We start from the raw sequence: 56881 nt of genomic DNA, 5'->3' as shown, positions 1-56881 counted from the left end.
GGTACGCAGTGCAGTGGACCGAGACTAGAACGTGTTCCGGCTCGAATCCATAGCTTTCGTCAAACCGTGATGAAATAAGTTACCCTCCGGTACTTGATGAAAGGGCCGGTCAGCGCCGCAGTAGAACCAGGTCGGAGCCCTTGTAGACGGTCGTCCAGCCGGTGGGCCCAGACGGGAACCGGTTCTCGGTGCCGCTCAGGAGGACGTACCTCACGCCGAGTCGCGCGGCGTAGCCGGGCGTGTCCATGAGCTCGCCCGCGCGGCGGTTGAGCGGATCCTCGCCCCGCACCTGCAGCCGCCTGCCGTCCGGCAGCCCGACCAGCAGCGTGTCATCCCAGATCACCCGGCGCTCGAAGAGCTTGGTCGCCGGATCGAGCACGACCCGGCCGCCGTTCCAGGCGAAAGCCCGGTGCGCCCCCCAGGGCAGCGACAGCAGCGCGCCGGGAGCCGGATCCGCGTTGACGATCCGCTGCACGGCCCGCCAGTCCGGCGGGTACTCGACCGCCGCCAGCCGGCCGAAGGCGCCGAAGGCGAAGGTGGGCAGCACCAGCACCGGCGCCAGCACCCCGACCACGGCGGGCACGCCGGACCTCAGGACGGACGCCAGGCCCACCGCCGTCAGCAGGACCAGCGGAGCCAGATAGACCTGCCCGTCACGTAGCGGCCCGAACCCCGGCCACAGCCCGATGAGCCACTTGAGCGGGCCGGGCGCGAACGCGCCGAGGCAGGCGACGAAGAACCCCAGCCCGGCCGCCACGGCCAGGCCGCTCCACCAGTCCGGCCGGTCCCGCGAGGCGCGCAGCCGCACATAACCGAAGACGCCCACGGCCACCAGGAGCAGCCGCACGGTCGCCGGCCACCACGCCTCCTGCCCCGGCAGCCCCGCCTCGGCGCTCCAGATCCCGCCGAGAGACAGCAGGCTGCCCAGCACGCCGAAGGGCCCGTCGGCGCGGGCCGCGAACGCGTCCACCCCCGCCGGATCCGTCACCGCGCCGGAGGTGAGGGCGGGGATCAGCCAGGGCAGGCTGAGCGCGGCCAGGGTCAGCGCCACCACCGGCACCCTGCGCCGGGCGATGGCGATCGGCATCAGGGTGAGCGCCGACACGAGCATCGCCTGGAAACCACCGACCGCCGCGGGAAGCAGCGCCAGGGCGAGCCTGGTCCACGGCAGGGTGGTGGCCCGCACCGCCCACGGCAGGCCGGCCACGCCGAGCAGCAGCGCCCATTGTCCGAGCATGAGCCGCTGGGCGAGATAGAGGTTCCAGGCGTAGAAGGCGGCGGCGACCAGCCGCGCGAGCCGGCGCTCCGGCGGCACCAGCGCCGCAGCCCCGCTCGCGGCCAGCACGAAGATCCCCGCCAGGAACCCCTTCTGCACGAGCTCCGGCGGCAGCACCCGCGACAGCAGCGCCACGACCAGATCGCTGGGGACGGCGCGGGGGAACCCTCCGGTGTCGGGCAGGAGCGGCGGGTCGGGCACGAAGAGCAGGTCGTACCGGAGCACGAACCCCCACGCCAGGGCAGGCCCGAGCGCCAGCACCGCCAGGCCCGCGCCCAGGAGCGCGGGCCACAGCCGCCGCACGACGCCCACCGAAGTCACCCCCTGTCCCGGAGGTCTCCGGGCACAGGGAGACTAACGGCCCGCCGGCACTACTTGCCCGGCTCCGGGTCCCGGGGCAGTCCGAGCATGCGCTCGGCGATGATGTTGAGCTGCACCTCCGTGGTGCCGCCGTAGATGGTCATCGCCCGGGTGGCGAGCACCGCCCTGTTCCAGTAGCCGGCGTCGCCGAGCTTCATGTCGGCGGCCACCACGGCCTGGGCGCCGAGCAGGCTCACCGCGGTCTCGGAGACATGCTGGGCGTGGGAGGTGGACAGCAGCTTGCGCACCGAGGCGTCGGCGCCCGGCTCGGAGCCGGCGAGCTGCTTGAGCGTCACCCGCAGCGACAGCGCGTTGATCGAGTGGCCCTCGCAGATGACCCCCGCGACCTCGTGCGCCTCCACCGGGGTGAGGTCGTGGCCGCGCCGGCCGACCAGGCCGAGAAGGTCGGACACGGAGGATCCGGTGCCGCCCGAGCCGGACGACAGCGAAACGCGCTCGTTGGACAGCGTGTTGCGGGCGACCTTCCAGCCGTCGCCGACCTCGCCCACGACCAGGTCGTCGGGGACGAACACGTCATCCAGGAAGACCTCGTTGAACAGGTTCTCGCCGGTCATCTCGGTCAGCGGCCGGACGGTGACGCCGGGGCCCTTCATGTTGACGAGGAAGTAGGTGATCCCCTCGTGCTTGGAACCCTCGGAGGAGTTGCGGGCGATGCAGATGCCCCACTCCGCGAAGTGCGCGACGGAGGTCCAGATCTTCTGGCCGTTGAGCTTCCAGCCGCCCTCGATCTTCTCCGCCTTCATCTGCAGCGCGGCCAGGTCGGAGCCGGCGCCGGGCTCGGAGAACAGCTGGCACCAGATCATCTCGCCGCTGAGGGTCTTGGGCAGGAAGCGCTCCTGCTGCTCGGGCGTGCCGTAGGCGGCGATGGACGGCACCACCCAGGCGCCGATGATCATCTGGGGCAGCCTGACCTTGGCGGCCTTGAGCTCCTGCGCGATCAGCACCTGCTCCAGCGGCGTGGCGCCCCGGCCCCAGGGCTTGGGCAGGTGGGACATGACGAAGCCGCGCGAGGCCAGGGCCCGCTTCTGCTCCTGCCCCTCCAGGGCGGCGATCTCCGCGATCTCCGCGCGGAGCGCCTCCCGCAGCGCCTCGGCGTCCTCGGGCAGGTCGATCTCCATCTCCCGGCTGACGCCCTGCAGGGCGAGCTCGGTGACCCGGGCCGCCCACTCGCTGGAGGAGCCGAGCAGCGCGCGCAGGGTGAGCGCGCGCCGGTAGTAGAGGTGGACGTCGTGCTCGAAGGTGTAGCCGATGCCACCGAAGGTCTGGATCGCGTCCTTGGCGCACTGCACGGCCGCGTCGGGGGCCATCACCCCGGCGATCGCGGCGGCGTAGTCCAGCTCCTTGCCGGCGGCGCGGGTGGCGTCCCACACGGTGGCGCGGGCCTGCTCCAGCGCGACCAGCATGCGCGACAGCTTGTGCTTGATGCCCTGGAACTGGCCGATCGGCCGGCCGAACTGCACCCGTACCTTGGCGTAGTCGGAGGCGGCGGTGACACACCACGAGGCGACGCCCGCGGCCTCCGCGCCGAGCAGGATGGCGGCCAGGTTGCGCACGTCGGAGCCGGCGACCCCGTCGAGGACCCGCTCGGCGGGCACGGTCACGTCCGTCAGCTCCACCTTGGCCACGGCCCTGGTGACATCCAGCGACTTGACCGGGCTGACGGTGACGGCGGAGGCGTCGACGGCGATCCACTCCTCGCCGTCGGCGGTGCTGACCGGCAGCACCAGCACGTCGGCCAGGCCGCCGCCGAGCACCGTCTCGACCGTGCCGGAGACGACCAGGGAGCCGTCGTTCGCGCGGGTGCCGGTGAGGGCGCCGGTGAGGGCGAGCGCGCCGGTGAGGCTGCCGTCGGCCAGGCCGGGCAGCAGCTCGTGGTGCTTGGACGCGTGGATGACCGCGCTGGCGAGCACGGTGGGCACGTACGGCCCGGGGGCGATCCGCTCGGCCAGCGCCTCGATGGCCACCGCGGCCTCCAGCAGCCCGTAGCCGGAACCGCCCGACTCCTCGGGCAGGTGCAGGCCGAGCAGCCCCTGCTCGGCGAGGCCGGCCCAGAACGCGGGCCGCTCGTCCGCCGCGGAGCGCAGCAGCTCGGCGGGGATGTTCCGCTCGGCCCAGCCGCTCACGGACTCGCGGAGCGCCTCGTGCTCCTCGCTCAAACCGATGGCCATGTGCTCATCCTCCAGGCAGGTCCCGATCAATGCCAGAACCATATTCTAGAGCATGCTTCTGGCCTAGAGTGGACGGACTTTTGTGACCAGGGTGTTCAGATCCACCCAGTGAGCCTTGCCGCTCTCCGGGATCGACGCCATCAGCATGGCCGGTTTGGTCTTGCCCACCTCCAGGACCGACACCATGGCCTGGCCCTGCCGCTGCTCGCCTGCTTGGGTGTAGCCGACCTCGAAGCCGAGCGTCCACCCCTTGCCCACCGGCGTCTTCTGCGAGCCGGTCCAGGTCAGCGTGGCGCCCTTGGGATACTGCGTGCGCAGCGTCCAGCGCGCCGCCAGCACCGCGACCGCGCGGTAGTCGGCGTCCGTCGACGGCTTGGCCGCCGGATCGTCGCCGGGCAGCATGGCCGAGGCGATCACCGTGTGCGGGACCGCCACCTTGCCGGAGCGCTGCGCGACCGAGAACGGCGGGAACGACTTGGCCACCCACGGCTTGCCCAGCCGGGGATAGCTGATGCCGCTGTTGTCGTCGGTGATCGTCCCGATCGCGGCGCTGGCCTTGCCGGACAGCTTGGGGAACGCCTTCTTCGCGGGCGCCGCCGGCAGCGCGGCCCCGCTCGGGGAGGCGCTCGCCGAGCCGGACACCGCGCCGGACGCCGAGGGGACCGGCGCGACCGGCACCACCTGATCGGTCTCGGGCTGGTGGGGCACATCGCCGGAGAAGATCACGAACACCAGCAGGACGGCCAGCACGGTCGCGAGGATGGTGCCCAGCAGGTAGACGACCTTGATGGGGATGTCGCCGATCCGGCTGAGCAGCCCACCCCGGGGAGGCGGCGGCGGCAGCGGGGGCAGTGGGGGCGAAGGCGGGAGCGGCCGCACGGGCTCGGATTGCCGCCCCGGAGGCGCGGAGCCCGGCCGTTGCCCGGGATCCGGGGCCGGGGGCTGCGCGGACGCTCCGGTCGGCGCCCTGCGGAAGCTGATCGTCTCATCCGTCGGCGGCAGGACGATCTTGCGGAAGGGAGCGGTGGGAGCATCGTTGGTGTGGTTCTGGTCGCCGACGTCCGCCATGGGTCGAGGCTACGTCACCCAGGCGCGGGATATTTCCGCTATTCCCCCTGCAGAACTTAATTCTGTAGTGTCGCGGTCATGAGGGGCTTCTACGAGATCGCGGCCAATGACCCTGAACGTCCTGCCCTGCTCGGCGACGACACCACCACCTACGGCGAGCTGCTCGCCCAGGTGAACCGGGCCTCGAACGGCCTGGTGGCCCGCGGAACCGGCCAGGGCGACGCGGTGGTCACCGTGCTGAAGAACGGGCTCGACGCGCTGACCATGATGCTCGCCACCTACCAGGTCGGCGCCTACCTGGTGCCGGTCAACTGGCATTTCACCGCCGACGAGATCGCCTACATCGTGGCCGACTGCGGCGCCGAGGTGGTGGTCTCGCCGCGGCACCTCACGGTCGGCGAGCTCGTGGCGGACCAGCCGGACAGCGCGCCCGCGCACCGGCGGGCCGGGTCCATGATGCTCTACACCTCCGGCACCACGGGCCGGCCCAAGGGAGTGCGCAGGCGGCTGCTCGATCTCACGCCCGAGGAGCTCCACCCGATCCTCATGCGCAAGAGCTGGAAGCACTTCGGGCTGCCGCCCGGCGGCGTGCACCTGGTGTGCTCGCAGCTCTACCACTCGGCGCCGTACGGCCAGGCCATGATGGCGCTGCAGTTCGGGCACTCGATCGTGGCGCCCGACCGGTTCGACGCCGCCGAGACGCTGCGGCTGATCGAGCACCACCGGGTAACGAACGCGTTCATGGTGCCCACCATGTTCCACCGACTGCTGGCGGTGCCGGATCGCGAGTCGTACGACCTGTCCTCGCTCACCCACCTCTACCACGGCGCGGCCCCGTGCCCGCCGGCGACCAAGAAGGCCATGATCGACTGGCTGGGCCCGGTGGTGTGGGAGTACTACGGCTCCACCGAGGCGGCCGTGGCCACCATGGTCTCCTCCGAGGAGTGGCTGGCCAGGCCGGGCACGGTGGGCAGGGCGCTGGAGGGGATGGAGTTCAGCGTCATCGGCGAGGACGGCGAGCCGGTCCCCGCCGGCCGGCCCGGGCTGGTCTACATCGGCGGCATCAACCGGTTCGAGTATCACGGCGACCCGGCCAAGACAGCGGAGGCCATGCGCGGGCGCGACTACACGCCGGGCGACATCGGCTATCTGGACGAGGAGGGCTACCTGTTCCTGCTCGACCGCAGGACCGACCTGATCATCTCCGGCGGGGTCAACATCTACCCGGCGGAGATCGAGGCCGCGCTGCTGGAGCACCCTTCCGTGGCGGACGTGGCGGTGATCGGGGTGCCCGACCCCGAGTGGGGTCACAAGGTCGTGGCACTGGTCCAGCCCGCACCTGGGACCTCGGGCGGCGACGAGCTCACCACCGAGTTGCTGCGCCACTGCGAGCCCCGGCTCGCCAGGCTCAAGCACCCGCGAGTGATCGAATACCGCGAATCCCTGCCCCGTACGCCCACAGGGAAGCTCAGCAGGCGATATGTCCGCGAGGCGTATCTTTCGCGCTGAGCTGGGAAGATAGTGCTGCATGGGGAAGGTCGCCGGGGGGTTGGCCGCCGTGGTGCTGCTACTACTCACCGCGTGCGGTCCGGCCAGCGCGCCGATCGCCCCTCCCCGGACCACCCAGGTCTCCCCTCTCGCGACCTCGGCTCCCGCCACCAGCCCGCCGAGCGGTGCCATGCCCGGCCCGCCGCTGGAGGTGGTCTACGAACGCGTCATCGCCGAGGTCCTGCCGTCGATCGTGCAGATCACCACCAAGGTGGGTCTCGGCTCCGGCATCATCTACGACGCCGAGGGCCACATCGTCACCAACGCGCACGTGGTGGGTGAGGCGACCGAGCTGAACGTCACGCTCGCCACCGGCGGCACCCCGCGCAAGGCCAGGCTGGTCAAGACCTTCGCCCCCGGCGACCTGGCGGTCATCAAGGTGGACAACGCGCAGGGCCTGCAGCCGGCCAGGTGGGGCGACTCGGCCAAGCTCAGGGTGGGCCAGATGGTGCTGGCCATGGGCAACCCTCTGGGCCTGTCGGGCAGCGTGACCCAGGGCATCGTCTCGGCGCTCGGCCGCACGGTCTCCGAGCCGGAGAGCGCCGGCTCGCCCGGGGCGACGATCGCCGGCGCGATCCAGACCTCGGCCGCGATCAACCCGGGCAACAGCGGCGGCGCCCTGGTCGACCTGTCCGGGCAGGTGATCGGCATCCCCACGCTGGCCGCCACCGACCCGTCCCTGGGCGGCGGCGCGGCGCCGGGCATCGGCTTCGCCATCCCGAGCAACACCGCCCTGGACATCGCCTCCCAGATCATCAAGTACGGCAAGGTCGTCAACAGCCACCGGGCCGCCCTCGGCGTCAGAGGCAACACGATCATCAACGCCGACGGGGAGTCCACCGGAGTCGGTGTCGGAGTGGTGGACCCGGGCAGCGCCGCCGCCCGCGCCGGGATCCGCGCGGGAGATGTGATCATCGGCATCGACGGCAAGGCCACCTCCGCGATGGCCCAGCTCACCGAGGCCCTCACCACCTACAGGCCAGGCGACAAGGTCTCGCTCAAGGTCGTGCGCCCGAGCGGCAGGACCGAGCAGGTCACCGTCATACTCGGCGAGCTGCCGGGCGAGTGACCGGTCGCAGGTGGCGCACCAGGCAGGCGGTGGCCACCAGAGAGGCCACGCCTGCCAGCGCCATCGTCACGGGCACCGGCACCCCCTCCGCGACCGCGCCGGTGAGCGAGGCGGCGAGGCCCTGGCCGGTCTGCATCCCGCTGCCCGCCAGCCCGAGCCCCTGCCCGCGCAACTCCTCGGGCAGCGCCGCGAGGTAGCGCTCCTGCGTGCCCAGGTGCCCGGCGAACCCGAACGACGCCACCGCCACCAGCGCCACCGCCACCCACACTCCCGGCCGCAACACGAACAGCAGATACGGCACGGCCAGCAGCACATAGAGCGGCACGCCCAGCCGCAGCCGGACCTCCGGCGTGATCCACCGGCCCACCACGGCGTCGCCCACCAGCATCCCGCCCGCTGCCGCGACGAACAGCAGGCCAGCCGACTCCCCCGCATACGGTACGTACAGCGCCTCGGCTCCGACGATGAGCCCGCTCGGCACCCACTGCACGAGCAGCAGCCCGCGTAGCTCCCGGTCGCCGAGCAGCAGCCGCGCCCCGGCGAGCGAGCGCCGCGCGCCCGCCCGGGGGGACCTGGCCCGCAGCCCCAGCCGGTAGAGCAGCGCCACGGCCGCGGCCGTCCCGGCGCTCGCCCACATCGCGGCCGTCGGCCCGACCAGGGCCAGCAGCAGCGCCCCGCCGCCGAACCCGGCGATCTGCATGGCCCCCACCGCGATGTTCAGCACCGATCTGCCGAGCACATAGCCGTTGCCCGGCAGCAGGTCTGCCACCAGCGCGTTGCGCGCGGCAACGGACACGGCGTCGACCAGCCCGAGGGCCATGAGCAGCGCCAGCATGCCCCACACCGGCAGCACGCCGAGCGCGATCACCGCGAGCGCGCAGGCGCGCACCACCTCCCATCCGGCGAGCAGCGGCCGCGGCGGCAGGCGGTCGGCCAGCCCGCCCAGCAGGAGCGCGCCCAGCGCCTGCGGCAGGAACCCGGCGAGGTAGGCCACCGCGGCCAGGAACGGCGAGCCGGTGTGCGCGTAGACGAGCGTGGACAGCGCCAGCATCGTCACCATGCTGCCCGCCACGTTGGCCGTCACCCCGGCGAACAGGGTCCTGAACTCCCCGACCGCGAACACATCCCGATATGTCTTCATGGCAGGAGACCTTCGCCGGACCATGTCGCGAAGGCTATTGTTTCGTCAGGAGGCGAAACAATCCATGGCCTACCTGGACTGCACACCTGAAGACCTGACCAGGGTGAGATTCGGCCTGTCCCCCATGGGGCAGGTCGTCGGCGCCATCGGCGTGCTCGGCGGGCGTCCCATGCCGCCGGGCATGTCGATCTGGACGGCCCGGGTCCGGGACCGCTCCGACCGGCTGCTCGCCGCGCACCCGGTGCTGCGTGCCCTGGTCAGGCTGCACCGGGTCACCGACTACATCCCCGACTTCTACTGCGTGCCGGCCGACGGCCTCGACACCGCGTTCGAGGACGAGCTGCTCGCCGTCCGCCGCACGCCGCCCGAGCGGGCCAGGGCGGACCTGCGGCTCAGCTACCGGGGCCGGCCGCTCGACGCCGCCCTCGACGTGCCCGACGCGGCGCGGCGGGTGGCAGGTGCGCTGGAGGCCGTCTGGGACGAACTGGTCGCCCCCGACTGGCCGCAGCTGCGCGCCCTGCTGGAGCGCGACATCGTGCAACGGGCGGGCCGGCTCGCGGTCTACGGCTGGGCCGACGTCTTCGCGAAACTCGGCATCGAGCTGGTCTCGGAGAGCGGGCGCATCCTGCTCTGCCCGCCGGGCGGCACTCCGTACCGGCCCGGCGGGGTGGGCATGGTGCTCATGCCCAACGCGTTCGGCCTGGCCAACGTCTACCTCGCCCCGCCCCGCGCCTACGGCCTGGCCTACCCGGCGCACGGCGTGGCGGCGCTGTGGGAGCGGGCGCCCGCCTCCGACGGCCTGGTCGCGCTGCTGGGCCGGGGCCGGGCGGCCGTGCTCACCGCGCTGGACGGCCCGGCCAGCACCAGCCAGCTCGTCGCCCAGCTCGCGATGACACTCGGCGGGGTGGGTGACCATCTGGCCGTGCTGCGCAGGGCGGGCCTGGTCTCCCGCTCCCGCAGCGGCCGCTCGGTCCTCTACAGCCGCACCCCGCTGGGCGACGCGCTCATTGCTTGACCGTGTAGACGATCTCCACGCGGCGGTTCTTCTCCCGGTTGGCCGGGATCGCCTGGCCGTCGATGATGTTGGGCAGCTTGGGCCGGCTCTCGCCGTACCCCTGTGCCTGGAGGGTCACGCCCGCGCCGGTGAGCAGGCCGCGCATGACCTGCTGCACGGCCTGCGCGCGGCGCCTGGACAGCACGAGGTTGTAGGCGTCGGTGCCCTGGTCGTCGGTGTGCCCCTCGATCTTGACCACGCCGCCCGCGCCCTCGGTGTTGACCTTCTCCGCGACCTGCGCCAGCCGCTGCTTGGCCTTGGCCGTCAGCGCCCACTTGTCCAGAGCGAAGAGCACGTCGCTGGTGAGCGCGACCGTGACCTGGGTGCCCTGCGTGGTCTCGCTCTCCGTGCCGTCGAGCGACTCGACCTCGCCGATGATGTCCTCGACGGGCATCACCAGGTCCTCCACCGTTCCCGTGGCGGACTCCGGCGGGGCGGTGGGCGGTGAGGCGAGCACCATGGCCAGGGCGAGGCTAAGAGATCGGAACATCGGTGAACACGCCGATCATCGGCATCTCGATGTTGATCTTCGTCACGTCCGCGGGCGGGGCGGCGAAGACGGCGTAGAGGGAGAGGGTCTGTCCCTCCTTGAGGAACTCGCCCTGCGTCTCGGAGCAGACGCACTCCGCGTCGGGGCCGGTGCCGTTGCGCGCGACGCGATAGCGCTTGGCGTTGACCGGGTCGATGAGCGAGACGCCCCCCACCGTGTATCGCAGAACGCCGTCGCTCATGCCGTTGTGCATGTTGACCGCGCCCTCGACGACAGTGACCGACCAGTTGAGCGTGATGGTCTTGCCCTGCCTCTTGAGTACCGTGACGTCGGCGCGCGCCGTGCCGCCGTCACCTGAGGCGACCTTGGTCTCGCGGGTGGCGATCACCTTGTCCTGCTGCGGGGGCGCGCTCTGCTCCGGGGCCTTGGCGCTCTCCTTCTGAGTGGGCTGCTGCTCCTGAGACGTGGACTGCTGCTTCTCCTCGCCACCGCCGCCGCTCGCCTGTCCCGGGGGAAGCATCCCGCAACCGGTGAGCGCGACGGCGGCCACAGCCAGCGCGAGCGTCTTGCGCATGTTTATGGTCACCTTTCGGGGGTTCGACTCGTGGCCCGAGGCTAGCGGCGCGACCTTCAGGATCCGCATAGTCCGCTATATCCCCCGGTCACGGCGCCTGCGGGCCTCTCGTGCGAGCCGCTCGGCCTCGGCCTCGGCACGTCCGTCACCAAGGATCCCAAACTCTCCCATAGCACGCGTAAGCATCTCAACCGCCTCACCGAGCTCATCGACGTCGAGAAACGCCTCGCCCAGGACGAGCAGGGCGTTGCCCGCACCGCGGCGGTCACCGTACGCCGTGAACGTCTCCAGCGCCTGCCGGGCCGAGTCGACCGCGGCCTCCGGCAGGCCCTGCGCCCTGGCGATCCCGGCCAGCACGAGCAGGCCGGACGCCTCCGGCAGGCGGTCGCCGAGCCGCCGGTTGACGGCGATCCGCCGCTCCGCGAAGTCGCGGGCCTCGGCCGGCCGCCCGGCGTCCAGGTGCAGCCTGGCCAGGTCGAGCAGCGACTCCGACTGACCGCGCGGATCGCCCAGGTCGCTGTAGGCGGCCAGGCTCCGTTCCAGCAGTTCCTGGTCGCGCCGCAGCGCGCCGAGCGCCCGCAGCGCGTCGGCCCGGCCCCGCTGGTCCGCCGCCTGCTCGAAGACCTGCAGCGATCTGCGCAGCACCCGCTCGGCCTCGGCCGGGCGGGGCTCGACCATGCCCAGCCGGAGCGTGATCCTGGCCAGCTCCAAGCCCTCGACCAGGGGCTGGGCGGCTCGCAGCGCGGCGGCCGCCGCCTCGGCGCGGCCCTCGGCCCGGTGCAGGTCGGCCAGGCCGCGCAGCAGCAGCGCCTCACCCTGCCGGTGGCCCGCCGCCCTGGCCGCGTCGAGCCCCGTCGCCGTGGTGGCGTGCCAGTCGTCGTGGTGCCCACCCAGCTCGAACAGCGGAGTGAGGTAGAAAGCCAGCCGCCAGGCCGCCTCGTGCAGCCCGGCCCGGAAGAAGTCGCCGACGGTCGCCGCCAGGAACCGGCGTTCCGCGGTCAGCCAGCGCGCCTCCTGTCGCAGCCTGCCGGTCTCCAGGAGCTGCTCGGCCGTACGGGCCAGGGTCTGACCCGAGCCGGGCTCGGCGGGCAGCAGGGTCGCCCTGGCCCTCCTGGTCCGGTCGAGGATCTCCGCCGCCCTGGCCGCCAGCACGGGAGCCGGGCCGCCCTCCTCCTCCGCCAGCCGCTCGGCCGCGTAGAGCCTGGTCAGGTCGTGCCAGCCGTACCTCTCCTGACCCGCCTCGTCCAGCCCGCGCGACTGCAGCAGCCCCGCCTCGGCCAGCGGCTCCAGATCCGCCCCCAGCGCCCACGGGGCGAAGTCCGGCCCCGTGAGCGCGCCCAGCCCCCGCAGCAGCCGCCGCTCGGACTCGGCCAGACCGCGATAGCCCAGCGCCAGGCTGCCACGCACGGCCAGATCGCCCGCGCTGAGCTCGTCCAGCCTGCGCCGCTCGTCGCCGAGCCGCCCCGCCAGGTACGCCAGCGTCCAGCCCGGCTTCCTGGCCAGCCGCGACCCGGCGATCCGCAGCGCCAGCGGCAGGGCGCCGCACAGCCGCACGAGCGACATCGCGGCCTCGGGCTCACCCTCCACCCGATCCCGCCCCGCCACGTTGGCGAGCATCCGCAACGCCTCGCCCGGCTCCAGCACGCCCAGTTCGTACGCCCTGGAGGCCTCCAGCCCGGCCAGCGGCGAGCGGCTCGTCACGATGGTCACGCTGCCCGGTCCGGTCGGGAGGAGGGGCCGAACCTGCGTCTCGTCGGCGGCGTCGTCGAGCACCACGAGCAGCCGCCGGCCGGACGTCAGCCGGCGATAGAGCCGCACCCTCTCGTCGAGCGTCGGGGGCACCGCCCCGTCCGGGCACCCGAGCGAGCGCAGCAGATCCTCCAGCACGGCCCCCGGCGGCCGGCCGCCGAGCACCGCGTAGAGCCTCCCGCCGGGCAGGTCGAGCAGGTTCGCCGCGCGTACGGCCACGGCCGACTTCCCGCAGCCCGGCGGTCCGTGCACGACCAGATGCACAGGCGGCCCGGCCGGCTCGCCACCGGGGAGGCCGCCGGCTCGGGTGATCCAGGCGAGGACGTCCGCCCTACCGGTGAAGTCCGAAATATCGGGGGGCGTCTCGTTGAGCGGGATTTTTCGCTCGTCGGGAGAAACATCCACCCGGTGTGACTCGCCGCCGTCCAGCACCCGCTGGTGAGCCTCCCGTAACTCGGCGCCCGGCTCCAGGCCCAGCTCCTCCACCAGCGTCCGGCGCGCCTCCTGATAAGCGGCCAGCGCCTCCGACCTGCGACCCGCCTGGTTCAGGGCGGCCATGAGGTGCCCCCAGGCCCGCTCCCGCAGCGGGTGCGTGCCGACCAGCGACCTCAGCTCGCCGACCACCTCCCCGCCCCGGCCCAGCCGCAGGTCCAGCTCGACGCGCTCCTCAAGCGCGGTCAGCCGCAGCTCTTCCAGGGGTACGGCGTGCGAGCGGCGCAGCTCGGCGCTGTCGACGTCGGCCAGCGCCTGCCCGCGCCACAGCGACAGCGCCGCCCTGAACCCGTCGGCGGCCTCGGCGACCGCGCCCGCCTCCCTGGCACTCCTCGCTTCGCCGACGAGCCGCTCGAACCGGTGGCAGTCGACCTCGTCCGGATCGATCTCGAGCAGGTAGCCGCCCGGCACCGTGGCGATGCCGCCGACGAGCTTGCGCAGCGCGCTGACGTAGACCCTGATCACCGACTCGGCCGAAACGGGCGGCCGGTCTCCCCAGAGCACGGCCATCAACCGCTCGACCGGCACCGCCTTGCCCGCCGAGACCAGCAGCGCCGCCAGCAGCGCCCGATGCTTGGCGGGGCCCGGCTCGCGCCCGCCGTCGGCCCCCAGCGGGCCCAGCACCCGGAACCGCACGTCCATCATGCTCGGGCGCCTCTCAGCTCTGCGCGGGCTTGAGCGCGAACGACTCGAACCGCACCCGCAGCACCCCGCCCGAGTCGGGCGCCGCGTGCACCCCGGCCTCGCTCGGACCGTAGCCGCCGGCGGCGTCGGCAGCCTCGGCGACCAGGCGCTCGTTCAGCCACATCCGCAGGGTCACCCCGTCCCCGTCGCTCCCGCACTCCGCCACGACGCGATCGACCTGCCCGCCCTTGGCGTCCGCGGGACCGTACAGGATCTGGCCCGGCCGGCCCGCGCGGCGCTTGACGATGGAGACCCTGCCCGAGCCGCTCACGGTGAACTCGTAGCGGTCGCCGGACCCGGCCGCCCCGTGGCACCACACACCGTACTCTCCGCTGCCCTCTTCCAGCCTGGCCCGCGCGCTGACCACCACGCCGCCGTCCGGCTCCCGCCGGGGCGCCGACTTCCACAGCCGCCAGCCCTCCTTGACGGTCAGCACGTATCCGGTGCCGTCCCGCCGCGCGCTGCCGCCGTCGGACGAGCCGACCGCCCACGAGTCGGCGAAGTCCGTCTCGTACGGCCAGCTCTCCTGCCCGAGCCCCGGCACGAGCCCCGGCACGAGCAGAGCCGCAGCCACCACGGCGGCGAGCGCGACCGCTCCCGCGGCGCCGCCGAGCATCCACCTGCGAGCTCTCGGCGGCCGCTCGCGTGGCGCCGGCGGTCCGGGAATCGTCCAGGTGTCCTCGACGACCTGGGTCGCCGAGGCGGGACTGTGCCCGGCGCCGCCGAGCAGACCGGCCAGGAGCTGCGCGACCGTGGGCCGGGCACGCGGGTCCTTGGCCAGCGCCCGCTCCACCACCGCGCGGACGCCGTGGTCCAGGCCGTCGAGCCGGGGTTCCTCGTTGACGATGCGGTAGAGGACCTCGCCCTGGGAGCCGCCGCCGAAGGGTGGCCGGCCGGTGCCCGCGAAGGCGATCACCCCACCCCACGCGAACACGTCGGTGGCGGGGGTCAGGGGCTCGCCCCGGGCCTGCTCCGGCGCCATGAACGAGGGCGTGCCGAGGATGGCCTGGCTGATGAGGTTGTCGGCGTCGACGAGCTGGGCGATGCCGAAGTCGATCACCCGTGGCCCGAGCGGCGAGAGCAGCACGTTCGAGGGCTTGAGGTCGCGGTGGATCACTCCGGCGCCGTGGATGGCGCTGAGCGCGGTCGCGATCCCGACGGCCAGCGCCTCCAGGTTGCCGCCGGACAGCGGGCCCTGATCCCGTACGGCCTGCGCCAGGTCCGGGCCTTTGACGTACTCCGTGACGAGGTAGGCGACGTCGCCGTCGATCCCGGCGTCCAGCACCGGGGCGGTGCAGAATCTGGCCACCCTGCGGGCGGCGGCCACCTCGCGCTCGAACCTGCGGCGGAAGGCGGGGTCGCGGGCCAGCGAGGGGTGGATCACCTTGACCGCGGCCAGGCCCCCGGTGGGCGTGGTGGCCAGATGGACCTCGCCCATGCCGCCCCGGCCGAGCACGCGCCGCAGCACGTAGCCGCCGATGACCCGTTCGCCGCTCACCGCAGACAGATTAGCCAGGTCCGGATCCTCATGCTTCGTCCGTACCGGGGTCTGAGGTCAGGCGAGTGCCTGCGCCAGCCGGTAGCGAGACGGCGGGATGCCGTAACGGTCGACGAAGGCCTGGCGCAGGGTCTCGGCCGTGCCGAAGCCGCAGCGTGCGGCGATCGCCGCCATCGGCAGGGAGGTGGACGCCAGCAGGTGGGCGGCGGCCTCGGTGCGGGCCTGCCGGACGAACCGGCCCGGGGTCTGGCCGAGGTGCTTGAGGAACAGGCGGGTCAGGTGCCGCTCGCTCACCCCCGCCCCGGCGGCCAGGGTGGGCGTGGTGAGGTCGTCGGTTAGATGCGCGGTGATGTGCTCGACGGTCCGCTTGACGAGGCTGCTGGAGGCCGGCGGCCCGCTGACGAACATGCTCATCTGCGCCTGGTTGCCCGGGCGCTGCAGATAGGTCACCAGGCTGCGGGCCACCGTGCGCGCTAGCGCGCTGCCGTTGTCCTCCTCGACGAAGGCGAGAGTGAGGTCCAGGGCGGCGGTGATGCCGGCGGACGTGGCGATGTCGCCGTCGCGGATGAAGATCGGGTCCGGGTCGACGACGATCTCGGGATGGACGGTGGCCAGGCGCTGCGCCGCGCGCCAGTGGGTGGTCACGCGACGGCCGTCGAGCAGCCCGGCGGCGGCCAGCACGAAGGCTCCGGTGCACACCGACGCCACCCGGCGGCTCTCCCTGGCCAGGCGGCGCACGTGGGCGACGATCAGCTGGTTGTCGGCGGCGTTCTCGTAGCCGATGCCGCCGGACACGACGAGCGTGTCGATCGGGCCGACGACCCGTTCGAGGGGGACCTGCGCCTGGAGCGTGAGCGCGGTGCCGGTGACGACGGGATGCCCTCCGGGGGTGGCCAGCCGCACCTCGTAGTAGGGGTCGGCGCCGTGCCAGTTGGCGCTCTCCAGCGTCGAGCTGACGCAGGCGATGTCGAGCAGCTCGGCCGCGTCGTAGCCGACCACGATGACGCGCCGTTTCTCCATACGTCGACTCTAGGTCCGAAAGACGAAGAACCCAAGATTCCAGACATACCCTCTGGCGATACCTGGCTCCCGGCCCCGCCCGGCCGCACAGTCGTCGGCATGACACAGACCGAGCCGAAGACCGAACCCCGCCGATGGGCGAGGTTCGCCAGGCACTACGTGGAGATGGTCATCGCGATGTTCGCCGGGATGATCGTCCTGGGGCTCGTGCAGTCCGCCGCCGGGCTGGAACTCTCGCATGAGAGCGAGCCGGAGCTCGCCTACCTGTTGATGGCGTTCAACATGTCCGTCGGGATGACCGTCTGGATGCGCTACCGCGGGCACGGCTGGGCCTCCACGCTGGAGATGTGCGGCGCCATGTTCGCGCCCATCGTGCCGCTCTACCCGCTGCTCTGGCTGGGCCTCATCGACGGCATGAGCCTGATGGTCATCGCGCACGTGGCGATGTTCCCGGCCATGCTGGCCGTCATGCTCAGGCGCCTGGACGAGTACGCGGGCCACCACTGACCCCGGTCAGCGCCCGGCCTTGCGGTAGCCGTCCAGGACGTCCTGCCGCAGCAGGTGCCCGAACCCGGCCCGCGCCAGCCGCAGCCCGAGCCCGGCCGCGTCGGTGCCGAGCGCGGCGGCCGTGGCCGGCAGGTGCCAGTCGTGCTCGGCCAGCTTGCTGAGCAGGTGGCCGCGCCGGATCTGCGCCTGCGAGAGCCGGAACGTCTTCAGGTACGCCGGCCGCCCGTGCTCGTCGTCGATCATCTCCCCGATGTGGTTCTCGGCATGCCGGTCGAAGGAGGGCAGGAAACGCCGCAGGGTGAACCGGCCCAGGCGGTAGACGTCCTGTACTCGCGCCGGCGAGGCGAGCAGCCCCGCCGCCATGACGGAGTCGTGGAAGCCGGCCCACTCCCGCTCCTGCCGCACCGCCTGCTCCCGCAGATCCGCCAGCGAGGTGACCGCCCCCTCGTCGATGACCGCCGGGAAGTCGCCGGCCGGGTGGAACAGGGCGTACTCGTGGATCAGCTCGCCGTACAGGTCGCGGATCAACGTCGGGTGCAGTGCCCGGTAGTCCTCCGGATGCGGCACCACGAAGGCGCTGGCCAGGCTGTCGGCGACGTACAGGAGCAGGCCGCACTGCCCCGGGTAGATCTCGAAGACGCGCAGCGCGTCGTCCAGCCCGCGCACCTGGGCCCCGGTGTACGCCTCCTCCACCCGCGGTGACAGCCCCTGCGCAACCGCCCGGCGCGACCACTCCTCCCACACGATCGACGGCCCGCCGAAGTGCAGCGCGAGAAAGCCCTCCAGGGCGAGGTGCAGGGGCAGGAAGCGCAGCCTGTTCTTGTCGGCGCGCCGGGCCATCCGGCGGTGGGTCCTGACGCAGATGTGCTGCCGCGGCTCGCCGAGCTGGGTGCCGTACGCGGCGGCGGGCGTGCCGTCACCGGTCCACGACGCCACGAAGGCGTGCGGGACATACGCGGTGTAGATCGTCTTGTCGGGCAGGCTGACCATGGACAGCTCGTCGCCGTACACCTTGGCGTGCAGCCGCAGGTCCGTGATCGGCTCCGGCCGCACCAGCGGAACCAGCCGCACCGAGCCCCACGTCTGCGCGGGCCGGGTCGCCAACCCGGTGAGATCCATCATCGCAGCGCCGCCCTGTCCTCCAGATAGGCCCGCAGCTCGGCGCGACCGGTCCGCCCCTCGGCGAACTGGGCCAGCTCCACCAGCGCGGGCAGGTCCTCGGCGTCGCGAATCCCGGCGGTCGGCACCGACGCCGACAGGCGCCGCACGTCGAACCGCCCGGCGTCGTACACCGGGTTCAGATGGACGATGCTCACCTCGCCCGCCGGGTCGAGCTTGCGCCGCCACACGCGCAGCACCTCGGCCGCCAGCCCCGGCGGCGCGTTGTCCCAGCCGTCGGAGACGATGACGAGCCGGTCGGGCCGCGTTTCGAGGGCGTCGATGATCCTCTGCCCGAGCGCCGTCGCCCCCGACGGCCGCACCCGCACCGCATCGGCCCGCCCCGACAGCCACAGCCCCCGGTAGGTCCCGGCCAGCGCTTCGAGCAGGTAGTGGCAGCCCAGCGCCACCGCCAGCGGCCGCCGCCGCTTCACCGGCGACCCGAAGGAGGAGAAGCTGTCGTCCAGCACCGCCGTGACGCTCCCCCACGTGCCCCCGCGCGCTCCCGCCGCCCGGGCGGCGGAGGCCCGCAGCGCCGCCACGTGCTCGGCCGTCCGCTCGGCGACCGGCAGCGACAGCACGTACGACGCCGCCCGGACCAGCGGCATGGAGGCAAGCTCGGCCCCGCTGTCGACGCCGCCCCTCCTCGCGGACTCGGTCAGCCGCAGCCGCTCCAGCCGGGTCAGCCGGGGCGCGATCCGCTCCAGGAACACCTTCCTGTCGATCCCGTGGCGGGCCGCGAACCCCTCCGCGACGGTGTACGGCAGCTCGTACAGCGCCTTCTTGTCGTAGTGCGCGCGCCGCCACGCCTCCAGCACCGGCGAGTCGAACCTCGTCCGGCTGTGCGGCGCGAACAGGAAGTCGCCCAGCTCGCCCTCCAGACGCAGGTGCGCGTGCCGCACCGCCGCCTTCACCGCGGAGCGGTACTTGACCGCGTCGAAGGCCAGGTCGCGGCGTGCCAGCAGCCAGTCGCGGATGATCGCCCTGGTCCGCCGGTTGTTGACCCCGTCACGCCGCAGATCCTGGAACAACCGGTAGACGCGTGGCGGGCTCATCCGGCCCAGCCGCCAGGCGATCAGCCTGCCGTCCCCGCTCCCGGGCACCTTCAACAGGTTGCGGATGATCATCGCCGCGTTGTGGTCGTTGATGTCCAGGGCGAGCGCCGCCGCGTAGAGGTCGGGGTAGTTGCCGTGCACGTAGCGGTGCAGGAAGTCCAGCGACAGCCGCTGCTCGGCCGCCCCGCTGTGAAACTCGCGCTGCCCGGTGGAGGTGATCGCCGCGTTGGCGAAGAGCAGCACGTCCTCGCACTCGATCAGGTCGGCATAGGTGTCCATCGGTCCCCCGGGATCGGCTGGGCCGGCCGGGGAATGGGGGAACGAGCTGCGAAGCATCGCTGTAAAGGCGGGTTCCGGAAGTCGCACCGAAGTCCCGCGGCCGACCTGATCCAGCAACTTACCGCCTCCCGTCACCGTAAGCGACGGCATTTCCGCTCAACGCACGCGAAAGCGGCGGCGCTGGAGGAAGCGCCGCCGCTCACGCGGGTTCAGACCATCGCCCCCGCCCCAGGTGGGTCAGGCCGCGGCGCGCTCGGTGTCATGCTCGCGCAGGAACCGCTGCAGGCCCGCCAGGTCGTCGGTGTTGAGGTGATCCACGTCCGCCGCCACCAGCTCGCGCCAGAGCGCCTCCCTGGCGGGACCGGCCGTGTCCGGCGTCGCCCAGAAGCGGACCCGCTGCCCGTCACGGTGCGCGGTCGCCACGATCTCCCGGAGCTTGGCCCGCTCCGCCTCGGGCATCTCACCCTCCCCGAGCCAGGTGAAGTTGTTGGTCCAGTTGTCGCTGATCAGCGGGATCAGGGACGCCCCGCCCTGGCCCAGGTCCGACAGGCGGCCGTCGTAGAAGGCATAGCGCTTCTGCTGCGCGGCCATGAGGTCACGCGGCCGGTCGCCGCTGATGACCACCGTCACCGCTCCGGGCTTGACCTTGCCCTTGTGGTAGGTCGTCAGCATCTTGCCGTAGCCGCGCAGCACCCGGTCGATCTCGGTGTAGGTGGCGACGCCGTTGTTCTTGATGTCCACCAGCAGCTGGAGCCGCTGCCGGCTACGGGGGTAGACGTGCCCGTGGCCGGCGCGGACGCGCTGGGCCAGCGGGTCGAGGTAGAGCGACTGGAGGGTCCGGCCGGGCACCACGTCCTCCGGGTCGTGCGCGACGAGCAGCTCGCCGTCCACCAGGTACACGTCGGCCTCGACGCTGGTGAACCCGTGGTCGAGCGCGTCCAGAAGGGGGCGGTCGTGCTCGTAGTCGTTGTGCGCGTGGGCGCGGGGCAGCGGCTCGACGCCGGAGGCCGTGGCGGGGGTCGCCACCAGGAGCATCGCTCCTGCGGCGACCAACATGCCCAGAGCTCGACGGATCATTACATCTCCCTCACAAGTACTGAAACTAGAGATGTAAGACACGCTATGTGGGCAAGATGTGACGAGAGTGACTTTTCGCCTAATAGCGGGAACCGCACAGGTTTCACTCCCCGGTCAGCTCCCGCTTTCGCCGCAGCAGCGCGGCACGTACGGCATGAGCCCGCACCGTGAGCACGGCCGCCACGACGACGAACGAGACCCCGCCTACGAGGGCCGGACCATCGGCGACCGTCATGGTCGCGCCGTAGGGCCGCAGCGTCCGCGCCTCGTTCGAGGGCTTGACCGCCTCCCCCGAGAACGCGACCCCACGCCGCGTCAGGAACTCCGCGAACGCCTGATGCCCGGCCAGCGCCTCCCCCATCTGATCCGGGGACACCCGCTCCCAGTAGTGCTCGGCGTCGAACAGCAGCAGCATGAACTTCATCCGCGCACCTCCTTCACCCCTGCGTCGAGCAGCGGACGGCTCTCATCCACCATGGCGGAAGCGGCGAGGCGGGGTGTGGATGTCGAAGCGCAGCCCCGCCTGGGCCAGGATCGAGTGCGGCGCCGTCTCCGGCGTGATCAGCCCGAGGCGCTCGAAGGCGGGGAACCTCGCGGATGTGGCGGCGAGGTATCGGGGGCGCATCGGCGGATGCCAGATGCTGTAGACGCCCACCCTCCCGCCCCGGCGGCGATACCAGCCCAGGGTGGGGTGGGTCAGCCGTTCCAGCCAGTCCGCCTCGCCGGTGAAGCCGTCCAGGCGCGCGGGCGGCGGGGACAGCTCGGCCGCCTCGCAGCGGGCGTCCCCGGCGTCCAGCCGCCAGCGAGCCCGCTCGCCGTCCCAGTCCGCCTCGATCCGGATGCGGTCCCGGCTCCACGGCATCCCCCACAGATGCTGAGGGATCGCGACGACGGGATGGTCCAGGCGAGTGCCGAAGAACCAGACCCCCGGCTTTCCGTACGCGGTGACGTACGCACGGTAGTTGATCTGCCCGCAGTCGATCGCCACCGGCGGCAGGAACCGGAAGTGGAAGTCCCGGTCGCGGAAGGCGACAGCCGAGACCAGGGCTCCGGGGCCGTCGTCGAAGGCCGTCCTCGTCGGGGCGAAGCCCTCGGGCAGGTGCCGGGCGAGCGCCTCGGCGTCCACCCGGTAGGTGACGATCGCGAAGTCCTCCAGGTCCGTCTGCGCGTGGTACCAGCGCGGGCGCGGCTGCGGCGTGCCGATGAAGGTCATGCCCGAAACAGTAACGACCCGCCCATGAGCCGGCCCGCGGCCCCGGAACAACGAAAAGGCCCCCTACCTGCGGCCTGGTCGCAGGGAGGAGGCGTCTTGTCACCGTGGACCTGATGGCTGAGCACTCGAACCCCACGCACCAGGTGTAGAAGCTCGATCGTCGAGTCTGGCGGCACGGCCATGAAGAGCCGTCGCCGTCGCCATCACCGTCGCGAGAGTGATTGCGGCACGGCTCTCGGGGGAATCCTCAACCCAATCCACCGGGTCCCCTCGAAGGGGGTGCCGTGACGGCTAGTCAGTTCACGCCATGGTGGCGGCGTGTGTGGTTCTGGGGTTTAGCCGCATCTGCGACGGTAAGCGTCCTCGCCTTCGTATCCCAAGGCCAGTGGACCGTGGCGTCGGCAACGAATGCGATCATTGTCGGGCTCTATGGATCGCTGCTCACCGCGTGTGTGGAGGTGTACCTGGCACAGCACGCCAGCCGGAACAACCACGACCAACTCCTCATGATGCTCCGCCGCATCGCGGACGCCCAATCCATGCCCCCGACCCTTGCTGACATGAATGGCAGGCTCCGGGCAAGCTGGCAGGCGATCGATGACGGCAAGCACGTGCATCTTCAGATCGTTCGCGACCAGATCACCGACGAGTTCGTACAGAAGATTCAGGAGCTGGCCGACGGACGGGTGGTTCTGGAGCGCGCCAAGAAGTATGCGTTGCAGAACTCCGGACTGGCGGACGTCATCGATCTCAAGGCCATCCACATCTCCGAACTGGGCTACTGGGAGCGTCCCCGGGGTGAGCAGTGGCTCCGGACCCAGGAGTCGGCGATCACCATGGGCTGCCTGCAAGTGACACGCTTCTTCGTCTTGCGTGGCGATGAAGACCCTGATCAGATCCGGCGGGTGATCGATCGCCAGATCGCGGTCGGCATCGATGTGAAGGTCATCGACCTGCAGCGGTTGGCAGCTTCTGATCTCAACGAGATGGAGCCATACCTGGTGAACCGCGGGATCGCCACCGATACCTCCGGAGTCGAGTTCGTCACCGCCCGCAACGGGGAGCACCCGGGAAGAACGTTCTTGATCGAAGGCGAGCAGGAGGAGCTGTCGTATCGGACCCAGGATGTCCGCGTCGCCAAGGAAGGCTTCGACCTTTTGTCCTTCCGAGCGCGGCCATATGAGGCTCGGTCCTGACACCGCTTGCGCCGTCTACGCCTGCTGAACAGGACGTCGTCTTCCACCGGGCAAGATGACGGTGGCTGGCAACCTTCGGCAGACCTGTGCGCCCATTGTGCGGTCCACAGACGCGAAGCCCGCCTCTTGCCTGCGGTGTCTCTGTAGGCAAGAGGCCGCCTCGTGCTGACACGGACCCACCAGTCCCTTCGTCTCGGGGTGAGGTTCCGTGAGCGTAGGTGCCGACCTGGGTCAACGCCCTGCTCCAACAGGCTCGTGACGGAGCGAGCCTTGACCTGGCAGCGCTCGCTCCGCTCCGTCTCCAGCGAGGTGCAGGCTGAACGTCCCCTGCCCTGGGGCCGCCGGGCGAGAAGCCGGAAGCGTTATCCGCACCAGGGATGAAACAGAGGGCCGCGGCCGGTTGAAGCACGCAGAGGGACTTTCCGCCTTCCTTTGTGATGTCTTCCCGAGGAGCTGCCATGAGCACGCACGAAGAGCCAGAACGCCGCCCGAACGCCGTCCGCCAGCTCAGACTCGTGGTCGAGGCGGAGGACTACGAGGCGGCCGTGGCCTTCTACCGCGACGTGCTCGGGCTCCCTGAGGAGGCCGCGTTCTCGAGCGGGGACGGCGCGCGCGTGGCGATCCTGGATGCCGGTCGGGCCACGCTGGAGATCGCGAACCCGGCCCAGAAGAAGATGATCGACGAGGTTGAGGTGGGGAGCCAGGTGGCTCCGAAGTTCCGGGTGGCGTTCGAGGTCGACGACGCCCGGGACACGACCGAACGCCTGACGGCCGCCGGTGCATCCGAGGTCGCGCCGCCCACGGTGACGCCTTGGGAGTCACTGAACGCCCGGCTCGACGCGCCCGGCGGCCTGCACATCACGGTCTTCCAGGAGCTGCGCAGCCTGGATGAGCGCGAGTCGCTGGACGGCTTCGCCACAGACCAGGACCGGTGACGCCCGCCGTACCTCATGGCCGGGCGCAGCCTGGGTGCGAACTTCCCTGGGTCGGGGCGGGCATGCCGACGGAAGCCATCGGCAAGGAGCCACACAGAAGATCTGCGGAAGGTGCCGGACAGGAGGCCCCACAGACGCCAAACCGCCCCCTACCTGCGGTGTTCCGCAGGTAGGAGGCGGTCTGAAGTGGTGGAGGTGGCGGGAATCGAACCCGCGTCCTTCAACCCCAAGACAGGGCTTCTCCGGGCGCAGCCTGCTGTGTTTTTCTCAGCCCCGGCGATCACGCAGGCGAGTCGCCGACGGGCTCAGCCACTGTTTGGTTTCCCGATCATCCCCGTGGCCGGGTCAATCGGTTGAGCCTTCTAGCGATGCCAGATCCCAGGCCGAAGGCACTCCCGGGCTGACAGAGGTTACGCTACTTAGGCAGCGAGGGCCAGGGAGTCCTGGCCCACCTCAGCGTGCTTGTTATTGGCACTTATTGTTTTGCGGTCACAGGATTAACGAGGTTATGTCCGCCGTCCTCGGCCCGCTTCACCTGACTTGCAAAGTCGAAGTCGAAGCCAGTCACCCCCTGTGCAGTTATCAACACGTTCCCCGAAGAGCTCGCGCAACATGAAGATACCCTTCACAACACCCCGGATGCCAACTCCATTCCCACGACGTTGCGCGGGATCCGGCCTGAGACACGGCGAAACCCCCGGGAACGCTGCACAGCTGCTCGCGTTCCCGGGGGCCGACCGGCAGGGTCGAGCCGGTCCGGACGGCAGGACTTCCCCCGAGATGAAGTCCTGAACTCATCACGGCGACTGAGCCCGCAACCCCCCGAGCGGGTCCAGTCACTAGGTAAGACGCAGCCCGACCGGCGAATGGTTGCTCACCGTCACAGAAAATTACGCAGGGTCACTGAGGGCCGCGAAGAAGTTACCCGCAAGGGCCGCCGGGTCGTAGTTGCGGGTCAGCGCGGCGATCGCCACATCGCCCTGCCAGCCCACGAACCAGGCCACCTGCTCCTCCTTGTCGACCGCCTTCGCCGTCACGCCGTGGACGCGCCCCCGTCCGGCCTGGGCCGGGGTGCCGGCCGCGCCGGCCTTCATCATCGCGGTCAGCGTCCGGCGGACGCGTGGATCGACGGGCACCGGCTGGACCGGCGGTGACGGCGCCACCTCGGCCGTGGAGTCCGGCGAGGCGGGCTCGGTGACCAGTACGGGGGGGTGCCAGGCGCCGGAGGCGACCGCGGCCGAGACCAGGGCCATGCTGAGCGGGCTCACCTCGACGTTCTGGCCGGCGATGGCCTTGGCCTTGTCGGCGTCGCTGGACAGCTTGGGCACCGAGCCGCTGAACGACTTGAGAGGCAGCCGCCACGGCCGGCCGATGCCGAAGCTCTCGGCGCTCTTGGCCAGGTCCTCGCCGCTCACCCGGCGGGCCAGCGAGGCCAGCGCGGTGACGCAGCCCTTGGCGAAGTTCTCCTGGAAGGTGGGCGAGGCGCCGATGATCTGGCTGGCGTGCACGAACCTGGCCCCGCCCACGGTGCGCTCCGCCGGGCAGGGCAGCTTCTGCTTGGCCTGCACCCCGCCCTTGATGAGCGCGTCGGCCGCGACGATGGAGAACGCGGTCCCGGCGGGATATCGGCCTGCCAGCGCGTCCTTCTCCTGGTGCAGGCCCTTGCTGCCGACGGCGAGGATCTCGCCCGTCGACACCTTGACCGCCACCAGGGCGCTGCTGCGGGTGTCGGAGACCGCACGCTCGGCCGCCGCCTGCACGGAGCTGTCGATCGTGGTCTGCACCGAGACGTTCTGCCTGCCGGGCCACTCCTGCAGGGAGGCGACCTCCTTGCCGGTCTTGAGATCCAGGGTGATGACCCTGGTCCGCGTCGATCCGGTGAGGTAGTCCTGGTAGGCCTGCTGCAGGCCGCTCTGCCCGATCGAGTCGCCGGCCCGCTGCGGGCCGCCGAGCTTCTGCTCCGTCTCCGGGGTGAGCGCGCTGACCTTGCCGACGATCTGCTTGGGATCGTCGGGGTCGACGGGCTGCTCCTCCGGCTCGGTCTCGAGCTCGGGGATCGCGTCGAGCTTCGGCTTGACCTCGAGGTAGCGGGTGCGGCCGAAGGTGACCAGCGGCACCCTGACGTTCGGCGGCGAGGACCTGATGCGGCTGAGGAGCCGGTCCTCGGCGTAACCGGTGATCTGCGCGAGCTGCTTGACGACCTCCTCCGCCCGGTCGCCGAGCTGCGAAGGCACCACACCGGCGACGTAGAGGTAGGTCTGCTCCTGCAGCGGGTTGCGGTCCTTGTCCAGGACCGGCTGCCGCGGCCGCGGCTCGGTCTTGACCGCGAACCGCTGGCCCTCCTTGAGCTGCGGGTGCAGCACCGAGGGGGACCAGTGCACCTTCCACAGGCCGTCCACCAGGTGCAGCGGCAGCACGCCGTCGTAGATCCACAGGGGGTTGTTGTCCCCCAGGTCGACCTCGGCCGCGAAGTCCGCCCGCGACTGCTCGCCGTCCACCTTGACGCTCTTGATCTTGAAGCGGAACGAGGCCGCGTCGAGCTCGAGCTTGACGTCGGACAGCGCCTTGCGGACGGCGTCGGCGTCGGCGTCGGTGCGGTCGGCCGCCAGGACGTAGTCGTTCGACTGCCAGCCCACCAGGAAGTCGCGCACCGCTTCGTGCGGTGACGCTTCCTGGAGGCAGGCGGTGAGCGTCATGCTCGCGACCGCCAGTGTGACGGTCGCGGCGACGGTGCGGCGGGCTCGGCTCATCGGTTGTGGTGCCGGAGCGCCCGAGCCATCTCCCGCTTGGCCTGCTGCTCGGCCAGCGACTGCCGCTTGTCCCAGTCCTTCTTGCCTCGGGCGATGCCGATCTCGACCTTCGCCTTGCCGTCCTTGAAGTAGAGGGAGAGCGGCACGATCGTGAGCCCGCCCTCCTTGGTCTTCGCGGCGAGCTTCTCGATCTCCTTGCGGTGGAGGAGGAGCTTGCGCTTGCGGCGGGCAGCGTGGTTGGTCCACGTCCCCTGGGTGTATTCGGGGATGTGGACGTTCATCAACCACGCTTCGCCGGCGTCGATCGTGGCGTAGCCGTCGGACAGCGAGGCACGACCCTCGCGCAGCGACTTCACCTCGGTGCCCTGCAGCACGAGCCCCGCCTCGAAAGTGTCCTCGACGTGGTAATCGTGCCGGGCACGCTTGTTCTGGGCGATAACCTTCCGCCCGGTCTCACGTGGCATGCTTCGACCTTACCGGCGTTTCGTCAGACCCTGAGGTAACGGCGAAGCGTGACGAATGACGCCAGCACACAGATCAGCACACCGATCACCATCGTCAGGGTGATGACCGAGGCGACGTCGTCCCAGCCGATCTGCGCGCCGAGCGCCAGATACTTGGCGATCTCCTCGAACAGGAACACCTTGGCGACGATCAGCATGACGGCGGCGAACACGCCACCGATCAGGCCGGCGATCATGCCCTCCATGACGAAGGGCAGCTGGATGTAGAGGTTGGAGGCGCCGACCAGCCGCATGATGCCCGTCTCACGTCGGCGGTTGAACGCCGACAACCGCACCGTGTTGCCGATCAGCAGGGCCGCCGCGAGCACCAGGATGATGGCGACCGCCAGCGCCCCAGATCGCAGCTTGTCCAGCATGCCGAAGAACTGGCCGATCAGGTCCTTCTGGTTGATCACCTGGGCGACGCCGGGCTGTCCGGTGAGGGCCTGGATGACCGGCGCGTAGTTGTCCGGGTCGACCAGCTTGACGCGGAAGGACGTGGGCATGTCCTCCACCTTGGCCGCGTCCACGAGGGCCTTGTTGCCGGCGTAGGAGTCCTGGAAGTTCTTGTAGGCGGCGGCCTGGTCCTCGAAGAACACCTCCTCGACGCCGGGGATCCCCTCGATCTGCTTCTGCAGCGTCTGGGTCTGGGTGTCGGTGATCCCCTTGCCGTTGCAGGAGGGCCGGTCGGAGGACTTGGTGCACAGGAAGACCGACACTTCGACCTTGTCGTACCAGAAGTCCTTCATCATCGTGACCTGGGCGTTGATCATCAAGCCGACGCCCAGCATCGCCATGCCGACCGCCACGGTGATGATGACCGCGATCGTCATGGTCAGGTTGCGACGGAGGCCGATCCAGACCTCGGAGAAGATGAAATTCGCCCGCATGTTTTGTCTGCTGCTCCCTGCTCAGTACGCCTGGCCGTAGACGCCACGCGACTGGTCGCGGACGATCTTGCCGTCCTCCAGCTCCACGACACGCTTGCGCATGGAGTCGACGATGGCCGCGTCGTGCGTGGCCATGACGACCGTAGTGCCGGTCCTGTTGATCCGGTCGAGCACCTTCATGATGCCGATGCTCGTCGCGGGGTCGATGTTGCCCGTCGGCTCGTCCGCCAGCAGGATCATGGGCCGGTTGACGAACGCTCGGGCCATGGCGACGCGCTGCTGCTCGCCGCCGGACAGCTCGTCGGGCATGCGGTGGGCCTTGCCTTCCAGGCCGACCAGCTCGATGACCTCCGGCACGACCTTGCGGATGAACCGCCTGGGCTTGCCGATGACCTCGAGCGCGAACGCCACGTTCTCGTAGACGTTCTTGTTCGGGAGCAGCCTGAAGTCCTGGAACACGCAGCCGATGCGGCGGCGCAGGTGAGGCACCTTGAAGTTGGAGAGACGGCCCAGGTCCTTGCCGGCGACATGGATCGCCCCGGAGTTGGGCCGCTCCTCTTTGAGGATCAGGCGTAGAAAGGTGGACTTGCCTGATCCCGAGGGACCGACGAGGAACACGAACTCGCCCTTGTCCACATCAACCGAGACGTGGTCGAGAGCAGGCCGGTTCTGGTTCGTGTAGACCTTGGTGACATTATCGAAATGGATCACGAGAGCATCACGGCATGCCAGTCTAGGGGTCAGGACGGAAGCGAGGGTGGCACATGCCCACTTCCCGCCACTCGCCTATCGGGGACGCCTCTCTTTACCGATGATCGACGTTCCGATTGGCCAGAGGACAGTCTAGGGGGAAGACTGGCATGGAACGTCCATAACGGAAACAAAACGATTGTGCGGCTACACTTGGGGCTGACATGAGTTGCCAACACCTCGTATGCGCGCAGTGCGCCCATCCCGTGATCGAGGGCCGCTGCCCCCTCTGCCGCGCCAACCGCGAGCGGATGCACAACCACGGCTTCGCCGGGCTGTCACCCGCCCTCATCGCCCTGCTGCTGGTCGTGCTGCTCTTCGCGACCCTGGCGCTGCGGCACCTAGGCGGTCTCTGACTCCTGACGGCGCATCCAGCGGATCTCCGACTCGATGAACCCGTCGATGTCCCCGTCGAGCACCGCCGACGGGTTTCCCGCCTCCGTGCCCGTGCGCAGGTCCTTCACGATCTGATAGGGGTGCAGCACGTAGTTGCGGATCTGCGTGCCCCATGACGTGGTCGTGGCCCCGCGCAGCTCCGACATCTTCTCCGCCTCCTCCTGCCGCTTGCGCTCGAGCAGCTTGGCCTGCAGCACGTTCATGGCCGTGGCCCGGTTCTGCAGCTGGGAGCGCTCGTTCTGGCAGGAGACCACGATGCCGGACGGCAGGTGGGTGATGCGGACGGCGGAGTCGGTGGTGTTGACGCCCTGACCGCCCGGCCCCGACGAACGGTAGACGTCGACGCGGATCTCGTCCTCAACGATGTCGATGTGATCGGTCTGCTCGACGACCGGCACCACGTCCACCCCGGCGAACGAGGTCTGGCGGCGGCCCTGGTTGTCGAACGGGCTGATGCGGACCAGCCGGTGCGTGCCGTGCTCGCCGCGCAGCGTGCCGTAGGCGTAGGGGGTCTTGATGGCGAAGGTGGCCGACTTGATGCCGGCCTCCTCCGCGTAGGAGGTCTCGTAGACCTCCGTGGCGTACTTCTTCTGCTCCGCCCAGCGCAGATACATGCGCAGCAGCATCTCCGCCCAGTCGGCCGCGTCGACGCCGCCGGCCTGGGAGTTGATCGTCACCAGGGCCTCGCGGGCGTCGTAGGGGCCCGACAGCAGGGTGCGCACCTCCAGGGCGCCGATGTCGGCCTTGAGGGAGCTCAGCTCCTTGTCGGCCTCGGCCCTGGTCTCCTCGTCCGCCTCCTCGGCGGCCAGCTGGAAGAGCACCGACAGGTCGTCCAGGCGGCGGGCCAGCCCGTCCACGCGGTTGAGCTCGCCCTGGATGTGGGAGAGCTTGCTGGTGACCTTCTGCGCCTTGTCAGGGTCGTCCCACAGGTCGGGGGCGGCAACCTGCTCCTCCAGCTCCTCGATCTGCTTGCGCATCGCGTCGAGGTCGAGCACGTCCTGGATGCTCCGCAGCGTGCCCGCGAGCTCGTTGATCTCTTCTGCCGGATCGATGACTGCCACGTCTCCCTAGCGTACGCGACCCTCGCGGGCCCGAATAACATGGCGAGGTGCGTGTACATGGTCGGCGGACAGCGCTGGCGCTCGCCGTCGCCCTGCTGGCGTCCGCCTGCTCGGGGCCCGCCGGCCCGGCGCCCGCCCCGGCGGCCGCGACCCGCGGCGTGTCCGCGGCCCCCAGCACCTCCCCCACGGCCGCGGCGACCGCCGTCACACCGGTGGAGGCGGCCCAGGTGTTCGCCACCTTCACCGCCACCGACAACGTCCTGCGCGACGGCGGCGACCTGCGACTGGCCATGGAGTACGTCCGCGACGCCGAGGCCCGGCTCACCGCCGTCGCGTTCCTGTCCACCGACGGCGAGCCGCCCCGCCGCAGGTGGGGACCCCCGATCTTGTACGTGCCGCGCTTCCCGGCGAGCGAGCAGGCGCCCTGGTTCAGCGTGCTGGCCACCCGCGACGGCCACCCGACGATGCTGACGTTCGCCAAGGCCGGCGACTGGCGGCTCGGCGCGGCCGCACGCCTGCTGTCGGGCCAGGAGGCGCCCCGCATCCAGCTCGACCCCGAGGGCTACGCCACCGCCCTCGCCCCCGACGACAAGGGCGTCACCATCAGCCCCCAGTACATGGGCCCCCTGCACGCCACGGTCGCCGAGGCCGGGGCCGAGGGCGTGTCCGCCGGCCTGATCGGCTCCGGCCCCTACACCACCGAGGTGGCGGCGCAGATCACGGCCGACCGCGAGCGGGCCAAGAAGAACGGTTTCAGCTACGACTCGATCTTCACCGCCAACGACCATCCCGTGTACGGCCTGCGCACGCAGGACGGCGGAGCGGTGATCCAATACTCACTGTCGCGGACCACCACGACGACCACGAAGACGGCCGAGGACGACTACATCCCGGTGCCGGCCACGGCCCGCTGGGCCATCGACGCCCCGGTGGTGCGGCGCAACCTGCGGATCACCGAGGTCCACCAGTACGTCACGGCCGTCCCGCCGTCGACGGCCCCCGCCGCGGCCGAGGTCATAGGCCACGACGGCGCCCTCACCCGCGCCGCGGGCCAGTAGCCCGGCGGCCCCTTCCACGCACGGCCACGGCCCGCCGAGCTACGTAGCCGGCGGGCCGTGGGCCGGGTCTACGACTCGGTGTACGGAAGGTTGGTGGCGGCGACCAGGGTCCGGATGGCCCTCAGGGCGACCGAGAGGGTGGCCAGGTCGAAGTTGTCGCTCTCCCAGATCTCCGACAGCGTCTGCCTGGAGCGGCGGACGGCGGCCGAGTTGGCCTCGGTCCACCTGGCCAGGCGTTCCTCAGGCGACAGGCCGGGGGTGCTGTGCACCAGGACGTCGCGGGTGAGCGCGGCGTGGGCGGCGTACAGGTCGTCGCGGAGCGCCGCCCGGGCCATCGCGTTCCAGCGGTTGTCCCTGGGCAGCGCGATGACCCGCTCCCTGAGGCGGGCGAGCTGGAGGCGGTCCGCCAGGTCGAAGTAGACTTCTGCCACCTCGTTGACGGGACGGCCCGTCTGCGAGGAGACCTCCACCAGGTCGAAGGTGGAGTAGGCGGGCACCATGGCGGCGACCCGTTCGGCCAGGTCGGCGGGGACGCCGCGGGCCATGAAGGAGTCGCGGCGCTCTTCGAAGGCGGCCAGGTCGGGGCCGGTCAGGAGTTTGGGCATGTGGGACAGCAGGCCGTTGACGCCCTTGACGAAGAAGGCGACCGCGCCCGCCAGGTCCAGCGGCGGCCGGCGGTTGGTGAGGAGCCAGCGGGTGCCGCGCTCGGCGAGCTTGCGAGCCTCCAGGAGCATCGCGAGCTGGGTGGCGGTGTCGATCTTGTTGTCCAGGGACTCGACCTGCCGGTAGAGGCTGGCGAAGTCGAAGACCTCGCGGGCGACCAGGTAGGCGCGGACGATGTCCGGGGTCGACGCTCCGGTCTCCTCGCCGACGCGGAACATGAACGTGGTGCCCATGGAGTTGACCAGCTCGTTCACCACGCCGGTGGTGATGATCTCGCGGCGCAGCGGGTGCGCGTCCATGTACGGCCTGAAGCGGTCGCGCAGCGCCGACGGGAAGTACGACACCAGCCAGGAGGCGAGGTAGGGCTCGTCAGGCAGGTCGGTGCCGAGCAGCTCGGCGTCGGCGACGAGCTTGGTGTAGGCGAGCAGGACGGCGAACTCGGGGGCGGTCAGGCCGAGCCTGGCCTGACGGCGTTCGGCCAGCGTCTTGTCCGACGGCAGGAACTCCAGCTCCCGGTTGACCAGCCCCTCGCGCTCGAGGCGGCGCAGGTAGCGGGCGTGGATGTGGAGCATCTCGACGGCCTGGGCGCGGGCGGCGGCCAGGACCACGTTCTGGGCGTGGTTGTCGCGCAGCACCAGCTCGGCGACCTCGTGGGTCATGGAGGTGAAGACCTGGTTGCGCTGTTTGTCGGTCAGCTCGCCGTCGCGGACCACCTGGTCGAGCAGGATCTTGATGTTGACCTCGTGGTCGGAGGTGTCGACTCCGGCGGAGTTGTCGATGAAGTCGGTGTTGACCAGCCCGCCGTTCAGCGCGAACTCGATCCGGGCGAGCTGGGTGAAGCCGAGGTTGCCGCCCTCGCCGATGACCTTGCAGCGCAGGTCGGCGGCGTTGACCCGGAGCGGGTCGTTGGCCTTGTCTCCCACGTCGGAGTGGGACTCGGCGCTGGACTTGACGTAGGTGCCGATGCCGCCGTTCCACAGCAGGTCGACCGGGGCACGCAGGATGGCGCTGATCAGGTCGTTGGGCGCGAGCGAGGTGACGGCCGGGTCGAGGGCGAGCGCCTCGCGCATCTGCGGGGTGATCTGGATGGACTTGGCCGTGCGCGAGAAGACGCCGCCGCCGGCCGAGATCAGCGAGCTGTCGTAGTCGGCCCAGGTGCTGCGCGGCAGCTCGAACAGGCGCTGCCGCTCGGCGTAGGAGCGGGCGGCGTCGGGATCGGGGTCGACGAAGATGTGGCGGTGGTCGAAGGCGGCCACGAGCCGGATGTGCTGGGACAGCAGCATGCCGTTGCCGAAGACGTCGCCGGACATGTCGCCGACGCCGGCCACCGTGAAGTCGGTGGTCTGCACCTCCACGTTCATGGTGCGGAAGTGGTACTTGACCGACTCCCAGGCGCCGCGGGCGGTGATGCCCATGGCCTTATGGTCGTACCCGATGGACCCGCCGGACGCGAAGGCGTCGCCGAGCCAGAAGCCGTACTCCTTGGCCACGCTGTTGGCGATGTCGGAGAACGTGGCGGTGCCCTTGTCGGCGGCCACGACCAGGTAGGTGTCGTCGCCGTCGTGCCGGACCACGTCGGGCGGGGGCACGACCTTGCCGTCGACGAGGTTGTCGGTGACGTCGAGCAGGCCGGAGATGAACATCCGGTAGCACGCCACGCCTTCGGCGAGCACGTCCTCCCGCGTACCGGACGCAGGCGGACGCTTCACGACAAATCCGCCCTTAGACCCAGTGGGCACGATAACGGTATTTTTCACCATCTGGGCTTTAACCAGCCCAAGGATCTCGGTCCGGAAGTCCTCCATCCGGTCCGACCACCGCAGCCCGCCCCTGGCGACCTTCCCGAAGCGCAGGTGCACGCCCTCCACCCGCGGTGAGTAGACGAAGATCTCGTACTTGGGCCGCGGCAGCGGCAGCACGCTGATCGCCTGCGGGTCGAACTTCAGCGAGATGTACGGCTTGCGCCGCCCGTCGACGGTCTGGAAGTAGTTGGTGCGCAGCGTCGCCTGGATCATCTCCAGGTAGGCCCGCAGGATCCGGTCCTCGTCCAGCGAGGCCACCTCGTCCAGCGCGCCGAGGATCTCCTCGTTGAGCGCGTCGGTCAGGTCGGCGCGCACGTCGTCGGAGCGCCTCGGGTCCAGCCTGGCCTCGAACAGCCGCACCAGCAGGCGGGACAGCCGCACGTTGCCCAGCAGCACCCGCTCCATGTACCGCTGGGAGAAGGTGCTGCCCGCCTGGCGCAGATACTTGGCGTAGACGCGCAGGATCTCGACCTGTTCCCAGGTCAGCCCGGCCTTCAGGATGAGGGAGTTGAAGCTGTCGGCCTGGACCTGGCCCTTCCACAGCGCGATGAGCCCGTCCTGGAAGAGCCGCTTGAAGTCGTCCCGCTCGACCTCCTCCGACGGCGTGTAGCGCAGCCCGAAGTCGTAGATCCAGGCGTTCTTGGTGGCGGGGTTGTTGTCCCTGTCGACCTCGTACGGCCGCTCGTCCACGACCTCCACGCCGAGCCGCTGGATCAGCGGCAGCACGTGGGACAGCGAGATGGGCGAGCCGACCTTGTAGATCTTCAGCCGGCGCTCGCCCTCGGTGGCGTCGTACGGCTCGTAGAGGTTGATCTCGATCTCGTTGTCGTCCGCGCCGACGAGCTGCTCCAGACGGCGCAGGTCCACCACGGCCATCTCGGGCGGGAAGTCGGCCTTGTACCCCTCGGGGAAGGCGGACTGGTAGCGCCGCAGGAGCTCGGGCGCTTCGTGCTCGGAGGTCAGCTCCGTCACGGCGGTGGCCAGGTCGTCCTCCCAGGAGCGGGTGGTCGCGGCCAGCCGCGCCTCCAGCTCCTCCACGTCGCCGCTCGGCTGGGGAAGCTGCTTGCCCCGCTCGCCGCGGACCACCACGTGCAGCCGGGCCAGCGCCGACTCGCCGATCATCGCGCTGTAGTCGAGCGTCCTGCCGCCCAGCGCCTTGAGCAGCACCTCCTGCATGTGCAGGCGGACCTTGGTGGTGTAGCGGTCGCGCGGCAGGTAGATCAGGCAGGAGATGTAGCGGCCGTAGTCGTCGCGACGCAGGAACAGCTTGACCTGCTTGCGCTCGCGCAGCCGCAGCACCCCGAGCGCGATCGGCAGGAGCTGCTCGACCGAGGTCTGGAAGAGTTCGTCGCGCGGGAACGTCTCCAGGATCTCGATCAGGTCCTTGCCGTCGTGGCTCTCGGGCGGCAGCCCGGCCTGGTCGAGCACGTCGGCCAGCTTCCGCCTGAGCACCGGGATCCGGGAGATGGACTCGTTGTAGGCCACGTGCGTGAACAGGCCGAGGAAGCGGCGCTCGCCGATCACCTCGCCCTCGGGCGAGAACAGCTTCACGCCGATGTAGTCGAGGTAGGCGGCGCGGTGGACGGTGGCCCTGGAGTTGGCCTTGGTGATGATCAGCAGCTGCTTCTCGCGCGCCTTGGCCCGCACCTCGGCGGGCAGCGCGGAGAAGCTGTCGGAGCCGACCTTGTCGTCGCGCAGGATGCCGAGCGCCGCGCCGGCCAGCGCGCGCAGCGTGTCGCCCTGCGCATCGCTCTCCAGCCGGTATTCGCGATAGCCGAGGAAGGTGAAGTGCCCGTCGGCGAGCCAGCGGAGCAGGTCGAGGCTGTCCTCGACCTCCGCGGGCTCCAGCGGCGGCGGGTTCAGCGTCAGGTCCTCGGCGGTCCGCATGGCCAGCTCGCGCATCTTGGCGAAGTCCTCGACCGCGTGCCGCACGTCGGACAGCACCCGCTGGAGGTCGGCCTCGATCCGCTTGAGGACCTCCGGGTCCGACTGCCTGTCGATCTCGAAGTGCATCCACGACTCGACCAGCATCTGCCCGGTGACGTCCTCCTGGCCGCGGCCGAGCATCCGGCCGGTCAGGTCGCGGCGGACCCGCATCTGCGGATGCACCACCAGGTGCGTGCCGATGTCGTGCCTGTCGAGCTCCATCGTCACCGAGTCGACCAGGAACGGCATGTCGTCGGTGACCACCTCCACCACGGAGTGGCCGGGATCCCAGCCGTTCTCCTCCAGCGTGGGGGTGTAGGCACGCACCACGGCCCGGCCCTGCGGGCGGATCTCGGCCAGCTGCCGCTGCGACATCGCGGGACCGTACACGTCGACGGAACTGCGCTGGAGCAGGTCTTCTGGGGCGACGTGCCGGTAGTAGACCCGCAAGAAGGACACTGCCTCCTCGGGGCTCACATGGTCGCTGCCCACCGCGCATCGTTGCGCGGCTCGTTGGAGCAGCTCATCCTTGGCCTCGTCGAGCGGCATTTCGCTCTCACTCCTTTGTGAGGGTTCGCCATGGCTTTTCACAGCCAGGCCCTGAGTTCCCACAACAGCGGGAAGTAGTGCATCCGGGTGCGGCCGCGCAGGTAGGGGGCACCCGTCGAGCCGCCGGTGCCGGATTTCGTGCCGATCTGCCGTTCGACCATCTGGACGTGACGCATCCGCCACTTCGCGGCTGTCTCGTCGTGCGTCAGCAGGTCTTCGGCCAGTTGCCACAGGTCGTCGTGGGACCGGCGGTTTCTCGCCACGGCCAGCAGCGAGCCCATGATCTCTTCATCGTCCGAGATCGGCAGGCCACGCCGGGAGAGGGCGGCCAGGTAAGCATCCCACAGCGTGGGTTCCTCCAGCCTCCGCTTGAGCCTGGCCAGCTCTGTGTCGCTGGCGTCCTTGAGCCTGTCGAGGTAGGCCGGATCCTTGGCGCCCGACAGGAACTCCAGCTCGCGGAACTGCACCGACTGGAAACCGCTGGCCGGCGCCAGGTCGGCGCGGAACTCCAGGAAGTCCTGAGGCGTCATCGTCTCCAGGACCTCCACCTGCTCGACGAGCACCCGCTCCACCGCGTGCACCCGCTCGAACAGGTGCCTGGCCCGCCAGACCTCGCCGCCGAACATGGCGGCGCGGGCCACCTCGAGCTCATGCAGCAACAGCTTGAACCAGAGCTCGTAGACCTGGTGGATGGTGATGAAGAGCAGCTCGTCCGGGGCCTGCGACTGCGGCTGCTGCTGCGCGAGCAGCTCGGGCAGGCGAAGGTAGCCCCCGTAGGACAGCCGGCCGCCTTCTTCGCCGAACCGCCTGTCGCGAGGGACGGCCGCATCATCGTTGATGCTCACCGGACACCTCCCCCAGATCGCCCGGTTCTGGGAAACCGGGCGCACGCCTCGCCGTACCGATATCACCCGAAAAGGGTGAAGACGTCAACGTGACATCGACATCGGCGGGTCGTCTTCGGAGGCGGAGGGGGCCTGCTTGAGCTCGTCGAGTCGCTCGGGAACCCCGGCGAGCTCCACGAGCTCGGCCTGGCACTGTTCACACACGTCGAGGTGGCGCTCGAACGCCTCGTGCTCCTCGTCATCGAGCACACCGAGGACGTAGGCGGCCACCCCGTCATGCATTAGCCGGCTACCCCCTTGTCCCGCAGCAGTTCACGGAGTGCCCGGATGCCGTAGTAGAGCCGGGACTTCACCGTGCCCGGCGGGATCCCCAGAATCTCCGCCGCTTCACTTATCGTACGGTCCCGGAGGTAGGTCTGTTCAATGACTTCGCGGTGTTCTTCCGAGAGACTACGGAGCGCATCGGCGACAACGATCGCCGATAACGCGCGCTCAGAGCCGTCGGGCACCGCCATCATGTCGCCTTCAGGGGGTTCGACCTCGTGAGGCCGGACGCTCCTTCGGCGACGTCCATCGATCACAATGCGGCGCGCTACCGTGAGTAGCCACGCCCAGATGAGGCCCGGTTCCCATTGCAGCCTTGCCGAGTTACGCCAAGCTCGGACGATCGTCTCCTGTACGACGTCCTCGGCCCATTGAAGATCGTTACCGGTGGACTTGCGTACGTGGCGCAGTAGAGGGCCGCCGAACTCCTGGTAAAGCACCGCGATGCGGTGCTCTGCCTCGGCATCAGCACTCTCGAATCTGCCGTCGAGGTGACCTAGCACGGGGCACATCTTTACACCTTCGTTATGCGTCCGGTAGCCACTCCGATAACTCCAGTCATTTCTAACTATCTCCACGCATAGGTGAACCGGCCCCTGAAAGCCCGCGTACCTCCGACCATGCACAGGCTTTTGCGCGGCGAAGTAGTGATGTTCGGCGGATTCGCCCTCGCGGCAGCGGTCACGATTCTGCTGGTCATGCCGCAGGCGAGCACCGCCGTGCTGACGGAGGTCACGCAGACCGCCTCCGGCCCGCTCGGGCCGGCGGACCGTGACTTCCTGGTCAAAGTACGGCAGGCGGGTCTCTGGGAAATTCCCGTGGGGCAGTGGGCCCAGGTACGGGCCGACTCTCCGAGAGTCAAGGACGTCGGCATGCATCTCGTGGAGGACCACAAGAAGCTCGACGCCTCGGTCCGCCAGGTGGCGGCACGGCTTGCCGTGCCCCTGCCCGACCGTCCCAGCCCGGACCAGCAACGGTGGATGGCGCAGCTGGCCACCGAGACCGGTCCGGCCTTCGACCGGGACTTCGCCAAGCTGCTCAGGGCCGCGCATGGCAAGGTCTTCGCCGTTGTGGCGAACGTGAGGGCGGGCACCCGCAACTCGGAGATCAGAAAGTTCTCCGGGACAGCCGTGACGGTGGTCATGCGGCACATGACGCTGCTCGAGTCCACCGGGCTGGTCGACTACGACGAACTGCCCGAGCCCCCGATGCCCTCACCTGCAGCACCCGCCCCCGCGGCGGTCGACCCGAGGAGACAACCATGAGATCCAGACGCATGGCCGCGGCCATGTCCGCCTTGGCCATGGTGGCCGGTGGGCTGGTGTCCGCGGCCGTCATCGGCAGCGCATCACCAGCGATCGCGGACCACTGCGAGGTCGGCGAACAGGCGCCGCCGCAGAACCGGGCCCAGGAGGAGCAGCAGCCCGACGAGCAGCAGGATCAGGACCAGGCTCCCCAGGACCAGGACCAGGACCAGCAGCAGGACCAGCCCCAGGATCAACCCCAGGACCAGCCCCAGGATCAACCCCAGGACCAGCCCCAAGACCAGCCTCAGGACCAGCAGCAGAACCAGGACCAGGCTCCCCAGGACCAGCAGAACCAGGACCAGAACCAGCAGGACCAGAACCAGCAGGGCACCGACGACCAGACCGGCTCGGGTGGCGGCGTCGCCGTCGACCCCGTGGAGGAGCCGACGGCGGCGGAGCCGACCGAGTCGGCGCAGATCCAGAGCCGCCGCGGCCGCAACCGGCCCACGCAGCGACCGACGGACTCCGCCTCCCCGACTGCCTCCCCGACGGCCTCGCCGACAGGTTCACCGTCGGCCTCCCCCACGGCTACCGGCGAGGAGAACGAGTGCGCCGACCTCGGCCCGTTCGTGACCGACTTCGTCGACATCAGGCAGATCCAGCCGCGCCAGCTGGACGCGCGCATCGGCAGGGCCGGTTCCAGAGGGTCGTTCGTCTCCGCCTGCGGCACCAACGGCAACGGCCACAACAACCCCGACAACTTCATCGTCGCTCCCGGAGTCCGCAATGGCGCACACCACCTGCACGACTACGTGGGCAACCTGTCGGCAGACGCCTTCTCGACCGACGAGAGCCTGGCCGCCTCGGGCACCACGTGCCGCCTGGGTGACAAGTCCACCTATTTCTGGCCGGTGCTGCGCAACCGCCAGGTCGACGCCAACACCGACGACGCGGACGGCAACGTCGGCCAGGTCCTGCAACCTCGCTCGGTGACCCTGCAGTTCCGCGGCAACGCCACGTCCAGGGTGACAGCCATGCCCCGCTTCCTGCGGATCATCATGGGTGACGCCAAGGCCGCCACGAACGGCGGGGCCAACGCCCGCGCCGGCTGGAGCTGCACCGGCTTCACCAACCGCGTCAGTCCGGACAAATACCCGCTTTGCCCGCGCGGCAGCCGGGTGGCCCGTATTCTGGACTTCCCGAGCTGCTGGGACGGCCAGAACACCGACAGCGCCAACCACCGCACGCACATCGTCTTCCCTGACCAGAGCGGCGCCTGTCCGCAAGGCACCAGGGCCGTGCCGCAGCTTCGGATGACGCTGACCTACTCGGTGCCCTCGGGACCGTCGTTCGCCGTGGACGCCTTCCCGGAACAGCTCCACAACCCGGTCACCGACCACGCGGACTTCGTCAACGTGATGCCCGACCGCCTGATGTCGTTCGCGGTCAACTGCATCAACCGAGGCCGCCGCTGCTGACCTGACATCCGTCCCCGGGACGGTGGCCACTGTCAGGCCCTCCCGAGTCGCACCCTCACCCGACCTTGGAGGGAATCGATGCTCCACAGACGACACCCCCGGCACGCCCCGAGCAAGCTGGACAGCAGGAATGTCCGGCTCGGGGCGAGCGCCTCGATCGCCGCGATCCTCCTGTCAGGGTTCGCCCTGACGCTCACGGATCGCGGCATGGAGCTGCTCGGCCGCGGGGTGAGTTTCCTCGAGTACTACGCAGGCGTGCTCGCCCTGGTGGCGCTGACCGCGACGGTCGCGCTCGGGCTGCTCACCACCGAGCGCGTCTTCCTGTCGCCGGCGAACCGGGTCAGGGCGCAGTTCGCGCACCGGGCCGCGGCGTTCGCCGGGATGGCGTTCCTGCTCACGCACATCTCGCTCATGATCTCGCTCAACCACGTCCCCCTGACCGCCGCCGTGATCCCCGTAGCGGGGATCTACGTGGGGTTCGGGGCGGTGGCGTTCGACCTGATGATCGTGGTCGTGGTGACAGGGATGGTACGGGGACGGTTCGCGGTGACCGGCAGGCCATGGCTGTGGCGGCTGATGCACGCCTCCGCCTACCTGGCCTGGCCGGTCTCCATCCTGCACGGGCTGACCGCGGGCCGGTTCGCGGCGAGCTGGGTGTCCTGGTCGTACATGGGCTGCCTGGCCGCCGTCGGCTCGGCCCTGCTCGTGCGCGTGCTGGCCACGCTGCTCAGGCCGGCGGCCCTGCCCGAGCACGTCGAAGCGCCCGAGGTCAACGACATGCCGGTCGCAGTGCCTGAAGAGATCAACGCGCCGGTGAGCCTCGCCGAGGCTCGGCGGAAGTATCGGGAGGCGGGATGACCCCGCCCAGGACACACCAGGAGAAGCCGTGATCCCGCATTCAGTGCCGCGTGTGCTGCGGATGGGACCGGCCCGGCTCACCGCCGGTCTCGACCACACCAGACGGCTCGACCTGCCCGCCCACCGCACGCTGCACGGCGACCAGGTGCCGCGCACCCTCGACGACATCATCGCCATGGTCGAGGAGGTGGACATGCGCGGGCGGGGCGGCGCGGCGTTCCCGTTCGCGCGCAAACTGCGGGCCGTGGCCGACGCCGCCGGCTCGCGCGAGTGCGTGGTGCTGGTCAACGGCGCCGAGGGCGAGCCCGCCAGCTCCAAGGACGCCATGCTGCTGGTGCGCAACCCGCACCTGGTGCTGGACGGCGCGGTGCTGGCCGCGGAGGCGCTCAACGCCCGCGAGGTGGTCGTCGCCACCGTCGAGGGCGAGGTGGCGCAGGCGTCGATCGAGGCGGCCGTGGCAGAGCGGCGCGCCGCCAACGTGGCGGGCGCGGCCGAGAGCCGCCTCGGCATCAGGGTCGTCGGCCTGCAGGAACGGTTCATCTCCGGCGAGGGCGGCGCTCTGGTGCGCGCCGTCAACGGCCTGGAGGCCGTACCGCCCGGCAGGAAGCGGCGGGCCAGCGAGAGCGGCGTCGACGGCCTGCCCACGCTGCTGTCGAACACCGAGACGTACGCCCAGCTCGCCGTGCTCGCCGAGCTCGGCCCGGAGCAGTACTCGAACGTGGGCACCAGCAAAGAGCCCGGCACCGTGCTGCTCAGCGTGAGCGGCGGAGCGGCTTCAGCGGCCGTCGTGGAGGTCCCGACCGGCACTCCGCTGATCAACGTCCTCGAACTGTGCGAGGCGGAGATCGGCGACGGGGTGCTGATCGGCGGCTACCACGGCGCCTGGCTGGACGCCGAAACGGCCATCTCCGCGATCGTCTCGCGCGAGGGCATGAAGATGGCCGGCGGCAGCCTGGGCGCCGGCATCGTGGTGCCGCTCGGGGAGTCGACCTGCCCGGTCGGCGAGGCCGCAAGGGTGGCTTCATACCTCGCGGCGCAGTCGTCCGGGCAGTGCGGCCCCTGCCGGCTCGGCCTGCCCGATGTGGCCAGGGCGCTCGGCGCGCTGGTCGACGGGTCGGGCTCCACCGACTCCATCCGGCGCTCGGTGCGGGCGGTGGAGCGCAGGGGCGCGTGCTTCCATCCGGACGGCACCGCGAGGTTCGTGCTGTCGTCGCTGGACGCGTTCGAGGCCGACATCGCGCTCCACCTGGAGCACGGCTCGTGCGGCCGGCCGGTGCGCGGCGTGCTGCCGCTGCCGGAGCGGGAGGACGAGCCCGAATACCGCCTGGACGTGGACTGGACCCGCTGCCAGGGGCACGGCCTCTGCGCGCATCTGCTGCCGGAGTTCGTCAGCCTGGACGACTACGGCTTCCCGTCGTTCAAGTCCGTGCCCGGCTGGATGGTGAAGGAGGCGAGCCGCGCGGTCGACATGTGTCCCGCGCTGGCCCTGCGCCTGGCCCAGACGGGCTGACCCGCTCCCGTGGAGGGGCGGGCTCCCGTCACAGGCCCAGCAGTGGCAGGCAGGGCCCGAGATTGTGGATCTCGATCCCCTCCACGGGACTCCAGTCCTCGCGGGGAAGCCGGAAGTTGCGGGTGACGACCGGCTTGCCCTGACGCTTGTGCAGAGTGATGCCGTCCTCCTGGTAGCCGAGTTTCTTCGTGACGGCCAGCGAGGAGTGGTTGTCCTCGAACGCCTCCGTGGTCGCGTACGCGGCGCCCAGGCCCTCGAACGCCAGGTGCAGCACGGCGGTGCGCATCTCGGTGCCGATGCCCATGCCCTGGAACCGGCGTCCCAGCCACGAGCCCGACTGGACCTCCCGCAGGACGGCGAAGTCCTCTCCGCTGAGCGCCTGCGTGCCCACGACCTGCCCCTCGAAGACCACCACGAAGTCCAGGGACCACTTGGCGGCGCTCAGCTCGCCCCACTGGCGGAAGTGGTACTGGATGGTGCTCCTGGACCGCTCGGCGGGCGCGGACTCCGACCACGGGAACAGGAAGGGCATGACGCCCACCTCGTGCACCCCCTCGGCCGCCCGATCCCCCAGCTCGTCCAGGTCCTCGGGAGACGGATAGCGGAGCTCTAGGCGCGGCGTGGTGATGGAGAGCTGGAAAAACGGCCAGTTGCGCATACTCACCTATATTTCCACCATTCCCACCCAATCGACGAACCTTTTACGGCCGACTGAATCCATTCAATTCGGGTTATGACTCCGAAACCCTGATGTGATTCGCTCAGGAAAGCGTGGCCACGCGTTCGCCGACACCGACCACGAGCGGGCAGGATTCGCGGCGGAATCTGCCGGGGGCCAGACCGTGCTCGCGCTTGAAGGCGTTGGCGAAGGCGAACTCGGAGCCGTAGCCGACGCGGGTCGCCACCTCGCTCAGCGGCGCGTCGGTCGATCGCAGGAGGCGCGCGGCGATGGCCAGCCGCCACCAGGTCAGATAGCCGAGCGGCGGCTGGCCCACGAGCACCGAGAAGCGCCGGGAGAAGGCGGCCCTCGACAGGCCGGCGAGGTCGGCGAGCGACTGGACCGTCCACGGGTGGGCGGGGTCGCGGTGGACGGCGTCCAGGGCCGCGCTGATGCCGGGGTCCGCCAGGGCGGCCGACCAGCCGCTGACCGTGCACCGCTCCGGCTCGGCGTTGATGTAGGCGCGCAGGATGAACAGCAGCAGCATGTCCAGCAGGGACGCCACGACGGTGTCGGCGCCCAGCCGCGGGTTGGCGATCTCGGCGGCGAGCAGGTCGATGGCCGCGCGGAGCTCCTGATGGTGACCGAGCCGGGCAGGCAGGTGGATCATGTCGGGCAGGTCCCGCAGGATCGGGTGGGTGCGGCCGTCGTCGAGCCGGTAACCACCACAGAGCGTCACCGTGGCCGCCCCCGGACCGGCCATCGAGGCGGAGCCGAAGAGCGCGGCCTCCTCCCCCGGGTCGCAGTCGATCTGCGGCACCGGAGTGGACGGCGAGTCGGCCATGACGCAGCCGTGACCGTGCGGGAAGAAGACCACGTCGCCGACGCTCAACGGGATCGGCTCGCCGTCGTCGGGGATGAGCCAGCACGAGCCCTGGAGGATCACCTGGAAGCCGGCGGAGCCCGGCGCCGAGGGGAAGCTCTGCGCCCAGGGGGCGTGCCAGGTGATGTGGCTGGAGCGCGGCCGCCCGATCCGGATGCTGGCGATGACGTCACTGAGTACATCCACACGCGCAGTCTAGCTCCGAAGACGATCGCGTATAAAACGCAGACATATACGCATTGGATAGCGCAGTGGCATCTCCTACGGTTGCAAGCGACGAAAGGAGAGCCTCGTGCCCACGAGCGCCACCATGAAGGCCGCGCGCATCCATGAGTACGGCGACGCGGACGTGATCCGCTTCGAGGACATCCCGAGGCCGTCGCCCGGACCGGGCGAGGTGCTCATCCGGATGGCCGCCACCTCGTTCAACCCCTCCGAGGTGGGGCTGCGGGCCGGCTACCTGCACGACCTGCTCGACGTGACCCTGCCGGCCACGCTGGGCTGGGACGTGGCGGGCACGGTCGTCGAGCTCGGCCCGGACGTCACCGGCCTGGCCGTGGGAGACGACGTCATCGGCCTGGTGAGCGGCTGCGCCGCCGAGTACGTGGTCGCGCCGGCGGCCGAGCTGGCCCCGGCGCCGCGGAGCATCCCGCTGGCGCATGCCGCCGCCATTCCCGTCGCCGGGCTCACGGCCTGGCAGGCGGTCTTCGACCAGGCCCGGATCGGCGCGGGGCAGCGCGTGCTGATCAACGGCGCGGGCGGCGGCGTCGGCCTCTTCGCCGTCCAGCTCGCCAAGCACGCCGGCGCGACCGTGATCGCCACCGCGAGCCCGCGCAGCACCGAGGCGGTCCGCCGGCTCGGCGCCGACGAGATCGTCGACTACACGGCCACTCCGCTGCCGGGAGGCATGGACGTGGTGCTCAACCTCGCCGCCATCCCGGAGGCGGCGGCGGCGGCCCTCGCCCCGCTCGGCGAGGTCGTCGTCACCATCGCCACCCCGATCGAGGCGCCGAACGCGCACCACTTCGTCGGCACCAGCGACCCGGCCCAGCTCACCGCGATGGCCGAGCTGATCGACAAGGGCGAACTCACCGTCGAGATCGCCGAGACCCATCACTTCACCCACATGACGGAGATCCACCGCAGGGCCGAAGCCGGTCAGACACGCGGCAAGATCATCCTTAACTTCTGAGGAGCACCCCCAATGACCAGGATCGCCATCATCATCGGCAGCACCCGCCCGGGCCGCACCGCGGAGAACGTCGCCCGCTGGGTGCACGATCTGGCCGCCAAACGTGACGACGCCACCTTCGAGCTGGTGGACCTGCTGGACTTCGCGCTGCCGCACCTGGACGAGGCGTTGCCCGCCGCGACGGGGCAGTATGACCACTCGCACACCAGGGAGTGGTCCGAGACGATCGCCTCGTTCGACGGCTTCGTCTTCGTGACGCCCGAATACAACCACTCGACCTCGGGCGCGCTGAAGAACGCGATCGACTTCCTGTTCGCCGAGTGGGCCGACAAGGCGGCGGCGTTCGTCAGCTACGGCGTGGACGGCGGCGCGCGGGCGGCCGAGCACCTCAGGCAGGTGCTCGGCCAGCTCAAGGTCGCCGACGTGCAGGCTCAGGTCACGCTCTCGCTGCACACCGACTTCGAGAACTTCAGCGCCCTTCGGCCCGGCCCTCACCAGGAGGAGAAGGTCACCGTCATGCTCGACCAGCTCGTCTCCTGGGCCTCGGCGCTGCGTCCGCTCAGGGTGTGAAGTGGCGCAGCACCTCGGGATTGGCCATGGCGTCGGGGTTGGCGGCCTGCTCGACGGGGGTGCCGAGCAGGATCCTGCGCACCGGGACCTCTAGCTTCTTGCCCGACAGGGTGCGGGGGATGCCGGGCACGGCGCGGATCTCGTTCGGCACGTGCCGGGGCGACAGCTCCTGGCGCAGCGCCGCGCAGATGGCCTGCTCCAGCGGGCCCGACAGGGTGACGCCCTCGGCGAGCGTCACGTACAGCAGCAGCCGCCCTTCCTGCCCGAGCTGGCCGGTGTCGATCACCAGGCTGTCGGCGATCTCCTCGAACCGCTCCACGACCCGGTAGAACTCGCTGGTGCCCATCCGGACGCCGCCCCGGTTGAGCGTCGAGTCGGAGCGGCCGTAGATGACGCAGCTGCCGTCCTCGTTCAGCTTGATCCAGTCGCCGTGCCGCCACACGCCCGGGTAGACGTCGAAGTAGCTCTCGCGGTAGCGCTCGCCGGTGGGGTCGTTCCAGAACATCACCGGCATCGACGGCATCGGCCGGGTCAGCACCAGCTCGCCGACCTCGCCGGCGACCGGCTTGCCGGTGGGGTCGAAGGACTCCACCTTCGCCCCCAGTGACCGGCAGGGGATGATGCCGGCCCTGATCGGGTGCAGGGCGGTGGCGCCGACGAACCCGGTGCACACGTCGGTGCCGCCGGAGAACGATCCGAGCGGCACCCCGGGCAGCTCGGACGCCACCCAGGCGAACCCCTCCGGTGGCAGCGGCGACCCGGTCGAGCCGATCCCCCGCAGCCTGTCCAGCCCTTCGGGGGACACGCCGGCCTTCATCGAGGCCATGATGTACGGCGCGCCGACGCCGAAGTAGGTCACCCCCTCGGAGGCGGCGATCCGCCAGAGCACCGCGGGCGAGGGATGCGCGGCCGACCCGTCGTACAGCACCGGGGTGGCACCCACCAGCAGGGCGCCGATGAGGTAGTTCCACATCATCCAGCCCGTGGTGGTGTACCAGAAGAACACATCCCCCTCCCCCAGGTCCTGGTGGAAGGAGAGCGACTTGAGGTGCTCCAGCACCACGCCGCCGTGGCCGTGCACGATGGGCTTGGGCAGCCCGGTCGTGCCGCTGGAGTAGAGGATCCACAGCGGGTGCCCGAACGGCACCCGCTCGAACTCCAGCGGCGCGCTCTGCGCGCGCAGCCCCTCCCAGCCGATCACCTCGCCGTGCGGCAGCTCCTTGGTCCCGGCGGGACCGGGCTCGGCCCGCTGGGGCGGCTCGCCCTCCTCGACCGCGGCCAGGTACGGGATCCACACGGTGGCGCGGAGAGTGGGCAGCCCGGCGGCGATCTCGTTGACGGCGGCCGAGCGGTCGTAGTTCTTGCCGTTGTAGCGATAGCCGTCGACCGCGATCAGCACCTTGGGCTCGATCTGCTTGAACCGGTCGATGATGCTCGGCACGCCGAAGTCGGGCGAGCCCGCCGACCAGATGGCGCCCAGGGAGGCGGTGGCGAGGAAGGCGATCAGCGCCTGGGGGATGTTCGGCAGGTAGCCGGCGACCCGGTCGCCGCGCTGGACGCCGAGCCGCACCAGGCCGGCCCGGACGCGGGCGACGTCGTCGCGGAGCTCTGCCCAGGTCAGCTCCTGGCGGGCGCCGTCCTCGGAGACGAAGACCGCCGCGACGCCGTCGGTGCGGCGCAGCGCGTTCTCGGCGTAATTGATGGCGCTTCCGGAGAACCATTCGGCCTCGGGCATCGTCCCAGAGATGACGGGCCCGTCACCACGCTCTCCGATCACGTCGAAGTAGTCCCAGATGGACGTCCAGAACTCCGCCGGGTGGTCGACAGACCACTGCCACACGTCCTCGTAGCCCGCTCCCGCGCGCCCGAGCGACTCCAGATAGCGAGTCAGCTTGGCGCGGGCGACGATCTCTTCGGTGGGTTCCCAGAGAAGTGCACCTTCAGCAACCATGTGCCCCATCCTGTCGGCCTGCTAGGGGGAAGTCATACCTGACTACCCACATAACTTGCTATCTGCGTAGGTGGTCCACAGCCATACGCGCGGCCGTCCCGATCACCGCGTCGGCGCGCGGCTGGTTGAGCGCGCTGCTGAAGGAACGGGTGAAGACCGCCACGGCGTAGCGTCCTCCATCCGGATACTCCACCACTCCCGCCTCGCTGCGAAGTGTCGGCAGGGTTCCGGTCTTCCCGCTGACCCCCACGTCGTCGTACGGGAACCCGGACGCCAGCCGGTGCGGCCACACCTGAAGGTTCAGCACGCCGCGCATCCACCCGCAGGACTCGGCCGAGGCCGCCTCGTCCCGCCAGATCAGGCCGAGCAGCCCGGCCAGCTCGCGGGGCGTGCTGCGGTTGGTGCGGGCCGGGTCGAGCACCCGGAGCCTGGCCAGGTCCTCCAGGTCGAGGTACGGCCAGGCGTGCCCGGCGTCCTCGGCCATGGTCGCGGCGGTCTCCCGGCAACTGTGCACGACCCGCGAGCCCGTCAGCCCGAAGCCGTCCAGCATGGCGTTCACCGCCTCCCGCCCGACCATGGACAGAAGCACGTCGGCCGAGGTGTTGTCGCTGACCGCGATCATCAGGTAGGCCAGGTCGCGCAGCGAGATCGTGACGTCGTCGAGCATCGAGGAGATGCCGGTCGGGCCGCTCACCCGGTCGGCGGCCGTCACCGTCACCCGGCTCCGCGGGTCGAGCAGCCCGGCGTCGACCTGCCGGCAGAACTCCACCAGCAGCGGCACCTTGAACATCGAGGCGGTCGGCAGCGGCTCGTCCGCGCCGTGCGCCAGCTCCCTGCCGGTGTCGATGTCGGCGGCGAACAGCCTGCCCCGCACGCCCGCCGCGCGGAACAGCGCCTCCAGGTCCGGTCCGCTCATGCGAGCATCCCCGGCCTCCGGCTGACCCGCCGCACCGGGGCGGCCCCCTCGTCCGTCATCCCGGCGCGCTCCTTCAAGGTCCGTACGGCCACCGCGGAGAAGCCGGTCACCGCAGCGGTGGAGGCCCGCCAGGCTGTGGAGACCCGGCAGGCGATCGGCGAGCCTAGCAGCGGCCGCCAGGCCAGCCCCGGCAGCTCCACCTTCGGCCCGAACGCGACCGCCGCCCCCGCCAGCACCAGGCCGAGCCCGGCGCCCTGGTGCACCTGGGCGGGTACGTAGCCGTGGCGGCGGCACTCGGCCAGCACCTCCGCGTGCATGCCCGGCTCCCCCTCCCTGGGCGGCATCAGCAGCTCGCGCCCGTCCAGGTCGGCCAGGTGCACCTCTCCGGCGCCGGCCAGCAGGTCGCCCGCGGCCAGCAGCACGCCCTGCGGCTGCACCAGCACCTGGCCGAAGTGCAGTCCGGGGGCGCTGACGGGATGGCGCACCACGCCCACGTCGATCACGCCCTCCGCGAGCGCGCCCACCTGGTCGGCCGTCCAGATCTCAGCCGGCGCGAGCCGTACCTCCGGGTTGCTCTCCCGGAAGCCCTCGACCAGCGCGGCGATCACCGCGGCGGCCAGGTCTGGCGGGACTCCCACCTTCAGGACGGCGGCCTCTCCGTGACGGACCAGCTCGTGCAGGCGGTCCACCCTGGCCACGATCTCCCGGGCCTCGCCGAGCAGCAGCCTGCCCGCCTCGGTGAGCCTGACCTGGCGGGCCGAGCGGTCGAACAGTCGCACGCCGAGCTCCTCCTCCAGGCGCTTGATGCGCTGGCTGAGCGGCGGCTGGGCCATGCCGAGCCGGATCGCGGCGTTGCCGAAGTGCAGTTCTTCCGCGACCACGGTGAAGTAACACAGATGCCGGACTAGGTCCACGACCAGCAACTATAGCTAAATTTATATCGATAAATCCCTCATATCAGTATTGGACACGCCCCGCTGGGTCTGCTGTCCTCTGACGCATGGCACCACACACGGGGACAATGTACGCATATCTACAGCCGGAGCACCCTCCCCAACGAAGGCGGCGAAGGCGGCGCAGATGGCCCTGGATCGGCGCCGCGATCCTGGTCCCGGTGGTCGCCGCCGCCGGCACGTTCTGGGCGCTGCGCACGACCGGCTCTCCCGAGCAGGTCGCGGACAAGTACCTGCGAGCCTGGGAGGCGCAGGACTACGTGGCGATGCGCGAGCTGGTCGCCGACCCGCCGGCCGACTTCGAGCGCCTGCACCGGCGCTTCCGCACCGATCTCAAGCTGGACCAGGCCTCCTTCACGCGACACGTCCCCAACGGCGTCTTCGCGTCCGACGCCGCCTCCACCGGCGTGGTCTCCTTCAAGGCCGTGCTCACCGGCCCGCAGGACTGGACCTACAGCGGGAAGCTCGACTTCGTCGAGCGGGACCGCACGTGGAAGATCGACTGGACCGCGGCGGCCATCCATCCCCGGCTCGCCAAGGGCCGGTCGGTGCGGCTGGTCGAGGGGAAGGTCCCGGTGACCCAGGTGCTGGCCGCGGACGGCAGCCGGATCGACACCCCGGAGGCCCCCGGCTCGATGGCGCAGCTCGTCGAGGGGCTCAAGCAGACCTACCCCGACCGGTTCGCCGAGTACGCGGGCGCCAGGATCGATCTGGTCGAGGGCGGCAAGGTCGTCGAGACCCTGGTCAAGGCACCCGAGAAGGAACCGCTGCGGACCACGATCGACCTGAAGGTGCACCAGGCGGGGGCCGACGCCCTTCGGGACGTCCGCAAGCCCGCCTCGCTGGTGGCGACCCGGCCGTCGACCGGTGAGATCCTGGCCGTGGTGAACAAGCCGGGCGGGTTCAACCGCGCGCTGCTCGGCAAGTATCCCCCCGGCTCGACGTTCAAGGTCGTCACCGCCTCCGCACTGGTCGCGGACGGGATGAAGCCGGCCGAGCGGGTCGCCTGCCCCGCCGAGCAGAACATCGGCGGCTTCCCCTTCCACAACGCCGGCTTCAAGGACTACGGCACGCTGGCGTTCAGGGACGCCTTCGCGCACTCGTGCAACACCACCTTCGGCGCGATGGGCGTGGCCGACCTGGGCAAGGAGCGGCTGGCGAAGGTGGCGGAGAGCTTCGGCTTCGGCGCCGAGATCGCGCCGGGAGTGCCCGCCGTGCGGGCCGACTTCCCCACCCCGAAGGACGACACCGACCTCGCCTCGGCCGCCATCGGGCAGGGCAGGGTGCTGGCGAGCCCGCTGAACATGGCCTCGGTCGCCGCGGCCATCGCCTACGGAGCCTGGCAGCCGCCCAGGCTCGTCCCCGAGGAGGTCGTACCCGACAACACCCTGCGGCCGCGCCGGCTGGAGGACGCGGTGGTGAAAGCCCTGCGCGAGCTCATGCCCGCGGTCGTCACCGACGGCACGGCACACGGCGTGAGCTTCCCGGCGGGCACCGCCGGGAAGACCGGCACCGCGGAGTACGGGTCGGGCAAGGAACCGCCCGCGCACTCGTGGTTCATCGGCTACCGGGGCGACCTCGCGTTCGCGGTGATCGTGGAGGGCGGCGGCGCGGGCTCCGCGGTGGCGGCTCCGGTCGCGGCCCGCTTCCTCGCGGAGCTGGCCTGATCATCCGGCGCGGGGCTGCTCAGCCCGCCTTGCGGTCCACCGGCGTGGTGAGACGGGCCACCGCGGCCACGACCTCGGAAGCGTTCGACAGGTCGGGCAGCACGATGTCGGCGCCGGCCGCCCGCAGCTCGGCCGCCGTCGAGCGGCCCGAAGCCACCGCGATCATCGCCGCCCCGCCGATCCTGGCCGCCTGCACGTCACGGGTCGAGTCGCCGATCACCACGGTGTTGGCGGGCACGAACGGGATGCCGAGGCGCTGCTTGGCCCGGCCCTGGGCGACCTGCAGCAGTGTCGCCTTGGGATAGACCTCCTCGCCGTAGCCGCCGAGGTCGAAGTCGACGTAGCGGTCCAGGCCGAACGCCTGGAGTTTGTGCACGGCGTTGCTCCTGATCGTGCCGGTGAGCACCGTCTGGGTCACGCCGTCGAGCCTGGCCACGGCCTTGAGCGCGTCCTTGGCCCCGGCCATCGCCCGCCCCTCCTTGGCCAGCCGCTTGCGCCTGTCGGCGAACGCGGTGGCCAGCGCGGCCAGGAACCTGGGCAGATGGTCGTCCTGGGCCACGATCCCGTTGACGGCGAGCGTCTCGAAGACGATCTCGGAGTCGGGGCGGCCCATCGGCGGGACCAGCTTGACCAGCGGGCGCCCCGTCACGACGCGGAACGCCTCGGCGTAGGCGTCCCTGGTCACGATCGCGACATCGACCAGCGTGAGGTCGATGTTCCACAGAACTAGGCGGTTGATGGCAGCCTCCAGAGAGAGAACTCTGCCAGAGTAGGGCCATCGCCCCGGCCGACGCTCCTGTCAGGCCGATTCAGGCATGCTCGAGCGCCTCGGCGAGCGTGTCGACCACCGGGAAGCCCGTGGCCTCCAGCTCTGCCCTGGTGGACATGCCACCCGTGTAGAGCACCGCCCTGGCGCCCACGTGCCTGGCCGCCATCCCGTCGTCCACGCTGTCGCCGATCACCAGCACCTCGCGGGGCGCGACCGCGATGGACTCGATGTGCGCCGCCATGTGCGTGGCCTTCTCGCCGCCGGTCAGCCCGATCAGGCCGTCGATCCGGGTGAAGTGCCGGGTGATGCCGAAGGCGTCGACCTTGGGGATCAGATGGGCGTGCGGGGCCATGGAGCAGAGCGACTGGGTGCCCGTCCAGGTCATCAGCGCGTGCTCGGCGTCCGCCGCCAGGACGCACTCGCCGGCCAGCCGGTAGTAGTGCTCGTGGAAGCCGGTGTCGAGCAGCTCCCACTCTCCTTCGGCGAGCGGGCGGCCGAGCATCCGCTCGTAGGCGACCCAGATGGGCCGGGTGTAGACGGCGCGGAACCCGTCCGCGGTCACGGGCGCGAGCTCGTACGGCTTGAAGACCTCGTTGGTGGCTCCGACCACGGCGTCGATGTCGTGGAAGAGCGTGCCGTTCCAGTCCCAGACGATGTGCTTTGTCATTGGTTCCAGCTTAATATCCGGCCACGGACGTCATGAGCGCAGGAGGTCGGGGATCTCCTGCGTGGCGTACCACATGAGCTCGTGCGCCTCGGCGCCGTCGACGGTGAAGCGGGCGTCGTCGTCGCCCCGGTCGGAGTCGGGCAGCGCGGCGACGGCCGCCTTGACGTCGGGCATCGCGTAGTGGTCGTCGATGTGCACCGCGGCCACCTTGGCCATCGGGATCGGCTCGGACAGCCGTACCCTGGCCCTCTCCTGGAGGTCCGCGCCCGCGCGCAGCGAGCCCTCCGCCACCTCGGCGGCGACGACCACGCGGCGTGGGGCCGCGTCCACCCCGTCGGCGAGGTCGGCGGCCAGCATGCGCAGGGAGGCGCGCGCCGCCTCGGTGAGCGCGACGTACTCGAGCTCCTCGGTGTCACCCGAGGCGTACCACTCGATCAGCGCGGGGGTCACCGCGTAGCCGGTCAGCGGGGCCGGGCCCAGCTCCCCGGCGTCGACCGCCCGGGTCAGCGCGGGGAGGGTGCAGGGCAGGTAGACGCGCATCACGAACCTTTCACAGCGTGCGAGGGCTCTATCATGCCCGGCGCAACGAAAGTCGGAGGAGAGACTCGAGTTCGGAGATGGTCGTGTCCGCGTCGCGGTGGTGGATCCCGGCGATGCCGAGCTCGCGGGCGGCCATGATGTTGGCCTCGATGTCGTCGATGAACACGCACGACTCGCCCGGCAGCCCGATCAGGCCGAGCGCGTGCTCGAAGATCCGCGGCTCCGGCTTGCGCATGCCGACCTCGCCGGAGATCACCACCGCGTCGAAGATCTCGTCCCAGTCGTCGCGGGGGTAGGTGTTGGACCACGAGTTCGACAGCAGGCAGGTCCTGACCCCGTTGCTCTTGACCGTCCGCAGCATGTCGTACATGGCGTCGACCCGGTCGAAGCCCGCGAACATCCGCTCCAGCAGCCCTTCGGCCTCCGGCGGCACCCCGTCGAGCGTGAGCAGCCGGGCGGCCAGGTCGCGCTCGAACGTCGACCCGTCGATCTCGCCGCGTTCGAGGGCGTGCACGGCGTTCTCGCCCTCGCCGCCGTAGGCGCGGGCGATGAGCTCCCGCATGATCTCCCGGTAGTGGTCGGCGTCGATCCGATCCGCCACGATCCATCTGGCGATGGAGTCCGAAAGGCTGGTGGTGAGCACCCCGCCCCAGTCGATCAGCACACCTGTGACCACACTCGCCTCCTCTGTGGAATCCGTACTCCAGGGTAGAGCGTCGCACGCTGGAAATAACCCGCTATAAACCCCCGATAAAGGATCACCCAATCTCCCGCTTAGGGTGGGCAATCCTACGAGATCTCCCTAGAAGGGACCGCCGTTGAGAACGACGATCCTGATCACCTCCCCCGACCAGTTCAGAGCACCCGGCCTGGAGCTGTTCGACCTCCCGCCGATCTTCCCCGGCGGCCCGGAATGGCTCACCAAGCCCGTACTGATCGCCCTGCTCAGCTCCGCCGTCGTCATCGCCCTGTGCTGGGCGGCCTTCGCCAGACCCAGGCTCGTCCCGCGCGGCTGGCAGAACCTCGGCGAGTACGCCTACGTGTTCGTCCGCGAACAGGTGGCCAAGCCCAACCTCGGCAAGGACACCGACCGGTGGATGGGCCTGCTGTTCACCATCTTCCTCACCGTGCTGGTCTGGAACCTGATGGGCGTCGTCCCGGTCATCCAGTTCCCCCTCGCCGCGCACATCGCCTTCCCCCTGGTGATCGCGGTCAGCGTGTACGTGATCAAGCTCTACCTGGGCGTCAGGCACCACGGCGTGCTCGGCTATCTGAAGGGCATCGTCCACCTGCCCGGCCTGCCCGGCTGGGCCTACGGGCTCTACGCCCCGCTGATCCTCGCCGAAGTGTTGATCAGCTCGCTCTTCACGCACTTCGTCCGGCTGTTCGCGAACATGTTCGCCGGCCACATGCTCCTGGCCTTCTTCAGCTCGGTCGGCTTCTGGTTCCTGTTCGAGAGGCTCACCCCGCTGGGCGCGGGCATCGGCGTCATCGGGGTGCTGATGACGATAGTGATGACCGCGTTCGAGATGTTCATCCAGTTCCTCCAGGCGTACCTGTTCGCCATGCTGGCGGCGATGTACGTCTCCAGCGGGTTACGCGGCGGGCACTGACGCGACCCGCAGCCCGGCCATGCCCCTGTCCGACGCCACGAGCAGGAGCCCGCCCTCCCCGAGTGCCAGATCCAGGATGTCGGCGGAACGATCTGGACCGCGCTCCTGATCGTGGTGCCCGCCTCGCTCGCCGGCGCGGTCGCCGTGCGGCGTCTCCTCTGCTGGCCCAACCCGTGGCGACGCGGCGGGGGCTAGGGCACGCTGGCAGCCAGCTTGCGGTGAGCCGGCGAGCGGACCACCTTGGCCGCCTCCTTCGCCGAGACGACGGGAGTCCCGGCGAGCAGGCCGCGGGTCTGCTTGAGGTTGAGCAGCCGGGTCACCGACTGGTCCAGCCGCTGCTTGGAGATCCGGCCCGACTTGGCCGCCGACAGCACCGCGTTGTAGGCCTTGGCGAAGTCGTACGGCATGAGCAGCAGGTCCGCGCCGGCCAGGACGGCGCGGACCGCCACCTCGCCGTCGCCGTACTTCTTGCGCACGCCGGCCATGTTGAGCGCGTCGGTGGAGATCACGCCGTCGAACCCCAGCTCCTGCCGGAGCAGCCCGGTCAGGATCGGCTTGGACAGCGTCGCCGGGTTGCCCGACGGGTCCAGGTTGGGGAAGACGATGTGCGCGCTCATGATGGCGTCGACATTGGCGTTGATGGCGGCCTTGAACGGCGGTGCGTCCAGCCGCTTCCACTGGGCCCGGGTGTGCTTGATCACCGGCAGGCCGGTGTGGCTGTCGACCGTGGTGTCGCCGTGACCGGGGAAGTGCTTGGCCGTCGCGGCCACCCCGGCGTCGTCGAAGCCCTTGACCGCGGCGGCGACCATCTTGGACACCTCGGCCGGCTGGTCGCCGAACGCGCGCTTGCCGATGACCGGGTTGCGCGGGTTGACGTTGACGTCGGCGACGGGCGCGAAGTCGAGGTTGATGCCGAGGGCGCGCAACTCCTCGCCGGTGGCCCTGGCCACGGCCCGCGACACCTTGGGGTCCTTGGTGGCCCCGATCTGCGCGGCGCCGGGGAACGGGGTCATCAGCGCGGACATCCTCGACACCAGGCCGTTCTCCTGGTCGGTGCCGATCAGCAGCGGGACGTCGGCGGCTTTCTGCATGCCGTTGGTCAGCTTGACGACCTGGTCGACGCTCCTGACGTTGGCCGGGAAGAGGATCACGCCGCCGAGGTGGTAGCGGTCGATGACCTTGGCCGGGGTCTGGGCGCCGTAGCGGGCCTGGTTCTCGCCCGAGACGCTGTCGGCCGCGGTGCCGTACAGGACGGGCATGAAGAGCTGGCCGACCTTCTCCTCGACGCTCATCTTCGCCAGCTCGCGCCTGACCGGATCCGCCTGCGAGGCGGCCGGGGCAGCGGGGCTCTGGGTGGGGCTCGCGCTGGAGGCGGGGGGCCTGGCGGGCGGGGCGGCGCTCGCCGACCCGCCCGCGCCGCTGCACGCGGCGAGAGCGATCACCAGAAGGCCTGTGGTTCCCATCCGTCCAACCATGCCCCCCACGGTATCCATGCCTCGACATGCCCGAGCCGTTCGCACACCAAATCTTCACAGGCCCAGGGACGCGAGCTCCGGAAGGTGGGCGCGCGCCTCCTGGCGGGCCAGGACGGCGGTGGGCGCCGCCCGCGCGGCCTGCGCGGCGAGCCGGCACTGCTCCAGCGTGTGCGTGGCGAGCGCGGCCCGCACGGCGGGCAGCGCCGCGGGGGTCATCGACAGGGTGGCCGCGCCCAGCCCCGTGAGCACGCAGGCCAGCGCCGGGTCGGCGGCCGCCTCCCCGCAGACGCCGCACGGCTTGCCCGCGTCAGCCGCCTCGGAGGCGGCCATGGCCACCAGGTCGAGCAGCGCGGGCTGCCACGGGTTCTGCAGCTCGCCCAGCGCGCCGAGCTCCCGGTCGGCGGCGAAGCAGTACTGGGCGAGGTCGTTGGTGCCGACCGAGACGAAGTCCACCTCCGCGAGCAGGCTCTGCGCCCGCAGCGCCGCCGCCGGAACCTCGATCATCACGCCGGCCCTGGGCAGGTCGGCGGCCCGGCACGCTTCGGCGAACCACTCGGCCTCCTCCGCCGTGGACACCATGGGTGCCATGACGCTGAGCTCGGCTGAGGTGCCCACGGCGGCCGTGGCGAGCGCATCGAGCTGCGCCTCCATCACCTCCGGGTGCCGGCGGAACAGGCGCAGGCCGCGCTCGCCGAGCGCCGGGTTCGGCTCGGGCGCCTCGGGAGGCAGGAAGGCCAGCGGCTTGTCGGCTCCCGCGTCCAGCGTCCGCACCACGACCTGGCCGC

Annotated in this window: 50 protein-coding genes and 1 other RNA gene (1 of these 51 running past the window's edge); 16 read left to right on the top strand and 35 right to left on the bottom strand. The window is 70.5% G+C overall.

Annotation, left to right across the window (positions count from 1 at the left end; genetic code table 11):
- Nucleotides 1-109: 109 nt before the first annotated feature.
- The 3 genes from V5E28_RS16870 to V5E28_RS16860 form a co-directional block, all read right to left on the bottom strand.
- A complete protein-coding gene (locus V5E28_RS16870) occupies nt 110-1588 on the bottom strand; it encodes a hypothetical protein (protein WP_336207854.1) in 1479 nt (492 codons plus the stop codon).
- A gap of 59 nt (nt 1589-1647) precedes the next feature.
- Nucleotides 1648-3825, bottom strand: a complete 2178-nt coding sequence (locus V5E28_RS16865; RefSeq protein ID WP_336207853.1) for an acyl-CoA dehydrogenase — start codon at nt 3823-3825, stop codon at nt 1648-1650.
- A gap of 63 nt (nt 3826-3888) precedes the next feature.
- Nucleotides 3889-4893, bottom strand: coding sequence for a hypothetical protein (locus tag V5E28_RS16860; RefSeq protein ID WP_336207852.1), 1005 nt, complete (start codon nt 4891-4893; stop codon nt 3889-3891).
- Nucleotides 4894-4971: 78 nt separating this feature from the next.
- Between V5E28_RS16860 and V5E28_RS16855 the strand changes: the two genes are divergently transcribed.
- Nucleotides 4972-6402 carry an AMP-binding protein gene (locus V5E28_RS16855; RefSeq protein ID WP_336207851.1) on the top strand — a complete coding sequence of 477 codons (1431 nt, stop codon included), beginning with the start codon at nt 4972-4974 and terminating at the stop codon, nt 6400-6402.
- A gap of 19 nt (nt 6403-6421) precedes the next feature.
- A complete protein-coding gene (locus tag V5E28_RS16850; protein ID WP_336207850.1) occupies nt 6422-7510 on the top strand; it encodes a S1C family serine protease in 1089 nt (362 codons plus the stop codon).
- Here the strand turns inward: V5E28_RS16850 and V5E28_RS16845 are convergent.
- Complete coding sequence (locus V5E28_RS16845; protein WP_336207849.1) at nt 7482-8651, bottom strand: MFS transporter; 1170 nt, start codon at nt 8649-8651, stop codon at nt 7482-7484. The two genes, V5E28_RS16850 and V5E28_RS16845, sit on opposite strands and share 29 nt — an antisense overlap.
- A 64-nt stretch (nt 8652-8715) precedes the next feature.
- On the opposite strand from V5E28_RS16845, the gene V5E28_RS16840 reads away from it, so the two are divergent.
- A complete protein-coding gene (locus tag V5E28_RS16840) occupies nt 8716-9666 on the top strand; it encodes an ArsR/SmtB family transcription factor (RefSeq protein ID WP_336207848.1) in 951 nt (316 codons plus the stop codon).
- On the opposite strand, the gene V5E28_RS16835 is transcribed toward V5E28_RS16840, so the two are convergent.
- The 5 genes from V5E28_RS16835 to V5E28_RS16815 form a co-directional block, all read right to left on the bottom strand.
- On the bottom strand, nt 9656-10195 hold the full coding sequence (locus tag V5E28_RS16835; protein ID WP_336207847.1) for an OmpA family protein: 540 nt from the start codon (nt 10193-10195) through the stop codon (nt 9656-9658). The genes V5E28_RS16840 and V5E28_RS16835 overlap by 11 nt on opposite strands.
- Entirely contained in the window at nt 10179-10769 is a 591-nt protein-coding gene (locus tag V5E28_RS16830; RefSeq protein WP_336207846.1) for a hypothetical protein, read from the bottom strand. Before V5E28_RS16830 ends, V5E28_RS16835 begins: the two co-directional genes overlap by 17 nt.
- A gap of 75 nt (nt 10770-10844) precedes the next feature.
- Entirely contained in the window at nt 10845-13655 is a 2811-nt protein-coding gene (locus V5E28_RS16825) for an AfsR/SARP family transcriptional regulator (RefSeq protein ID WP_336207845.1), read from the bottom strand.
- 13 nt (nt 13656-13668) lie between these two features.
- The gene (locus tag V5E28_RS16820; RefSeq protein WP_336207844.1) at nt 13669-15192 is read right to left on the bottom strand and encodes a serine/threonine-protein kinase; all 1524 of its coding nucleotides are present in this window, start codon (nt 15190-15192) and stop codon (nt 13669-13671) included.
- A 57-nt stretch (nt 15193-15249) separates the two neighbouring features.
- Nucleotides 15250-16212: a GlxA family transcriptional regulator gene (locus tag V5E28_RS16815; RefSeq protein ID WP_336207843.1), complete on the bottom strand. Its 963-nt coding sequence runs from the start codon at nt 16210-16212 to the stop codon at nt 15250-15252.
- Between the two features lie 99 nt (nt 16213-16311).
- Here V5E28_RS16815 and V5E28_RS16810 point away from each other — a divergent pair, with 99 nt between their 5' ends.
- Nucleotides 16312-16719 carry a hypothetical protein gene (locus tag V5E28_RS16810; RefSeq protein WP_336207842.1) on the top strand — a complete coding sequence of 136 codons (408 nt, stop codon included), beginning with the start codon at nt 16312-16314 and terminating at the stop codon, nt 16717-16719.
- 6 nt (nt 16720-16725) lie between these two features.
- Here V5E28_RS16810 and V5E28_RS16805 read toward each other — a convergent pair whose 3' ends face one another.
- The 5 genes from V5E28_RS16805 to V5E28_RS16785 all read right to left on the bottom strand — a co-directional run bounded on the left by V5E28_RS16805 (nt 16726) and on the right by V5E28_RS16785 (nt 21501).
- On the bottom strand, nt 16726-17841 hold the full coding sequence (locus V5E28_RS16805) for an ARPP-2 domain-containing protein (protein WP_336207841.1): 1116 nt from the start codon (nt 17839-17841) through the stop codon (nt 16726-16728).
- Nucleotides 17838-19211: a hypothetical protein gene (locus tag V5E28_RS16800; RefSeq protein ID WP_336207840.1), complete on the bottom strand. Its 1374-nt coding sequence runs from the start codon at nt 19209-19211 to the stop codon at nt 17838-17840. The genes V5E28_RS16805 and V5E28_RS16800 overlap by 4 nt, the downstream gene beginning before the upstream one ends.
- Nucleotides 19212-19448: 237 nt before the next feature.
- Nucleotides 19449-20288: a phosphatidylinositol-specific phospholipase C/glycerophosphodiester phosphodiesterase family protein gene (locus V5E28_RS16795; RefSeq protein WP_336207839.1), complete on the bottom strand. Its 840-nt coding sequence runs from the start codon at nt 20286-20288 to the stop codon at nt 19449-19451.
- A gap of 103 nt (nt 20289-20391) precedes the next feature.
- On the bottom strand, nt 20392-20712 hold the full coding sequence (locus V5E28_RS16790; protein WP_336207838.1) for a YciI family protein: 321 nt from the start codon (nt 20710-20712) through the stop codon (nt 20392-20394).
- A gap of 42 nt (nt 20713-20754) precedes the next feature.
- On the bottom strand, nt 20755-21501 hold the full coding sequence (locus tag V5E28_RS16785) for a DUF2071 domain-containing protein (protein ID WP_336207837.1): 747 nt from the start codon (nt 21499-21501) through the stop codon (nt 20755-20757).
- Nucleotides 21502-21785: 284 nt separating this feature from the next.
- On the opposite strand from V5E28_RS16785, the gene V5E28_RS16780 reads away from it, so the two are divergent.
- Together V5E28_RS16780 and V5E28_RS16775 are read left to right on the top strand one after the other, a co-directional pair.
- Nucleotides 21786-22697 (top strand): hypothetical protein, encoded by a 912-nt coding sequence (locus tag V5E28_RS16780; protein WP_336207836.1) that lies wholly within the window; start codon nt 21786-21788, stop codon nt 22695-22697.
- 458 nt (nt 22698-23155) lie between these two features.
- Nucleotides 23156-23632, top strand: a complete 477-nt coding sequence (locus V5E28_RS16775) for a VOC family protein (protein WP_336207835.1) — start codon at nt 23156-23158, stop codon at nt 23630-23632.
- A gap of 187 nt (nt 23633-23819) precedes the next feature.
- Here the strand turns inward: V5E28_RS16775 and ssrA are convergent.
- The 5 genes from ssrA to ftsE all read right to left on the bottom strand — a co-directional run bounded on the left by ssrA (nt 23820) and on the right by ftsE (nt 28486).
- Nucleotides 23820-24204: a transfer-messenger RNA gene (gene ssrA / locus V5E28_RS16770) on the bottom strand.
- A 318-nt stretch (nt 24205-24522) separates the two neighbouring features.
- Entirely contained in the window at nt 24523-26382 is a 1860-nt protein-coding gene (locus V5E28_RS16765; protein ID WP_336207834.1) for a penicillin-binding transpeptidase domain-containing protein, read from the bottom strand.
- Nucleotides 26379-26846 carry an SsrA-binding protein SmpB gene (gene smpB / locus V5E28_RS16760; RefSeq protein ID WP_336207833.1) on the bottom strand — a complete coding sequence of 156 codons (468 nt, stop codon included), beginning with the start codon at nt 26844-26846 and terminating at the stop codon, nt 26379-26381. Before smpB ends, V5E28_RS16765 begins: the two co-directional genes overlap by 4 nt.
- Before the next feature lie 23 nt (nt 26847-26869).
- Nucleotides 26870-27775, bottom strand: coding sequence for a permease-like cell division protein FtsX (ftsX, locus tag V5E28_RS16755; protein WP_336207832.1), 906 nt, complete (start codon nt 27773-27775; stop codon nt 26870-26872).
- A 21-nt stretch (nt 27776-27796) separates the two neighbouring features.
- Nucleotides 27797-28486, bottom strand: coding sequence for a cell division ATP-binding protein FtsE (gene ftsE / locus V5E28_RS16750; protein ID WP_336207831.1), 690 nt, complete (start codon nt 28484-28486; stop codon nt 27797-27799).
- A 203-nt stretch (nt 28487-28689) separates the two neighbouring features.
- Between ftsE and V5E28_RS16745 the strand changes: the two genes are divergently transcribed.
- Nucleotides 28690-28881 (top strand): hypothetical protein, encoded by a 192-nt coding sequence (locus tag V5E28_RS16745; protein WP_336207830.1) that lies wholly within the window; start codon nt 28690-28692, stop codon nt 28879-28881.
- Here V5E28_RS16745 and prfB read toward each other — a convergent pair.
- Nucleotides 28867-29982: a peptide chain release factor 2 gene (gene prfB / locus V5E28_RS16740; protein WP_336207829.1), complete on the bottom strand. Its 1116-nt coding sequence runs from the start codon at nt 29980-29982 to the stop codon at nt 28867-28869. The genes V5E28_RS16745 and prfB overlap by 15 nt on opposite strands.
- A gap of 47 nt (nt 29983-30029) precedes the next feature.
- Here prfB and V5E28_RS16735 point away from each other — a divergent pair, with 47 nt between their 5' ends.
- The gene (locus tag V5E28_RS16735) at nt 30030-31040 is read left to right on the top strand and encodes a hypothetical protein (RefSeq protein WP_336207828.1); all 1011 of its coding nucleotides are present in this window, start codon (nt 30030-30032) and stop codon (nt 31038-31040) included.
- Nucleotides 31041-31108: 68 nt separating this feature from the next.
- On the opposite strand, the gene V5E28_RS16730 is transcribed toward V5E28_RS16735, so the two are convergent.
- The 4 genes from V5E28_RS16730 to V5E28_RS16715 all read right to left on the bottom strand — a co-directional run bounded on the left by V5E28_RS16730 (nt 31109) and on the right by V5E28_RS16715 (nt 37661).
- Nucleotides 31109-35980 carry an NAD-glutamate dehydrogenase gene (locus V5E28_RS16730; RefSeq protein ID WP_336207827.1) on the bottom strand — a complete coding sequence of 1624 codons (4872 nt, stop codon included), beginning with the start codon at nt 35978-35980 and terminating at the stop codon, nt 31109-31111.
- Nucleotides 35981-36018: 38 nt separating this feature from the next.
- Nucleotides 36019-36825: a tryptophan 2,3-dioxygenase gene (locus tag V5E28_RS16725; RefSeq protein WP_336207826.1), complete on the bottom strand. Its 807-nt coding sequence runs from the start codon at nt 36823-36825 to the stop codon at nt 36019-36021.
- An 84-nt stretch (nt 36826-36909) separates the two neighbouring features.
- Complete coding sequence (locus V5E28_RS16720) at nt 36910-37107, bottom strand: zf-HC2 domain-containing protein (protein ID WP_336207825.1); 198 nt, start codon at nt 37105-37107, stop codon at nt 36910-36912.
- Nucleotides 37107-37661: a sigma-70 family RNA polymerase sigma factor gene (locus V5E28_RS16715; protein WP_336207823.1), complete on the bottom strand. Its 555-nt coding sequence runs from the start codon at nt 37659-37661 to the stop codon at nt 37107-37109. The genes V5E28_RS16720 and V5E28_RS16715 overlap by 1 nt, the downstream gene beginning before the upstream one ends.
- 108 nt (nt 37662-37769) lie before the next feature.
- Here V5E28_RS16715 and V5E28_RS16710 point away from each other — a divergent pair, with 108 nt between their 5' ends.
- From V5E28_RS16710 to V5E28_RS16695, 4 genes are all read left to right on the top strand, one after another.
- Nucleotides 37770-38414, top strand: coding sequence for a DUF4142 domain-containing protein (locus tag V5E28_RS16710; protein WP_336207822.1), 645 nt, complete (start codon nt 37770-37772; stop codon nt 38412-38414).
- Nucleotides 38411-39874: a DUF1996 domain-containing protein gene (locus V5E28_RS16705; protein ID WP_336207821.1), complete on the top strand. Its 1464-nt coding sequence runs from the start codon at nt 38411-38413 to the stop codon at nt 39872-39874. Before V5E28_RS16710 ends, V5E28_RS16705 begins: the two co-directional genes overlap by 4 nt.
- 78 nt (nt 39875-39952) lie before the next feature.
- Complete coding sequence (locus tag V5E28_RS16700) at nt 39953-40732, top strand: hypothetical protein (protein ID WP_336207819.1); 780 nt, start codon at nt 39953-39955, stop codon at nt 40730-40732.
- Nucleotides 40733-40760: 28 nt separating this feature from the next.
- Nucleotides 40761-42242, top strand: coding sequence for an NADH-ubiquinone oxidoreductase-F iron-sulfur binding region domain-containing protein (locus tag V5E28_RS16695; RefSeq protein ID WP_336207818.1), 1482 nt, complete (start codon nt 40761-40763; stop codon nt 42240-42242).
- Between the two features lie 28 nt (nt 42243-42270).
- Here V5E28_RS16695 and V5E28_RS16690 read toward each other — a convergent pair whose 3' ends face one another.
- A complete protein-coding gene (locus V5E28_RS16690) occupies nt 42271-42900 on the bottom strand; it encodes a GNAT family N-acetyltransferase (RefSeq protein WP_336207920.1) in 630 nt (209 codons plus the stop codon).
- Between the two features lie 103 nt (nt 42901-43003).
- Complete coding sequence (locus tag V5E28_RS16685; RefSeq protein ID WP_336207817.1) at nt 43004-43969, bottom strand: AraC family transcriptional regulator; 966 nt, start codon at nt 43967-43969, stop codon at nt 43004-43006.
- 106 nt (nt 43970-44075) lie between these two features.
- Between V5E28_RS16685 and V5E28_RS16680 the strand changes: the two genes are divergently transcribed.
- A complete protein-coding gene (locus V5E28_RS16680; protein ID WP_336207816.1) occupies nt 44076-44975 on the top strand; it encodes an NADP-dependent oxidoreductase in 900 nt (299 codons plus the stop codon).
- Nucleotides 44976-44987: 12 nt separating this feature from the next.
- Nucleotides 44988-45545 carry an NADPH-dependent FMN reductase gene (locus V5E28_RS16675; RefSeq protein WP_336207814.1) on the top strand — a complete coding sequence of 186 codons (558 nt, stop codon included), beginning with the start codon at nt 44988-44990 and terminating at the stop codon, nt 45543-45545.
- Here the strand turns inward: V5E28_RS16675 and V5E28_RS16670 are convergent.
- The 3 genes from V5E28_RS16670 to V5E28_RS16660 are packed head-to-tail and all read right to left on the bottom strand — an operon-like array spanning nt 45535 to nt 49326.
- Nucleotides 45535-47496, bottom strand: coding sequence for an acetoacetate--CoA ligase (locus tag V5E28_RS16670; protein WP_336207813.1), 1962 nt, complete (start codon nt 47494-47496; stop codon nt 45535-45537). The genes V5E28_RS16675 and V5E28_RS16670 overlap by 11 nt on opposite strands.
- A 58-nt stretch (nt 47497-47554) precedes the next feature.
- Complete coding sequence (locus V5E28_RS16665; protein ID WP_336207812.1) at nt 47555-48412, bottom strand: serine hydrolase; 858 nt, start codon at nt 48410-48412, stop codon at nt 47555-47557.
- The gene (locus V5E28_RS16660; RefSeq protein WP_336207811.1) at nt 48409-49326 is read right to left on the bottom strand and encodes a LysR family transcriptional regulator; all 918 of its coding nucleotides are present in this window, start codon (nt 49324-49326) and stop codon (nt 48409-48411) included. The genes V5E28_RS16665 and V5E28_RS16660 overlap by 4 nt, the downstream gene beginning before the upstream one ends.
- 200 nt (nt 49327-49526) lie before the next feature.
- On the opposite strand from V5E28_RS16660, the gene V5E28_RS16655 reads away from it, so the two are divergent.
- Nucleotides 49527-51032: a penicillin-binding transpeptidase domain-containing protein gene (locus V5E28_RS16655; protein ID WP_336207810.1), complete on the top strand. Its 1506-nt coding sequence runs from the start codon at nt 49527-49529 to the stop codon at nt 51030-51032.
- Between the two features lie 19 nt (nt 51033-51051).
- On the opposite strand, the gene V5E28_RS16650 is transcribed toward V5E28_RS16655, so the two are convergent.
- The 4 genes from V5E28_RS16650 to V5E28_RS16635 all read right to left on the bottom strand — a co-directional run bounded on the left by V5E28_RS16650 (nt 51052) and on the right by V5E28_RS16635 (nt 53684).
- The gene (locus tag V5E28_RS16650) at nt 51052-51771 is read right to left on the bottom strand and encodes an HAD family hydrolase (protein WP_336207919.1); all 720 of its coding nucleotides are present in this window, start codon (nt 51769-51771) and stop codon (nt 51052-51054) included.
- Nucleotides 51772-51841: 70 nt separating this feature from the next.
- Nucleotides 51842-52468, bottom strand: a complete 627-nt coding sequence (locus V5E28_RS16645) for an HAD family hydrolase (RefSeq protein WP_336207808.1) — start codon at nt 52466-52468, stop codon at nt 51842-51844.
- Between the two features lie 30 nt (nt 52469-52498).
- Nucleotides 52499-53008: a DUF6912 family protein gene (locus tag V5E28_RS16640; RefSeq protein WP_336207806.1), complete on the bottom strand. Its 510-nt coding sequence runs from the start codon at nt 53006-53008 to the stop codon at nt 52499-52501.
- Between the two features lie 31 nt (nt 53009-53039).
- Nucleotides 53040-53684: an HAD family hydrolase gene (locus V5E28_RS16635; protein WP_336207805.1), complete on the bottom strand. Its 645-nt coding sequence runs from the start codon at nt 53682-53684 to the stop codon at nt 53040-53042.
- 142 nt (nt 53685-53826) lie between these two features.
- Between V5E28_RS16635 and atpB the strand changes: the two genes are divergently transcribed.
- Complete coding sequence (gene atpB, locus V5E28_RS16630; RefSeq protein ID WP_336207803.1) at nt 53827-54621, top strand: F0F1 ATP synthase subunit A; 795 nt, start codon at nt 53827-53829, stop codon at nt 54619-54621.
- Between the two features lie 191 nt (nt 54622-54812).
- On the opposite strand, the gene nagZ is transcribed toward atpB, so the two are convergent.
- Together nagZ and ptsP are read right to left on the bottom strand one after the other, a co-directional pair.
- A complete protein-coding gene (nagZ, locus tag V5E28_RS16625; RefSeq protein WP_336207801.1) occupies nt 54813-56084 on the bottom strand; it encodes a beta-N-acetylhexosaminidase in 1272 nt (423 codons plus the stop codon).
- Between the two features lie 66 nt (nt 56085-56150).
- Nucleotides 56151-56881 carry the 3' end of a phosphoenolpyruvate--protein phosphotransferase gene (ptsP, locus tag V5E28_RS16620; RefSeq protein WP_336207799.1) on the bottom strand. The gene runs 949 nt beyond the window's last position, so 731 of the gene's 1680 nt are visible here — the last part of the coding sequence; its start codon lies beyond the right edge, outside the window; the stop codon is at nt 56151-56153.

It is taken from the genome of Nonomuraea sp. LPB2021202275-12-8 (assembly GCF_037044575.1).
Taxonomy (GTDB): Bacteria; Actinomycetota; Actinomycetes; order Streptosporangiales; family Streptosporangiaceae; genus Nonomuraea.
The sequence above is the reverse complement of the archived record's forward strand: the minus strand, read 5'-3'. Positions and strand labels throughout refer to the sequence as shown.

Coding starts and splice junctions, on each gene's coding strand:
- V5E28_RS16765 (WP_336207834.1), bottom strand. CDS start 26,382: ATGAGCCGAGCCCGCCGCACCGTCGCCGCGACCGTCACACTGGCGGTC.
- V5E28_RS16640 (WP_336207806.1), bottom strand. CDS start 53,008: ATGCGCGTCTACCTGCCCTGCACCCTCCCCGCGCTGACCCGGGCGGTC.
- ftsX (WP_336207832.1), bottom strand. CDS start 27,775: ATGCGGGCGAATTTCATCTTCTCCGAGGTCTGGATCGGCCTCCGTCGC.
- V5E28_RS16665 (WP_336207812.1), bottom strand. CDS start 48,412: ATGAGCGGACCGGACCTGGAGGCGCTGTTCCGCGCGGCGGGCGTGCGG.
- V5E28_RS16690 (WP_336207920.1), bottom strand. CDS start 42,900: ATGCGCAACTGGCCGTTTTTCCAGCTCTCCATCACCACGCCGCGCCTA.
- V5E28_RS16815 (WP_336207843.1), bottom strand. CDS start 16,212: ATGGAGAAACGGCGCGTCATCGTGGTCGGCTACGACGCGGCCGAGCTG.
- V5E28_RS16865 (WP_336207853.1), bottom strand. CDS start 3,825: ATGGCCATCGGTTTGAGCGAGGAGCACGAGGCGCTCCGCGAGTCCGTG.
- V5E28_RS16845 (WP_336207849.1), bottom strand. CDS start 8,651: ATGAAGACATATCGGGATGTGTTCGCGGTCGGGGAGTTCAGGACCCTG.
- V5E28_RS16745 (WP_336207830.1), top strand. CDS start 28,690: ATGAGTTGCCAACACCTCGTATGCGCGCAGTGCGCCCATCCCGTGATC.
- V5E28_RS16670 (WP_336207813.1), bottom strand. CDS start 47,496: ATGGTTGCTGAAGGTGCACTTCTCTGGGAACCCACCGAAGAGATCGTC.
- V5E28_RS16720 (WP_336207825.1), bottom strand. CDS start 37,107: ATGCATGACGGGGTGGCCGCCTACGTCCTCGGTGTGCTCGATGACGAG.
- V5E28_RS16775 (WP_336207835.1), top strand. CDS start 23,156: ATGAGCACGCACGAAGAGCCAGAACGCCGCCCGAACGCCGTCCGCCAG.
- V5E28_RS16840 (WP_336207848.1), top strand. CDS start 8,716: ATGGCCTACCTGGACTGCACACCTGAAGACCTGACCAGGGTGAGATTC.
- V5E28_RS16855 (WP_336207851.1), top strand. CDS start 4,972: ATGAGGGGCTTCTACGAGATCGCGGCCAATGACCCTGAACGTCCTGCC.
- smpB (WP_336207833.1), bottom strand. CDS start 26,846: ATGCCACGTGAGACCGGGCGGAAGGTTATCGCCCAGAACAAGCGTGCC.
- V5E28_RS16795 (WP_336207839.1), bottom strand. CDS start 20,288: ATGATCCGTCGAGCTCTGGGCATGTTGGTCGCCGCAGGAGCGATGCTC.
- V5E28_RS16645 (WP_336207808.1), bottom strand. CDS start 52,468: ATGACAAAGCACATCGTCTGGGACTGGAACGGCACGCTCTTCCACGAC.
- V5E28_RS16730 (WP_336207827.1), bottom strand. CDS start 35,980: ATGCCGCTCGACGAGGCCAAGGATGAGCTGCTCCAACGAGCCGCGCAA.
- V5E28_RS16700 (WP_336207819.1), top strand. CDS start 39,953: ATGCTCCACAGACGACACCCCCGGCACGCCCCGAGCAAGCTGGACAGC.
- V5E28_RS16785 (WP_336207837.1), bottom strand. CDS start 21,501: ATGACCTTCATCGGCACGCCGCAGCCGCGCCCGCGCTGGTACCACGCG.
- V5E28_RS16810 (WP_336207842.1), top strand. CDS start 16,312: ATGACACAGACCGAGCCGAAGACCGAACCCCGCCGATGGGCGAGGTTC.
- V5E28_RS16825 (WP_336207845.1), bottom strand. CDS start 13,655: ATGATGGACGTGCGGTTCCGGGTGCTGGGCCCGCTGGGGGCCGACGGC.
- V5E28_RS16835 (WP_336207847.1), bottom strand. CDS start 10,195: ATGTTCCGATCTCTTAGCCTCGCCCTGGCCATGGTGCTCGCCTCACCG.
- V5E28_RS16715 (WP_336207823.1), bottom strand. CDS start 37,661: ATGTGCCCCGTGCTAGGTCACCTCGACGGCAGATTCGAGAGTGCTGAT.
- nagZ (WP_336207801.1), bottom strand. CDS start 56,084: ATGGGAACCACAGGCCTTCTGGTGATCGCTCTCGCCGCGTGCAGCGGC.
- V5E28_RS16805 (WP_336207841.1), bottom strand. CDS start 17,841: ATGATGGATCTCACCGGGTTGGCGACCCGGCCCGCGCAGACGTGGGGC.
- V5E28_RS16790 (WP_336207838.1), bottom strand. CDS start 20,712: ATGAAGTTCATGCTGCTGCTGTTCGACGCCGAGCACTACTGGGAGCGG.
- V5E28_RS16830 (WP_336207846.1), bottom strand. CDS start 10,769: ATGCGCAAGACGCTCGCGCTGGCTGTGGCCGCCGTCGCGCTCACCGGT.
- V5E28_RS16705 (WP_336207821.1), top strand. CDS start 38,411: ATGAGATCCAGACGCATGGCCGCGGCCATGTCCGCCTTGGCCATGGTG.
- V5E28_RS16710 (WP_336207822.1), top strand. CDS start 37,770: ATGCACAGGCTTTTGCGCGGCGAAGTAGTGATGTTCGGCGGATTCGCC.
- V5E28_RS16675 (WP_336207814.1), top strand. CDS start 44,988: ATGACCAGGATCGCCATCATCATCGGCAGCACCCGCCCGGGCCGCACC.
- V5E28_RS16850 (WP_336207850.1), top strand. CDS start 6,422: ATGGGGAAGGTCGCCGGGGGGTTGGCCGCCGTGGTGCTGCTACTACTC.
- V5E28_RS16860 (WP_336207852.1), bottom strand. CDS start 4,893: ATGGCGGACGTCGGCGACCAGAACCACACCAACGATGCTCCCACCGCT.
- V5E28_RS16800 (WP_336207840.1), bottom strand. CDS start 19,211: ATGGACACCTATGCCGACCTGATCGAGTGCGAGGACGTGCTGCTCTTC.